The sequence below is a fragment of the Paenibacillus radicis (ex Xue et al. 2023) genome (genome assembly GCF_024722015.1).
GTDB lineage: Bacteria > Bacillota > Bacilli > Paenibacillales > NBRC-103111 > Paenibacillus_S.
Genome location: NZ_JANQBD010000027.1, coordinates 1 through 57,671 on the forward strand (window position 1 = coordinate 1; position 57,671 = coordinate 57,671).

Annotated in this window: 54 protein-coding genes; 46 read left to right on the forward strand and 8 right to left on the reverse strand. The window is 41.9% G+C overall.

All coding sequences use genetic code 11. From position 1 onward, the window contains the following. Positions 1 to 208 precede the first annotated feature (208 nt). The 3 genes from NV381_RS29420 to NV381_RS29430 all read left to right on the forward strand — a co-directional run bounded on the left by NV381_RS29420 (position 209) and on the right by NV381_RS29430 (position 1,809). The gene (locus NV381_RS29420) at positions 209 to 703 is read left to right on the forward strand and encodes a DUF2716 domain-containing protein (RefSeq protein WP_258216881.1); all 495 of its coding nucleotides are present in this window, start codon (positions 209 to 211) and stop codon (positions 701 to 703) included. Between the two features lie 261 nt (positions 704 to 964). After that, a complete protein-coding gene (locus NV381_RS29425) occupies positions 965 to 1,231 on the forward strand; it encodes a hypothetical protein (RefSeq protein WP_258216882.1) in 267 nt (88 codons plus the stop codon). A 167-nt stretch (positions 1,232 to 1,398) separates the two neighbouring features. After that, positions 1,399 to 1,809, forward strand: coding sequence for a DUF2569 domain-containing protein (locus NV381_RS29430; protein WP_258216883.1), 411 nt, complete (start codon positions 1,399 to 1,401; stop codon positions 1,807 to 1,809). 222 nt (positions 1,810 to 2,031) lie between these two features. On the opposite strand, the gene NV381_RS29435 is transcribed toward NV381_RS29430, so the two are convergent. Next, positions 2,032 to 2,871, reverse strand: a complete 840-nt coding sequence (locus NV381_RS29435) for an SDR family NAD(P)-dependent oxidoreductase (protein WP_258216884.1) — start codon at positions 2,869 to 2,871, stop codon at positions 2,032 to 2,034. Positions 2,872 to 3,030: 159 nt separating this feature from the next. Between NV381_RS29435 and NV381_RS29440 the strand changes: the two genes are divergently transcribed. The 3 genes from NV381_RS29440 (at position 3,031) to NV381_RS29450 (ending at position 5,122) form a co-directional block, all read left to right on the forward strand. Next, positions 3,031 to 3,777, forward strand: coding sequence for a LysR family transcriptional regulator (locus NV381_RS29440; RefSeq protein WP_258216885.1), 747 nt, complete (start codon positions 3,031 to 3,033; stop codon positions 3,775 to 3,777). A gap of 309 nt (positions 3,778 to 4,086) precedes the next feature. Next, a complete protein-coding gene (locus NV381_RS29445; protein WP_258216886.1) occupies positions 4,087 to 4,551 on the forward strand; it encodes a GNAT family N-acetyltransferase in 465 nt (154 codons plus the stop codon). Positions 4,552 to 4,798: 247 nt separating this feature from the next. Continuing rightward, on the forward strand, positions 4,799 to 5,122 hold the full coding sequence (locus tag NV381_RS29450) for a hypothetical protein (RefSeq protein WP_258216887.1): 324 nt from the start codon (positions 4,799 to 4,801) through the stop codon (positions 5,120 to 5,122). Positions 5,123 to 5,889: 767 nt separating this feature from the next. Here NV381_RS29450 and NV381_RS29455 read toward each other — a convergent pair. Continuing rightward, a complete protein-coding gene (locus NV381_RS29455) occupies positions 5,890 to 6,759 on the reverse strand; it encodes a hypothetical protein (RefSeq protein WP_258216888.1) in 870 nt (289 codons plus the stop codon). Positions 6,760 to 7,414: 655 nt separating this feature from the next. Beyond that, the gene (locus NV381_RS29460; protein WP_258216889.1) at positions 7,415 to 8,245 is read right to left on the reverse strand and encodes an imm11 family protein; all 831 of its coding nucleotides are present in this window, start codon (positions 8,243 to 8,245) and stop codon (positions 7,415 to 7,417) included. A gap of 604 nt (positions 8,246 to 8,849) precedes the next feature. Between NV381_RS29460 and NV381_RS29465 the strand changes: the two genes are divergently transcribed. Together NV381_RS29465 and NV381_RS29470 are read left to right on the forward strand one after the other, a co-directional pair. Further along, positions 8,850 to 9,203 carry a hypothetical protein gene (locus NV381_RS29465; protein ID WP_258216890.1) on the forward strand — a complete coding sequence of 118 codons (354 nt, stop codon included), beginning with the start codon at positions 8,850 to 8,852 and terminating at the stop codon, positions 9,201 to 9,203. A gap of 256 nt (positions 9,204 to 9,459) precedes the next feature. Beyond that, positions 9,460 to 9,945, forward strand: a complete 486-nt coding sequence (locus NV381_RS29470) for an 8-oxo-dGTP diphosphatase (RefSeq protein WP_258216891.1) — start codon at positions 9,460 to 9,462, stop codon at positions 9,943 to 9,945. 132 nt (positions 9,946 to 10,077) lie between these two features. Here NV381_RS29470 and NV381_RS29475 read toward each other — a convergent pair whose 3' ends face one another. Together NV381_RS29475 and NV381_RS29480 are read right to left on the reverse strand one after the other, a co-directional pair. Next, positions 10,078 to 11,109: a phosphodiester glycosidase family protein gene (locus NV381_RS29475; protein WP_258216892.1), complete on the reverse strand. Its 1,032-nt coding sequence runs from the start codon at positions 11,107 to 11,109 to the stop codon at positions 10,078 to 10,080. Beyond that, entirely contained in the window at positions 11,096 to 11,638 is a 543-nt protein-coding gene (locus NV381_RS29480) for a sigma-70 family RNA polymerase sigma factor (protein WP_308862364.1), read from the reverse strand. Before NV381_RS29480 ends, NV381_RS29475 begins: the two co-directional genes overlap by 14 nt. Positions 11,639 to 11,928: 290 nt before the next feature. Between NV381_RS29480 and NV381_RS29485 the strand changes: the two genes are divergently transcribed. The 15 genes from NV381_RS29485 (at position 11,929) to NV381_RS29555 (ending at position 33,785) form a co-directional block, all read left to right on the forward strand. Beyond that, positions 11,929 to 12,498 carry a sugar-binding domain-containing protein gene (locus tag NV381_RS29485; protein WP_258216893.1) on the forward strand — a complete coding sequence of 190 codons (570 nt, stop codon included), beginning with the start codon at positions 11,929 to 11,931 and terminating at the stop codon, positions 12,496 to 12,498. Positions 12,499 to 12,544: 46 nt separating this feature from the next. Further along, positions 12,545 to 12,820, forward strand: coding sequence for a hypothetical protein (locus NV381_RS29490; protein ID WP_258216894.1), 276 nt, complete (start codon positions 12,545 to 12,547; stop codon positions 12,818 to 12,820). A 211-nt stretch (positions 12,821 to 13,031) separates the two neighbouring features. Further along, positions 13,032 to 13,487 carry an NUDIX hydrolase gene (locus NV381_RS29495; protein ID WP_258216895.1) on the forward strand — a complete coding sequence of 152 codons (456 nt, stop codon included), beginning with the start codon at positions 13,032 to 13,034 and terminating at the stop codon, positions 13,485 to 13,487. Between the two features lie 558 nt (positions 13,488 to 14,045). Beyond that, on the forward strand, positions 14,046 to 14,888 hold the full coding sequence (locus NV381_RS29500; RefSeq protein ID WP_258216896.1) for a tyrosine-type recombinase/integrase: 843 nt from the start codon (positions 14,046 to 14,048) through the stop codon (positions 14,886 to 14,888). A 695-nt stretch (positions 14,889 to 15,583) separates the two neighbouring features. Next, positions 15,584 to 16,057: a TniB family NTP-binding protein gene (locus tag NV381_RS29505; protein WP_258216897.1), complete on the forward strand. Its 474-nt coding sequence runs from the start codon at positions 15,584 to 15,586 to the stop codon at positions 16,055 to 16,057. Position 16,058: 1 nt separating this feature from the next. Continuing rightward, on the forward strand, positions 16,059 to 16,490 hold the full coding sequence (locus NV381_RS29510) for a hypothetical protein (protein WP_258216898.1): 432 nt from the start codon (positions 16,059 to 16,061) through the stop codon (positions 16,488 to 16,490). An 802-nt stretch (positions 16,491 to 17,292) separates the two neighbouring features. Beyond that, positions 17,293 to 19,581 carry a helix-turn-helix domain-containing protein gene (locus tag NV381_RS29515; protein ID WP_258216899.1) on the forward strand — a complete coding sequence of 763 codons (2,289 nt, stop codon included), beginning with the start codon at positions 17,293 to 17,295 and terminating at the stop codon, positions 19,579 to 19,581. A gap of 367 nt (positions 19,582 to 19,948) precedes the next feature. Then, positions 19,949 to 20,806 (forward strand): ABC transporter permease, encoded by an 858-nt coding sequence (locus NV381_RS29520; RefSeq protein ID WP_308862367.1) that lies wholly within the window; start codon positions 19,949 to 19,951, stop codon positions 20,804 to 20,806. Between the two features lie 12 nt (positions 20,807 to 20,818). Continuing rightward, the gene (locus tag NV381_RS29525) at positions 20,819 to 21,697 is read left to right on the forward strand and encodes a carbohydrate ABC transporter permease (protein ID WP_258216900.1); all 879 of its coding nucleotides are present in this window, start codon (positions 20,819 to 20,821) and stop codon (positions 21,695 to 21,697) included. A gap of 56 nt (positions 21,698 to 21,753) precedes the next feature. Then, positions 21,754 to 23,274, forward strand: coding sequence for an extracellular solute-binding protein (locus NV381_RS29530; RefSeq protein ID WP_258216901.1), 1,521 nt, complete (start codon positions 21,754 to 21,756; stop codon positions 23,272 to 23,274). A 97-nt stretch (positions 23,275 to 23,371) separates the two neighbouring features. Continuing rightward, positions 23,372 to 26,611 (forward strand): glycosyl hydrolase, encoded by a 3,240-nt coding sequence (locus NV381_RS29535; protein ID WP_258216902.1) that lies wholly within the window; start codon positions 23,372 to 23,374, stop codon positions 26,609 to 26,611. A 1,117-nt stretch (positions 26,612 to 27,728) separates the two neighbouring features. Next, positions 27,729 to 31,292: an S-layer homology domain-containing protein gene (locus NV381_RS29540; RefSeq protein ID WP_258216903.1), complete on the forward strand. Its 3,564-nt coding sequence runs from the start codon at positions 27,729 to 27,731 to the stop codon at positions 31,290 to 31,292. 635 nt (positions 31,293 to 31,927) lie between these two features. After that, a complete protein-coding gene (locus NV381_RS29545) occupies positions 31,928 to 32,446 on the forward strand; it encodes a hypothetical protein (protein ID WP_258216904.1) in 519 nt (172 codons plus the stop codon). Between the two features lie 366 nt (positions 32,447 to 32,812). Continuing rightward, a complete protein-coding gene (locus NV381_RS29550; protein ID WP_258216905.1) occupies positions 32,813 to 33,319 on the forward strand; it encodes a hypothetical protein in 507 nt (168 codons plus the stop codon). Between the two features lie 331 nt (positions 33,320 to 33,650). Next, a complete protein-coding gene (locus NV381_RS29555; protein ID WP_258216906.1) occupies positions 33,651 to 33,785 on the forward strand; it encodes a hypothetical protein in 135 nt (44 codons plus the stop codon). Positions 33,786 to 33,808: 23 nt separating this feature from the next. Here the strand turns inward: NV381_RS29555 and NV381_RS29560 are convergent, their stop codons facing one another. Continuing rightward, complete coding sequence (locus NV381_RS29560; RefSeq protein WP_258216907.1) at positions 33,809 to 35,527, reverse strand: alpha-keto acid decarboxylase family protein; 1,719 nt, start codon at positions 35,525 to 35,527, stop codon at positions 33,809 to 33,811. A 768-nt stretch (positions 35,528 to 36,295) separates the two neighbouring features. Next, positions 36,296 to 37,495, reverse strand: a complete 1,200-nt coding sequence (locus tag NV381_RS29565) for an MFS transporter (protein WP_258216908.1) — start codon at positions 37,493 to 37,495, stop codon at positions 36,296 to 36,298. Positions 37,496 to 37,817: 322 nt separating this feature from the next. Here NV381_RS29565 and NV381_RS29570 point away from each other — a divergent pair, with 322 nt between their 5' ends. After that, a complete protein-coding gene (locus NV381_RS29570) occupies positions 37,818 to 38,291 on the forward strand; it encodes a DinB family protein (RefSeq protein ID WP_258216909.1) in 474 nt (157 codons plus the stop codon). 171 nt (positions 38,292 to 38,462) lie between these two features. Here NV381_RS29570 and NV381_RS29575 read toward each other — a convergent pair whose 3' ends face one another. Then, positions 38,463 to 38,663, reverse strand: coding sequence for a hypothetical protein (locus tag NV381_RS29575; RefSeq protein WP_258216910.1), 201 nt, complete (start codon positions 38,661 to 38,663; stop codon positions 38,463 to 38,465). A 94-nt stretch (positions 38,664 to 38,757) separates the two neighbouring features. Between NV381_RS29575 and NV381_RS29580 the strand changes: the two genes are divergently transcribed. From NV381_RS29580 to NV381_RS29685, 22 genes are all read left to right on the forward strand, one after another. After that, a complete protein-coding gene (locus NV381_RS29580) occupies positions 38,758 to 39,006 on the forward strand; it encodes a spore germination protein (protein ID WP_258216911.1) in 249 nt (82 codons plus the stop codon). Next, on the forward strand, positions 39,003 to 39,206 hold the full coding sequence (locus NV381_RS29585; RefSeq protein WP_258216912.1) for a spore germination protein GerPB: 204 nt from the start codon (positions 39,003 to 39,005) through the stop codon (positions 39,204 to 39,206). The genes NV381_RS29580 and NV381_RS29585 overlap by 4 nt, the downstream gene beginning before the upstream one ends. Positions 39,207 to 39,274: 68 nt before the next feature. After that, on the forward strand, positions 39,275 to 39,853 hold the full coding sequence (gerPC, locus tag NV381_RS29590) for a spore germination protein GerPC (RefSeq protein WP_258216913.1): 579 nt from the start codon (positions 39,275 to 39,277) through the stop codon (positions 39,851 to 39,853). Beyond that, complete coding sequence (locus NV381_RS29595; protein ID WP_258216914.1) at positions 39,854 to 40,027, forward strand: spore gernimation protein GerPD; 174 nt, start codon at positions 39,854 to 39,856, stop codon at positions 40,025 to 40,027. A 43-nt stretch (positions 40,028 to 40,070) separates the two neighbouring features. Further along, positions 40,071 to 40,445 (forward strand): spore germination protein GerPE, encoded by a 375-nt coding sequence (locus NV381_RS29600; protein ID WP_258216915.1) that lies wholly within the window; start codon positions 40,071 to 40,073, stop codon positions 40,443 to 40,445. Between the two features lie 31 nt (positions 40,446 to 40,476). After that, positions 40,477 to 40,689 (forward strand): spore germination protein, encoded by a 213-nt coding sequence (locus tag NV381_RS29605; protein WP_258216916.1) that lies wholly within the window; start codon positions 40,477 to 40,479, stop codon positions 40,687 to 40,689. A 52-nt stretch (positions 40,690 to 40,741) separates the two neighbouring features. Next, positions 40,742 to 41,194 carry an Hsp20/alpha crystallin family protein gene (locus tag NV381_RS29610; RefSeq protein ID WP_258216917.1) on the forward strand — a complete coding sequence of 151 codons (453 nt, stop codon included), beginning with the start codon at positions 40,742 to 40,744 and terminating at the stop codon, positions 41,192 to 41,194. 312 nt (positions 41,195 to 41,506) lie between these two features. Then, on the forward strand, positions 41,507 to 42,280 hold the full coding sequence (locus NV381_RS29615; RefSeq protein ID WP_258216918.1) for a S16 family serine protease: 774 nt from the start codon (positions 41,507 to 41,509) through the stop codon (positions 42,278 to 42,280). A gap of 18 nt (positions 42,281 to 42,298) precedes the next feature. Next, positions 42,299 to 42,574: a hypothetical protein gene (locus tag NV381_RS29620; protein WP_258216919.1), complete on the forward strand. Its 276-nt coding sequence runs from the start codon at positions 42,299 to 42,301 to the stop codon at positions 42,572 to 42,574. Then, positions 42,558 to 43,220 (forward strand): hypothetical protein, encoded by a 663-nt coding sequence (locus NV381_RS29625; RefSeq protein WP_258216920.1) that lies wholly within the window; start codon positions 42,558 to 42,560, stop codon positions 43,218 to 43,220. Before NV381_RS29620 ends, NV381_RS29625 begins: the two co-directional genes overlap by 17 nt. Positions 43,221 to 43,336: 116 nt before the next feature. Continuing rightward, positions 43,337 to 45,451, forward strand: a complete 2,115-nt coding sequence (locus tag NV381_RS29630) for a right-handed parallel beta-helix repeat-containing protein (RefSeq protein WP_258216921.1) — start codon at positions 43,337 to 43,339, stop codon at positions 45,449 to 45,451. 402 nt (positions 45,452 to 45,853) lie between these two features. Beyond that, complete coding sequence (locus tag NV381_RS29635; protein ID WP_258216922.1) at positions 45,854 to 46,615, forward strand: YveK family protein; 762 nt, start codon at positions 45,854 to 45,856, stop codon at positions 46,613 to 46,615. Beyond that, complete coding sequence (locus NV381_RS29640) at positions 46,596 to 47,261, forward strand: CpsD/CapB family tyrosine-protein kinase (protein ID WP_258216923.1); 666 nt, start codon at positions 46,596 to 46,598, stop codon at positions 47,259 to 47,261. Before NV381_RS29635 ends, NV381_RS29640 begins: the two co-directional genes overlap by 20 nt. 46 nt (positions 47,262 to 47,307) lie before the next feature. Continuing rightward, complete coding sequence (locus tag NV381_RS29645) at positions 47,308 to 48,627, forward strand: efflux RND transporter periplasmic adaptor subunit (RefSeq protein ID WP_258216924.1); 1,320 nt, start codon at positions 47,308 to 47,310, stop codon at positions 48,625 to 48,627. Positions 48,628 to 48,644: 17 nt separating this feature from the next. After that, a complete protein-coding gene (locus tag NV381_RS29650) occupies positions 48,645 to 50,369 on the forward strand; it encodes a hypothetical protein (RefSeq protein WP_258216925.1) in 1,725 nt (574 codons plus the stop codon). A gap of 245 nt (positions 50,370 to 50,614) precedes the next feature. Further along, the gene (locus NV381_RS29655; protein WP_258216926.1) at positions 50,615 to 52,555 is read left to right on the forward strand and encodes a lasso peptide isopeptide bond-forming cyclase; all 1,941 of its coding nucleotides are present in this window, start codon (positions 50,615 to 50,617) and stop codon (positions 52,553 to 52,555) included. 14 nt (positions 52,556 to 52,569) lie between these two features. Then, the gene (locus NV381_RS29660) at positions 52,570 to 52,725 is read left to right on the forward strand and encodes a paeninodin family lasso peptide (protein ID WP_258216927.1); all 156 of its coding nucleotides are present in this window, start codon (positions 52,570 to 52,572) and stop codon (positions 52,723 to 52,725) included. Between the two features lie 98 nt (positions 52,726 to 52,823). Beyond that, entirely contained in the window at positions 52,824 to 53,783 is a 960-nt protein-coding gene (locus tag NV381_RS29665) for an HPr kinase/phosphorylase (RefSeq protein ID WP_419182315.1), read from the forward strand. Then, entirely contained in the window at positions 53,755 to 54,060 is a 306-nt protein-coding gene (locus NV381_RS29670) for a lasso peptide biosynthesis PqqD family chaperone (RefSeq protein WP_258216928.1), read from the forward strand. The genes NV381_RS29665 and NV381_RS29670 overlap by 29 nt, the downstream gene beginning before the upstream one ends. A gap of 30 nt (positions 54,061 to 54,090) precedes the next feature. Beyond that, a complete protein-coding gene (locus NV381_RS29675; protein WP_258216929.1) occupies positions 54,091 to 54,546 on the forward strand; it encodes a lasso peptide biosynthesis B2 protein in 456 nt (151 codons plus the stop codon). A gap of 22 nt (positions 54,547 to 54,568) precedes the next feature. Beyond that, positions 54,569 to 55,756 carry a nucleotidyltransferase family protein gene (locus NV381_RS29680; protein ID WP_258216930.1) on the forward strand — a complete coding sequence of 396 codons (1,188 nt, stop codon included), beginning with the start codon at positions 54,569 to 54,571 and terminating at the stop codon, positions 55,754 to 55,756. Between the two features lie 96 nt (positions 55,757 to 55,852). Then, positions 55,853 to 57,670: an ABC transporter ATP-binding protein gene (locus tag NV381_RS29685; protein WP_258216931.1), complete on the forward strand. Its 1,818-nt coding sequence runs from the start codon at positions 55,853 to 55,855 to the stop codon at positions 57,668 to 57,670. The last annotated feature ends 1 nt before the right edge of the window (position 57,671 follow it).

Below are 57,671 nucleotides of genomic sequence, written 5' to 3' on the forward strand. Positions count from 1 at the left end.
CTTCATGGCCGTTCGGTGGTCCCACGACCACAACTTTACCGTTGTATCCTTTTTACCAAGAGGGTGTAATCCTGCGAATGAGCGAGTAAACGTGAGAAAATCCCTTAATACCGAGGGAAGTAACGGGCAGTTTAGTTCCAAGAAAAGGTAATATTATTATTGTGCCGAATATTATATTTGAAATTGAACTTTAGAGAGGGAGATATTAATGGATTACGGTTGGATGTCGTTAACTGATGAAGAAGAAAAAGAATTGTGGTCAAGATTTATTAAGTTATTTCATCCTAGACCAAGCAAAACAATTTTCCCTTCATATATCCCAACTCCGTTTATCCAGTATGATATATCCAATTGTTATACAGAAGAATTTATTCGAGATTTCGAAAACAAAGCTGCTTCAGCATTTCAAAGTTGCACAACACCTGGGGAACATCTTTACGCTCTAGATTGGCAACATGAATGCTATTTGGTGGATGCACGAAAAGAGTTTCCTAGACATGTACCTTGGAGAATCGACAACGGAGATTGGATAATCTCCATTTTTCCTGATGGCGATTATCATTTCTTTCTTGCAAGTGACTTCTCTTGGGGAATTTTAGGTCATCCATGGGAAGAGTCCATAACTATCTATGGTGAAAAAATTCTAAGCTATTTCTTGAAGGAACATCCGCTGATGCTTAAGAGATTGATTAGACAAGGATAAGATATTGGGGTTAAATTATTCAACTACCATGCAAGAACGGATTAACTTTCATGCTCTGTGGTGCAACGCAGGAGGATGCATGGATGGCTAACGGGAAACGATAGCTGAATAAACAACCAGGACATGCTGCCAGCAAATGATCGACAGCTTCATTACGTTAACGGGAGTTATCTTCAACTACTTATTTTAAAATATGGTCATAAGTGGTCAAGTCATCGAACAATTAACTCATTTTGTTATACGTAGATTGAGGTGGGATAAATGGCTCAGTTCCAGGTTACTCAAACATTGAAGACGGGAGATGCTTTTATCATCAAAGGTATCTTGTTGGAGGGACAAATTCGTAACGGAATGGAAATTCATGTAGCCTTTAACAACTCCCTTCAGGTGACTGGAAGTATTATGGATATTAAGAAAATCAATGATCTTTATAATATTTCGATTGGATGCTCAGATAAAGATGAGATAGAACTATGGGAAATGTTGAATTTGAATGGCGATGTATTAAAAATTGCTAGTCATGATTAAGCTATCTGGGAACGATAGTGGAGGAGCTTGCTGCGTGGCAGCTCCTCGTTTTGTTTATTAAAGTAACTGGCAGGATAATTTAATAAAAACGGAGAAATAGTCCGTACAAACTTATGAAAGATATTAGACTGTTGCCTACCACCAAATCTACTAAATGGGAGTAAGTTATGGATAATAATGAAATTGATCATCTGAAACAAGAATCTGAAATGGATGGGATAAAAGGTTGGTTATTAATATATTTAGTTGTTAATTTAGGAGTAGAGTTACTTGGTAAGGTATATATTTTGTACGAATGGATTCAATATTATATATTTGGTTTTGATTTTTTTGTTGGAATATTCCACTTTGCTTTCCTAATTATGACGATGCTATTGCTAATATTCACAAGAAAAAAGGTTGTGCCGAAAGTGGTTATTGCCTATGAGTCCTTAGTGATATTATCACAAATCCAAGACTATTTAGATGGAACGACAGTAAAGCTAAGTTCAATTATGATTACCGTAACTATTTCAGTTCTTTGGATATTGTATTTTATAAAGTCTAAAAGAGTAAGTAATACGTATAACCGAGCGTAATAGGGGAAGTTACAGCCCGACATCATGGTAGTTTAAGCTAACGGGAAACGATAGTGGAGGAGCTTGCCGCCTGGCAGCTCCTCGTTTTGTTTATTAAAGTAACGGGCAGAAGAGTTGAATTGAAGTCTACGTATCGGCTCAGTTGGAAGCATTGCAAAAAACAGGGGACAGACTGCCTTTGGCATCTGCCCCCTGTTTCTTTACCTTTTGCTAATTCCAAATCTAACGGTGGCTTATCGGCGTTCCTTGCGCTCCGTTCGAAACAGCTTCCCATGTCTCCCAAGTGGCTAAACGATCAGCATAGACTCCGCGCACCAAAGGCAAGACCCCTGCGCCGACCGCAAACCGCAGAGGTGGGTCCTCGGCGTCTATGATTTGAAGAATCGCTTCGGCCGTCGCATTCGGATCGCCTCGTTCTTCTGTCGATAAACGAACGGACACCCGATTTCGAAGTTCAGCGTAGACTTCCAATCCCGTTGATGTCTTCATGGACATGGGGCTTCCAAAGTCGGTTGCAAAGGCGCCCGGCTCGAGCAACGTGACCTTAATGCCGAAGCTTTTAACCTCTTGAGCGAGGCTATCGTGCAGTGCTTCGACTGCCCATTTGGAAGCGCAATAGAAGCCGATGAGCGGTGCCGCAACAATCCCCATGGCACTTGAGACGCCGAGAATGTGCCCGCTGCCCTGTAGTCGAAGCAGAGGCAGGGCAGCTTGGATGACACGAAGCGTACCAAAGTAATTGGCGTCAAATAGTTCGCGGACGTCGGATTCGTCAGCCTCCTCAGTCGTGCCAACCAGTGTGTAACCGGCATTGTTTAGGACGACGTCCAGCCTGCCGAAATGCTCATGAGCCTGCTGAACGACATGCTCGACCTGCTGGGAATCTGTTACATCGAGCGCTAGGGGGAGAACAGCATCTCCAAAACGTTCCTTAAGTTCGGCGATGCTTTCCGGTGTGCGAGCGGTCGCAGCAACCTTATCCCCGCGAGAGAGTGCGGCCTCCGCCCAAATGCGACCTAATCCGCGAGAGGCTCCTGTAATGAACCAGACTTTGTTTTCCATAGTATTTTCCTCCAATACAGTTCCTGTGTGTAGTATTTTTAAAGCTTCTGTTTTCTCTTTCGTTCTTCTCTAATGTTACGGCTTAGCAGCTTGATACGGAATTTCAAATAAGTTAGCATGGTATTAACATGGTTTATGCAAAAGGAGGGGCCTGCCTGAATGATTGAGCAACTGAAGACGTTTGTTCAAGTGGCGGAGTCCGGAAGCTTTTCTAAGGCAGCCGAAAAGCTTTTTATTTCTTCAACCGCTGTGATGAAGCAAATGAATTTGTTGGAAAAGCAAGCCGGAGTCCCACTTTTTATCCGTACCAACCACGGTGTCAGCCTCACAAAGGCAGGAACAGCTTTTATCAAAGATGCGGAATATATGCTGCAGTATTTTCAAGAATCTCTTATCCGCATGCATCACTCCGCACAGGCCAATCGGCATATTGTTCGGGTGGGTACTTCTATGCTTAACCCCTGTAAGGTTTTGATTGATTTGTGGAATGGAATTAGCGACCTATACCCTCAATTCGGAATAAACATCGTTCATTTCGAAGATGACGCACATACACTCCCTACCACTTACCGCATGATTGGCCAATCGCTCGATATCATTGCGGGGCCATTTCTTACAGATAACTTGAAGGATTACTACCGTGTGCTTGAACTGGGGAGTTACCGCGTTTGCTTTGCCGTATCTCGGCAACATAGGCTGGCTTCAAGAAAAACACTATTTGTCAAAGATTTGTATGGGGAAAGATTGGCTGTAGTGAATGGTGGGAATAGTGCCATCATTCATGACATACGTGATTTCCTGAAAATGAAACATCCTCAAATACAAATTAAGGATGTTCCGCGTCTCTATGATCTTGATGTGTTTAATCGCTGCGAGGAAAGTAATACGGTTATGTTAACATTGTAGGCGTGGGCAGACATTCATCCATCCTTGGTGACGATCCCTAGTGATTTAGATTTCGCAGTTCCATATGGTTTAATATATCCATTACATCCATCCAAGGAAGTTGGTCAATTCTTAGAAATCATAAAAGAAATGCAAGGTAATGTTTTACCTAAGGTTGAGTGATGTCGAGGTGCACTGTGTAAAAGACTGTTTTCGTCAAAGGTTTACCAAGATAAATATGAACGTTGGTGAGCAGGGAGACACAAAGTAAGTTCAACTAACGGAAAAAAAGAGTAAAGAAGTTCTATCCACGAGAGAGGGGAATGCTTATTGCTGCAGACATACATTAGATCAGACCAGGATCAATTGGAAGAGTTTATGAAAACTATGTATGTTTCCAGAGGATATGTCTTTGATCCTGAAGGATCGCATTCAGATATTAGAAGTATTGAACTGCTATATTTTGAGACGGGAGGCGGATTCTGGTTATTGAAGGAAGAACAGAGCGTTATTGGGACTATTGGTTTAAAGGGTATTGATTCTGAAAACAGAATTGGTGAAATAAAGAGGTTCTTCGTCTTACCTGAATATCAAGATAAGGGTTACGGCAAAAGCATGATGAGCCAAATAATAGAAATTGCAAGACAAGCTGGATTAATGAAGCTGAGGTTGGACACTGAGAAACAATCTTATAAAGCGATGTCAGTGTTTCGAAGTTTTGGCTTTTATGAGATACCAAAATACAATGATAATGATATTGTTGAAATATTTATGGAATTATCCATTGTGTCATAACGAATTCAATCAATATACGTTCAGCTAACGAGAAATGTTTGTTCAATAAGAAACCAGGACGAGGCTGCCGGCATGAATCGGCAGCCTCGTTGAACGGGCAGGATAATGAGGTAATAAAATGGAATATAACGGTGATAAAAAAATCTCTTGCTTGCTTTTAGATACAGTCAGTTCAAATATATTATGTTATCAAAAAACCAGTGGTTTAGAATAGATTGCTATATATGGTGGTGAACATCACTCTGTCATGACTATTAATAAGAAAAGTTCAAGATCTATATTAATTGATATTGAATCGTACAACTGGACGATTTCTCCTGATAGCGGTTATATTGTTTTTGTTGCTGAACATGCACAAATTAAAGGACGTAGAATAGAAGTTTATATTACATCTGAAGTGAATTCATACTGGACAAATTTTCCTAAAGTTAATGAAATGAATATAAAAGTTATTAAACCACATGATGTTAAAAATATTATTAATCAGGCATTAATAAAAGGATGGGATCCAAAGGTAAAAGGTAAACCTATGGTATTTGATTTGGAGGGTGAATTTATTATTAAGAGATAAGTCATACTATGGGCATCGGATAAATCACGCTTTGGGGCGTTCGATCATTAAGCTAACGGAACACGATAGTTCAATATAAAGTTCCGCATATTATACATGACTAATATGCGGAACCCTTTATTATGACTGAAATTTATAAATTTAGGTCTTGATAAATTCGGAAAATAAAGTTATAGACTGTCACGTCGGCGGCCAGCTGCACGAAGAAGTTGTGGTTCGGGAAGCACCGGTTAACGTGATCGGTTAGCCGGCAGCGGCCAGTTGCCGCGGCGAAGCCGTGTCTCGTGCTCCTGGCTGTACTTCCGGAAGCGCTGGTTCAGTGCGATCGGTTAGCCAGCCGACCAGCGAAGGTGCAGTTGGCTTGCCAATCTAATACTTTATTTTCTTTGGACAGTTACGTACAATGCGCATGCGTTATTAGTCAAAAGCTTATTTATGATAGGCTGACGAATCTAGTTCCCCTCAAATTATTTTTGAGGGGAACTTTGTATCGAGAAATTTTTCTTTAATAATAAATTGTTTAATTCATAATAAACTCATTCAAAACACGCCAGCACTCGTCCGGAGCCAGGATCAAAGAAAGGTTTGCATCAGTAGTTAAGCAAAGTGCGGACGATGCTTTGCTATGTCTTCTTAATGCTTTTTAAACAACTTTATATTCAATAACAGGCGTATAGCTCATTATAGAATAAGGGTTTGTACAACCAGTTTTAAATAGCTTATGTTCAGGCAACAAAATTATAATGGGGGAGGGCGGCTTGTTGGTTTCATTCGTGAATACCGTGCTTTTCGTATAGACGCATTGCATTTTCTTTGAGTTCATCCCATACTTCAATTGCTTTTTTTACAGCTTCTACGCCTTCATTAAAACCTTTATGATACGGTATATCTCGATAATTATGAACTTCCATTTCAGTGCCCCACATTAACACATGACCAACACTACGCTGCGTATCGGGATCCGAAATTGCAGAAAAATGATATGACGCGATATTAACTTGAGCAACAAAGTCCCAAAACAAACGCTCAAGAAGTAAGTCGTAAAATGGGCCGCCGTGTATCTCGAATCCTCCTAGAGTATCGTAGAACAATGACCAACCGTCGTGGCCTCTACCAACAGGGAATGAGGTGTTATCCCTTTTTTTGAGTTCCAAAATAATATCATTAATTGAAATCATCATCTTATATTCTTGGGTTGCCATCTCTTTGACCACTTGATACTGGTACTTTGGATTAGCTTTTTCCATTTTTTCACGAGTAAGCTTTTCCAAGCTTTGCATCAAGTTTAGAAGGAATTGGGAATGTTTTATGCCTATTGTAATTAATACAATACCCAAACCCAGAATTGTAGCAACATCCCCGATCTTCGCCAGAACATCTTTGTATTCATCGCTGACCTGTGGGTTGAGTAAAGGCGGCAGTAGAATAAAGAAAGCAACCAAGGCGCTGATTATTGCGCTAAAAATGTTTAGATGTTTGTAGCGCATTTGTTCCAGTAGGTCTTTTACTGAAATAAAAACTGCGGAAACTGAAAAGGCGACGACAGCAATTGTATTCAAGGTATAGCCGCACGCCCGGACTATTGCTGCAAACGAATAAACAATACCTATCCAAAAAGTAAGATTGAATCCTCCCAAATCGAAATCCTCCTGAAATAAAATCTGCGAGTGATCGGCAAAATATAACACAAACAACAAATTATATTAAAAAAAAGTGCGGTGACCCCAATCGGCGAGGAAGTACACAGGGATAATTGTTCGCCGTTTGCAACGTTGTGACATCTAGCAAGCTATCTAAGTTGTGAATGCTGGACGCGTATATTCACCTCAGAACGATTTGTCTGCTATTTTCGGGATTGATGGCGTCGCTGTTGAAGCAAAATACATGCCAAAAGCTGCCGGCATAACCGGAGCTTTTTTATCGTTAAAGAAGAGAGAAAACCAAACAACTTCTTGTCTTTTATCGATAGTTATTCTTGTCCTCCGATGTCCAGTGTCACTAGGTGGATTGTGGCCGATGTAATGAATATCGAAGTAGAGAAATAATATGTTTTTGAAATCAGTGATTTCGAATATTATTGCAATAGAAGGCTAAGCTAACGCAAAACGTTTGTTGAAGAGGCAGATGAAGGCTGCCATTTGGAGAGGTGGCAGCTGATTATATCTGGAAAATTTCAATGATTGACTTGAATTTAGTGACCCTTGATTTTGAAATTTGACATTACATTAAAAGCTAAGGTGCCAGCAAACAATCAACGGATTTATCAATGCGGGATATAGGGGCATACATTTCCTATCTTTTTACTCCCCAGGTGAGATCCAATATGATCGGGGGGTAGTAAATCGGATTCATCCAATCATACTCCCCGTCGATCTTCAAGGTGCCAAGTACAATTTCGCCTCGTTCGTCTGTTTGTAACGCCCACTTTCCGGAGTACACCGTTTCCCCAAAATATTTAGTAACATAGTCTTGAGCAGTGTTAAAATCAAATGTGCGCGATAGTGATAAATCAACTTGCTGACACATCCAATCGTATTTCTCCTCTGCTTGTTTCCAAGAAAACTCCGAGTTCCAGATTTCAAGCAACTGGCACCCTTGAATAGAGCGACTTAATATCTCCATTAGTTGGTCAGAGACGTAAACATAGGGCAGAAATGTTTCTCTATTCGGTAATTTCACTTTAAACATATGTTGATTCATGAGCCTTTCTTCAACCAATGATAAGGAATACTCATCATACACGGCTATGTCATCTCTGATGTATCTTTTGACTTTGGAGTTGATTGGGTCAATGCAATCCAAGATATTCAGCACATGAAGAATATAATATTCTTCTCCTGAGAACTCCGTTTTTAAAGGCAGGAATTCAATATTATCAGTAATATGTTGAACTAAAATTTGTTTGGTTGCCTTGCTAATAGCCAAAGCACCATTGAACCTACCTAATATGTCGGATGGTTTGCCTTTATCAACAATATTCACGTTCACGGCTGACCATTCTTTAGAGAGTGGCTGCTTTTTTGATAACATGGCATTTACTTTGCTATAGTCTTCATCATCAGCAAATTCCAAATTATTGAATGAAGGATGATAGTCTAGTAACCAAATTTTCAGTTGAGTCACTCCTCTGCGTGTGTTTCATTTTGATATGCCTAGCCAATTCGCAGCCTCCATAAGAACGGTCAAACCAGCAACCACCAAAGGCTTACGACTGACAAAAAATTCATGTATGCTCATGCCCAGCTATGCTAAGCTCCTGTATGTGCCTTCTTCCAATGATATATTAATTGTTAATAGTTTACAATTAGTTATTTAGCTAAATAACGACGATCAGCTGCCGTCTTCTCAATTTAAGGGCAGTATTGCTGAATATCAAAATATAGGTAAATTTAGTTTAAATAGTATCAAATATAGACATTCACGAAAGCAAATTTTTTGATGTTTCTGATAAAAAAATATGAGGTGATGCAGTATCGAATGGATCGGTATTTGGATCGGTAATACACGATTTGCCTGGGTGGGCGGCTCTTTTTTTTGCTCAGTGATAATATGCATCCAGAAAAAGTAATGGATATTTCGGAAAAGCATGGATTCGCCAGAGACATGAAACTCTTTAAGAAAAACCCTGAAGATTATCAAGGACACGTCGGAGATGTTGCAACAATACTAAGGATAACTCTTACATGTTTCTGATTTTTTCGAAAAGTTAGGAAATGATGTCCAACATTTGCCTGAGGACGCAAAAAAAGCCGTACAGGATATAGATGAAGAATTAAAACGACTAAATCTTAATTTTAATGAAATATTGGCTGACGCATTAGGTAAAAGTGCAAAAAAACTAGAAGAAGCACCAACACCAGAAGAGTATGCAAATGAAACGGCGATAGAGCTTGCCCAAAGATATAGGCAAAAAGACGAGAGTTCGTCTGAGAAATGTCCTACAGTTGTAAGTGGACTTTTAGTTGCACTGGGTTCAATAATGAAGTCTGAGTCAGGCGAGCATGAAAATCTATATGCTGACAGTCTAATTAACAATAGAGTTAACGCGGCGAATTGGGGATGCTCAGAAGCATTTAAATAGGAGTTGTGAAAAAAGCGTTTTATTAGTTTTCATCCGAGAGAAATTTGTCGGTTGACAAGAACATTGTCCGATTGCCGACAAACATTAGACTGAGTAATAATATGATAACGGGACACGATAGCTCAATAACGTGAGGAAACCGGCAGCGGGTATAAGAACTGCCGGTTTCTCAACTAACGGGCAGTTTACTACGGTTTGAAGGAAAGTAGATAACAACATAGAAATACCAATTACTACAAGATTATGGAGGGAGAAAATGTCGATTAAGAATGAGTGCGGATTATATACAATGTGCTTAGTACAAGATGAAGACAAGATATTATTAATAAATCGACCTGACAAACTGGGGTTCCCAGGGTATCTCGGTCCTGGGGGAAAAGTTGATTTCCCTGAAAGTTTAACCGAAGGAGCTGTACGTGAGCTTAGAGAAGAAACAGGACTAATCGCTAAGCCAGAGGACTTAATTTTCAAAGGAATAGACGAATATGTCGTGCCTAAAACGAATTACAGATATATGGTCTTCAATTATCTGGTTAAGAATTTTGAAGGGGAATTACTATCTAATCCACCTGAAGGTGAGTTGCACTGGGTAGATATAGACGACGCAATAAACTTACCGATGCAGTCATGGTTTAAACGTAGATTGCCACTATTTTTCGCAAAGGGAACTTTTGAAATATCTGTAGTATGGGATGAGGATAGTAAAAGCTCAATTGAAGACAAGCTTAGGATGCTAGGTTAGTCATTACGCTAAACGGCGAACGATAGTGGAGCAGCATGCCACGGCAGCTGCTTTTTCAAAAGGGCAGTTTTGGACTTATTGTAGGGTGACATCACACACGCAAGTTTCTCATATATGCTTTTCAAAAGTGGCCTAACGGTTTTCCGAAACATAATCCGGATGTGCGTATTTACCGTTCCAAGGATTTTCAACAACGATACGATCAGGCTGATCGAATACAAGAAAACCGGTCGGAATCCTTTGTTCACCGCCTTGACCTGAAGGTGTGGTCACAAGCTCGCCGTTAAGGACCAGCTCGGAAGAGGCTCCTCCATCCAGAAGACCTGCAGTAACAACATCCTGCTTCAAAAACAGAGCCTGAATATCTTTTAATGTCGCTCCGATGCTTGCCTGCTGCCTGCCGTCGATCACGATGAAAATCACGGTTCCGTCCGCCTTTTGTCCGACCGCCGTTCGTGGAGCGAGTCCCCAGTCCATTGCGCTCCCCGATATCAAAGGACGTCCACCGGAGATAATCTGTGGAAAAGACGTTACGGCTTCTTTGATGCGCATTTTTGTAAGCTCCTCCATTGAGTAGGAGCCGATCAGCAAATTGCCTGTATCGGTAAACCCGATAATATGCTGCTTAGCCTCCTTATCGACAAAAAACGGTTTTGCTTCCGACACCACCAGCCCTATAGGTAAAAATCCGCTGCCCATTCCTTCGGGATTTTCGTATAGACCACCATTCACACCGGCAATCGCTCCTGTACGTTTCACCATCCCTGTTACTCGTTCGCCCTTTTCTGGTTCGGATGTGACTACGACCCGAATGGATTTCGGATCGGATACGAACATCATCTTGCCCCTCCAATTATCCCCTGAAATATTTTCGACTCTCACCAATTCCTTTTTGTTTTTTGGATCAGATGGGGGCTGTTCCGTGTGAGCGGCGATATTTGTACCGATAGAGCCAATAAAGACAGATTTCCAATGGGGAAAGCTCATGGTCATGACAACCGCAATTGCGGCCACGATGCCGCTGACCCAAATTCGGCGGGTATGGCGGGAAGCGCGGTTTTTCACTCTTTTTTCCACGGCAAGCATGGAACGGCTCGTGAACGTTTTTTGTTGAAATGGTCCCTTCTCAAGTCGACGGTACCAATCCGGTTTACACGGTTCCATATTCCACTTCCTCCTTTAACGTATTGCTTATTTTGGCGCGCGCTCTGTACAGCCGGGACTTAACCGCCCCTTCGCTAATGCCGAGAAGATGGGCGATTTCCTTAAGAGTCATGTCGTAACGAGCTTCCAGCACCAATACTTCCCGATACTTTTGCGGAAGTCGCATGATGATGTTCCAAAGATTATCCGTTACGATGTGATCCAGTGCTTGCTGTTCGGCAGATAATACCGTCCCACGGAGGCGAACAAAGCCGACCGGCATCACTTTGCGGAAAAATGCCGAACGCCGGTAGTTAAACGCCGCATTGCGCGTGATGGAAAGAAGCCAGGTTTTTACACTGGAATCCCCGCGAAATCGGTCGATATGCATATACGCCCTGACAAAAACATCCTGGGCAATATCGTCTGCTGCTTCATGCCGCCTGGTGATCAAATACGCATAATTCCAAATATCTTGTCCATAGGTCTGCATCAGCTCCCGTAATGTAAAGTCGTCCATCCTTGTCATAAACTTCAAAACTTCTTCCACAATCGCATTCACCTCTAACCAATTAGAAACGTCTACTCGGTAAAAAGTTTCATTTGTAACCCAAAAAACTAGCGGTACTTGATACATGACCGGACTTACACTAGACCGAGCGCTGGCTGACTACGTCAGACGGGATTTCCCAAGCAGCACTATTGTCAGCTCCATCTTTTTTAATGGAAATAGTTGGGTGACGGTGAACAATAATACCTAAAAATATGTAGAAAAACAGTTTCGGCCCATTGCTATAATCAGGATTACAGAAGACAAAGTAGAGTGGTGAAAGGGTGAACATGCAGCAATTGAAATTACAATATCCAATTCAGAAGACAATCAACAGCAAATGGCGCTTTGCCTATTTTCCTTCCCCTGATATAGATGAGGCAGCAGCCGCAAGGGAGTATGATGATAATGACTGGATTCCTATCGCCATACCCCATACCTGGAGCACGTATGAGACGACCGGTGAGCTTCATCCATTTATCCGCAACCCATCCGAGAAAGATAATACGTATTGGAGGTATGGATGGGGGTGGTATCGCAAAAAGCTCAGTATCTCACCAGAGCATCGCAACAAAAAGATTTTCATAGAATTCGACGGGGTCATGAAATATTGTCGGATATATATGAACGGTCATACGGCAGGAGAGCATAAAGGAGGCTATATGATGCGCCTACCGTTACTGCCAACAGACGGCAGTGCCCCAAGTGGTTTTCGTACAAGCACGGCGCCCAGCTGCGCGGGGAACGCCGGCGAGAACTCTACCGTCGTTACTTTTAGGTTTGTAGCAGCGGGTATCTTATTAAGCCACCGTTCAACTAAAGGGCAGATTAGTGTAATAAACATGTATGTTTTATGGTAGTATTTAACATATATCTTATTCTTTAAAAGTAAAGGGTGATTGTGTAATGGATGTCTGGAAACCGTATGAGGAGGTAAGAAAGCATCACCCAGACTTTAGAATTAGATACAGGCTTTATAGTGAAGAAGAAGGCGGCAGAAAGAAATCGGTTTATCAGGGGTTACGTTGTGACTTTTCATATGATAGTGATAATATTTATGAAAGAGGAATATTTGCAATTCATCCTGAATTTGAAGACGAGTTCGGAAATGTTATTTCAGAAAAAAATTTCCTGTTCCGGAACAAGGTACCGCGAGGATGTGGATTCTTTTCGCTCAGATGAGAAGAGAATACATATTAATAGAATTAAACCGGGAGTCATTGGTTATTTTATGACTGGGTCAAGAAGACTTGGACAAGTTGAAGTGATTGAAATTCTTGGTTTGAACGATAATGCCAAGAAGTTGAGCTAACGGGCGGATAACGTATTCGTTTTCGTGAATACCTTAATCATGGCAGATTAATGAAGGGTAAAAAGACAAAGGAGACAATTCATGGGATACATAATGGACTTAAGGAAAGTTGTTGGCTCTAGCCCATTAATAATGGCTGGATCATGTATACTAATTTTTAATCAAGCAGGGCAATTATTACTACAAAGGAGAACTGATAGTAATGATTGGGGAACCATTGGAGGCTCGTTGGAACTAGGCGAATCATTAGAAGAAGCGGCAGCTCGAGAACTTTATGAAGAAGCAGGACTGATTGCGGGATCATTCAAATTCATAACGATTTTATCGGGCAAGGATATGTATTATAAATACCCTCATGGTGATGAAATCTATAATGTAATGGCAATTTATGAAGCACAGAATATACATGGTGATCCTAAAGTAAATGACAATGAAAGCCATGAACTTAGATATTTTTCTTTGGAAGAACCGATAGAGAATTTAAACCCTTTTACAAAGCATTATCTTAGAAGAGCTGGATACATAACGAAGTGGTAGCATCTCATTGAATTAACGAGGAACTATAGTTCAGTTTGCTTCAGCAGACGGACCTCTTAGTTTATTATTCTTAGTGATAACTCTATTCTATGATTATGAGTAAGATATTGGTTGGAATTATCTTTTACTAAGAAATTGACAATTTTCCTTTACAAACCTTTCTCCAATGGTGCTTAATACAACTTCTTCATCATGAGATTGAAATTATTACATTCACACCTATAAGTTCACCTTGTAAAAAGATCGAGATTGGCTGTTGAAATACACGCATTCGTTCAAAGTCTGAAGGTTCTTTTAGTTGACGTTGTTTTGGCATTGTAATCTCCCTTTATGAAATAATTATCTATTACATTATTTACAATAGCACTCAAGAAGTTATGAGTTTTTTTTAAAAAGTCTGTTTCGACTAGTTTGCTATGATTTTGTTATTAAGCTCATGGGCACTTAGATTCAATCAGCGTGTTATCTTAATTATTTTGAAAAAGATAATTTAGACAGATTAAATCCTCCCGATTCTAGTAAAGCTAGAATTATTAGATGAATTGGGAGGGTTTTGCTATGAAATTAGACGAGTTATGGATGCTGTATGAAGCCGATAAACGAATATTGGGGTTCAGTCCTCACACATTAAAAGCTTACTTTCTTCAGTTAAATATGTTGATCCGCGAAATGGGTAATCTCGAACTCGAGGAGGTATCTTTAAATCTGCTAAAAGACTATTTGGCCAAACAAACAGAGCGATTAAAGCCAAGCAGTTTAGGACATCGGATCCGATTTGTGCGTTCTCTTTTTCGTTTTGCTTTTGAAGAAGGCCATCTTCCCAAAAATCCATCCCTTAAGTTGAGAGAACCAAAGATGGATAAACGAATTCCCAAATTTCTGATTGAAGAAGATGTTATCCATCTAAAGATTTCATGTCATTCACCACGTGAGCACGCTCTTCTAGAATTTCTGTATTGTACCGGTTGCCGCGTCGGCGAAGTACAGAAATTAAATATTGAAGACATCAACTGGGAAAACTGCTCGGCGATTGTAAATGGAAAGGGTTCCAAACAAAGGGAAGTATATTTTACGACAGAGTGCAAGGTATGGTTAAAAAGATACCTTGTGAGTCGTGAGGATTCCAGTAAAGCGTTGTTCGTCACCGAAAGTCATCCTACCCGCCGTTTGAGTATCCCAACGATCCGTCACTCATTAAAACTGCTGGCAGCGCGAAGTGAAGTAGCTGCAAATGTATACCCACATCGTTTTCGACATACCTATGCTTGTCAACTGTTAGATAATGGTGCACCATTGGAGTTTATTCAAGGGATGCTTGGGCATGAAAAAGCATCAACCACTCAGATTTATGCCCAGTTGCGGGGTGAACGACGGAGAGAATTGTATCGACGTTATTTTTAGGATTCATGTGAGGCTAATGGAAAAGTAGTTATGATGCGAATAAATTGTCTTGATTGCATCGAAGAATGCGAGTGGCTATCATCATTAATTTCAATTCATTCCTATGCTTTGAATAGGTCTTGTACTATTGCTACTGATACGGAGCTCATTTTAATTGTCCCAAAGATATAGAAAATAAGGTCCGAACACAATTGAATTTTGCTTAATCAAAGGTCCTTGATTTTCAAGGGCTTTTTGTATCAGGAAGCATAAGTTTGCCATTGTAAATTGGAAGCATAAGCTTTCCAAAGCGGCAAGCTTATGGGTTAAGTTACAATAATGCATGTAAAATAATGATGTTATCAAGGTTGCCCATCACGGCAATAAAACTTTTAGGTTGCTTGTAGTCCATAAACTCAACAAAATACTTAACCCACTCAAAACAGTTTTATGGAGTTGGGGTTACTAGGAGTGAATTTCTGGTGAATGGCGGAATTTATGCATTATTTATAGTAAAACGAATATGAGAAGGACTAATAAGTAACATAATTCAGGAGTGTTAAATCCTCGAAGTTAGAATGGGCCATTATTTCTTTTATCTAAAGTTATCATGATCGTTGCGTAAAAGTTTCTTAGATGAAGCCAGTTTAAAAGATTAATTTATGGGAATACTTGGATGTAAACTAATTAAGTACGATATCAAGGTGGGAAAAGTGTTGCTAGCTAAATCAAGTGATTTCAGTAGTAATGATTATGTAAATACAATTACAAGGATTAAGAGCTCTGTAATTAAACATATCGAATTTAGGAAAGTGATTGACGCCATTTCTGAGTGCCATAATTACTCAAAAATTGGATGTCCTAGTAATCTTTTATTGACTGGATCCTCTGGTACTGGAAAGTCAGTTCTTTTGTCTTTTTACAAAAATATGTATTTGGAGAAATATAATGGTGATTCAGTTTTTCCAATACTTTATTTGAAGGCACCACTTCAAGCAAAACCAAGGGAGTTAGCAATCAGTCTATTAGAACAAATGGATGTTAATTATCGTAATAATCTCTCTTTATCATCAATGACAAAAAAAATTGTTGAGTCGATTACACAACTTGGTATTGAATTGATTATGCTCGATGATATTGAGCATCTTTTCGATGCTACTTCGCTAAGGATATTCCTTCGAATGGCTTAGAATGCTATTTGACAATTTACAGGTTTCAGTTATTTTATCTGGTCTAGAAATTTCTAATAGATTACTACTCCATAATACAGCATTCGCTAGTAGGATTCTATCTAGAGTAACGTTGTCTCCATTAGATGAAGATGAGTATGCCTTATTTCTTCAAACAATTGATTCTTGCTTGCCATTATCAGAAAAATCATGGCTTACAGAACAAGCGATCGAAAAATTGTATCTTATGTCAGGCGGACTCCCAGGCTATACTAAAGAGATAATTATTAAAGCAACTAAATTGGCTTTTGATGAGGACCGACTTACAGATTGGCACATAATAAAAACTTGTAATATGCTTAGTAGAAGTTCACAGAATTCTAAGAATATAGATTTTGTTATTCTAGACGATCAAGAGCTGCATACTGTGAAATATAGAAGAAAGTCAAAATAGAAAAATGTATTTAAGAAAATATAAAAAGTACTTAACATTGACTTTATAAGTCATGGCTAAGTACTTTTTTTTTGTTTCTAAGGAGTCATGCGCGGTACTAGGGGAGCGAAAATCTTATGCATTTTATGCATAAATAATGTATAAGTCCAAGCGCGGTTTTTCGCAATAATTATGAAAAATGCAGCTTTTTAAACAATGATTACGTACTTTTTTCTCAGTAAATATTAAATTAGCCCTTGATAAATCAACAGTTTTTGATCCATTTTTCTCAGTAATCATGACACCACACAGAGAGAGAGCGGGCACGAGCAGTTATTGTGATAGCAGTCAAACTGATTGAGACAAAAACTAAAATAATCAGCGTTGCTAAGGGCCTGTTTCATTAATAGCCTCATGAATACTAGATTACTATTATCTGGTGTCCATCTGTCTTGAGGCTTTAAATTGAAGTGCTTAATTTTGACTGATTGGAGTCAATGCTAGCACTTTTTTTGTTGTCTAAGTCGATCTGTGCTCGAAATTTTCTTATACAATCTAGCTTGGAGTAATTTTCATGATTTTTGAAAACAGCCCTTGATAAATCAGCATTTTTCGTAGTTTTTTCTCAATAATTATGAAGCCACATAGCAAAATTTGTAGAAAAATAATAGCATCTAAGTTAGAATTAGGGGTATCGGCTAAAAGACAGATTTTTCAAAAAATACCACAACTGCAACCAATTCGCAAATATCCGGAATCTAACGGTTATGAAAGCAGCCCGCTTCAGCAAGGGTTAAATTCATGGGAAGGAGGTCTGAATGGATTGAATATCGGATTATCGAGATATTTCATTCGCATGGTGTTGTTTATCCTGCTATTGGGAACCGTTCCCCTCTTTTTCCTGGGCTTTTTTTCTTATTCAAAATCCACGGCGATTTCAAGGGAGCAGGCCATCAAAGGAAATATGAGTATGCTATACCAGACTGAAATGCGGGTTGAGCAGCTGCTCAAAACGGTAGAGAATGCAGTGACGCAGCTGCAATCCTCCTCTTTGATTCAGACCATGAAAAATCGAACTCTTACCCAGTACGAGTTTCAATATTTCGATGAGCTGCTATCTCAAATACATCATTTACAATCGTACGAAAATGGAATTCAGGATGTGACCCTGGTAAACTACCAACAGGATTGGATCGGAAATAATCGAATCCTGACATCCTTGTCGGGATTACCCAAAAAAGAAAACATAGATGTCTATGTTCAAGATCCCCGAAACGCTTATTGGACTAAAGAATTGCCTATAGATCAAATTCCGCCGGGCATGAGCACCAGTTATGGAATCAATTTCATTAAAAAGGTGCCGCTCCATGCGCAAAACCAAAAGCCTGTCGGTTTATTTATTACCAAAATTACAAGCTTGGAGCTGAATAAAATATTGTCTAACAGCTCGACCTCTGGCAAAACCATGATTTTGGATGAGCATTACCAAGTCATTGGAAGCACACAAGCCGGTGATTTGGGCAAAAGTTACTCAAGCTTCTCGGACGTAAGGCTTCTTTCCGATGGCAGGAAGGAAGGGTATTTTGAGAATGAATTCGAAGAACAGGCGTCGGGGGTCATGTTCCTTAAATCCGCCTATAACGGATGGTCTTATATATACATCATACCCATTAGTGAAATCACTAAAGAATCGCGCGTCATCGGATGGATTACGATTTCCATCTTGCTCGGTATCGCTGTGGTCATTCTTGCGACATCTTATATAATAGCTCGGAGAATGTATCTTCCCATTAAGCAATTGGTAGAAACGATAAAGGGCCTTACGAATACGAATGCCGGCGATGATATCCGGTCCGATGAGTTTCAATTTATTAGCGGCAGGGTTGCCAAAATGAAGGATACCCATGTGAAGCTTGAAAACCAGATACAATCCCAGTATCAATATCTTCGCGAGTTATTTATTTTTAAGCTGTTTCAAGGGAAAGTCAGTCAGAGTGAGATTAACGAGAATTTAACCTTTTATGGCTATTTTGAAAATTGGAAGCGCTTAAATGTTATTTCGATTCAAATAGATACACTAAAGGACACAAGATATGAAGCAAGGAATCTCGATCTCCTGCTTTTTGCGATCAGCAACATAGTGTCCGAATTGATACCGATGCATCGCCGTTTAAGCCCGATCCAATTTGATAAATTTCAAGTCACTATATTGGGAAGCGAATCCGAAAACGTGAATGATGTGAAATCCGATCTTTATGAAAGAGCCGACCGCATCCAATCTACGGTTAAAAATGTGCTTGGGCTTGAGGTAAGCATCGGGATAAGCAACTGCTACGAGCACATCACGAATACTCCGAATGCTTATCATGAGAGCATAGAGGCGCTTCGGTACCGGATTAGACTAAGCGAAGCGTCCATATTGCTGCATGAAGACGTACAAACCGGGGACAGTCAGACCCTCCGGTTCCCGGACCAGATTGAAATCGAATTGATCGATGCCATTAAGCTGGCGGATACTGCAAGGGTGGAAGAGCTGTTAAACGCATTCTTGGAATCGGTGTTCAGTACGCAATTGGATTTCCGCTTATATCAGATGGCTTTTGTCCGGCTGCTTGTCGATTTGGATAAGATTGTCCAACCGTACGGAATTTCATTAAGTACCCTATATGAGGGGGATCATTCGGTATTCGTGGAATTGTTTGAGTTGAAAACTGTTGATGAAATGAAGGCTTGGCTGCAGGATTCGATTATAGGCAGAATTGTAGGTATCCTGGAAGAACAACGGAAATCACAATACCAGAGATTATCAGAACAAATGCTGGAGCTGATTCATGAGCGGTTCCATACAGATTTAACTCTTGAAGCATGTTCCAAGGCACTGAACTACCACCCAAACTACCTTAAGCGGGTGTTTCGCGGCGAACTTGGGGTCAACTTCAGCGATTATTTGATTCTTTACCGGATGAACATAGCAAAAAAATGGTTGGTCGACACCGACATGAGAATTTCTGAAATCGCTCTGAAGATCGGCTACAGTACCTCGCAAAATTTCATCCGTAATTTCCGGAAAACAGAGGGGATCACACCGGGACAATTCAGGGAAAAGTTATAATAGTGAGCATGCAGAGGCTTACCTGAAGGTCGGAATGAAAAGACCTAAAGGACGGCTTCTTTTTGTTTTCCGTAACGAAAAGTATCAGCGGCCCATAGCAACGCGTGGTACAATGCCTGCTCCGGCAGGTTCCATACTGCTTATATCAAGGTTCCGAAATGATTGTTAAGGTATTACTTCACCGCGGATAAAGGGAAACGGGCTTATACCTCATTTCTGGTTCCCTCGGGAACATAGACATGAATTTTCCATGACGGATATAATCAAGGGCATATCAATCTCTTTTTAAGGAATAGGAGGTCTTCCATTGCTGCATTCATCATCACCTCTGCTGCGAAGCTTATACAAAAACCGTCTCATTTATCTTATGATCGCACCCGGCATTCTCTATTTTCTCGCATTCAAGTATTTACCGATGTTTGGGCTAATGATCGCATTTAAAGATTACCAACCGTTTCTAGGTGTTTGGGGGAGCAGGTGGGTCGGATTTAAACATTTTGAATATTTCATAAGTTTGCCTGATTTCTGGATGTTGTTCCGCAATACCTTTGTGCTCGCTTTTTACAATTTGGTGTTTTTCTTCCCGCTGCCGATCCTTGTGGCGCTCATGCTCAACGAGCTGCGCAGCAACCTATATAAGAGATTTGTCCAATCTATGATCTATGTGCCCCACTTCGTATCGTGGGTTGTAGTAGTGGGAATGGCCTTTATTTTTTTCACAACGGAAGGCGGATTAGTGAACGAGCTACTGGTATCCTTCGGATTTGAGAAAATCAATTTCCTTTTGAATAAAGAATGGTTCCGACCTCTTGTTGTATCGGAAATCATTTGGAAGGAAATCGGTTGGGGGACGATCATTTTCCTGGCAGCGCTTGCAGGGGTCGACCAGCAGCTTTACGAAGCGGCTCACATGGATGGGGCTGGCAGATTCCGTCAGATTTGGCACATCACATTGCCTGCCATCCGGAGCACCATCGTCATTTTGTTAATTTTGCGGCTGGGTCAATTCCTCGATACCGGGTTTGAGCAAATCTATTTGATGTTAAACCCGATGAACCGGGAAATTGGAGAGGTATTCGACACCTATGTTTATACCAACGGAATTCAGCAGGGAAAATTCAGCTACACAACGGCAGTCGGTTTGTTCAAATCGGTGATCGGTATGGTATTGGTCATTGGAACCAACTATCTGGCCAAAAAATTCGGCGAAGAAGGCGTTTATTAAGGAGGGAATCTGATGGTCTACCGGTCTTTAAGCAACCGTATATTTGACACATTCAACGTTGCAGCCCTCTTCATAGTGGCAATGATTATGATCGTTCCGTTTATTTTGATCATCAGCGGTTCGTTTGCGCCTGCGGAGGAGCTTCTGAAAAAGGGAGTTGTTTTCTTCCCATCAAGCTACACGCTGGATGCGTATAGGTATATTTTCTCTACGGATTCGTTGGTCCGAAGTATGCTTGTAACCATTTATATCACTGTAGCAGGGACACTGCTCAACCTGTTCTTTACTTCCATTACCGCATACGGGCTTGCGCGCAGAGATTTGTATGGGCGGCGTGCGATTATGCTAATGATTATTTTTACCATGCTGTTCAACGGCGGGATCATTCCGACTTTTCTGGTTGTCAAAGCCTTTGGCTTATTAGACAGCTACAATTCCTTGATCATTCCAACAGCAATAAGCGCTTTTAATCTGATAATCATGAAAAACTTTTTCCAGCAGCTTCCCGATGGTCTGGAGGAGGCAGCAAAAATTGATGGCTGCAACGATTTCGGCATTTTGTTCCGGATCGTGCTGCCGCTGTCTCTGCCGGCCTTGGCCACTTTTGCGCTTTTTTATGCGGTAGGCCACTGGAATACGTTTTTTAGCGCGATTTTATACATCAATGATTCAAACAAATGGCCGATTCAAGTTTTATTGCGGCAGATTGTCATCATGGCTCAAGGCGGGATCGGTGATTCCGGGCAATTCAATGAACATTTTGTCGTTCCGCCTTCGCAGACGGTTAGTATGGCGGTCATAGTCGTCTCGACCATTCCGATCCTGCTGGTTTATCCGTTTTTGCAAAAGCATTTTACCAAAGGTCTTTTACTAGGTTCAGTCAAAGGATGATGATAACTTGCGCAAGGCAGTTTATCATAAATATCAAATTAAGGGAGGAAACAGAGATGTCAAGAGCCAGGGGGAAGACCAGCAAGAAGTACCGCGCAGGAATGACCTTACTTTTAGTTGCGTTATTGGCCGGTTGCAGCAGCGGACCAACGACGCCGAGTCAGCCTAAGGATGGGGGTACCAGCCAAGTCGCGAATAATACCCCGCTGAAGGAACTGTCGGTTATGACGCAGTACAGCACATCTGAGCCGCCTAAGCCGGATAATATCGCGCTGGTGGAAATGGAGAAGTATACGGGAACGAAGCTGAACATCACTTGGGTGCCGAGTACTGCGTATACGGATAAGGTAAACGTAACGCTTTCCTCTAACGCTTTGCCACAAGTTTTGATGGTAACCGATCACAAGTCCCCGACACTGGTCTCTGCGGTCCGCGCGGGGATGTTTTGGGAAGTCGGTCCTTATTTAAAGAGCTATCCTGAATTAAGCAAAAAGCTTGAAATGGTCACCAAAAACGCATCGGTTGACGGTAAATTGTATGGTATCTACCGCGGACGCGTCTTAGGACGAAACGGATTTATATACCGGCAGGATTGGCTCACAAGTTTAGGGCTGAAAGAGCCAAAGACAATTGATGAGTTTTACCAAATGATCAAAGCTTTCTCTACACAGGATCCGGACAAAAACGGGAAAAATGATACGGTCGGACTTATCATGGATAAAACCACACTTGATTCGAAAGACTTTTTCACTTGGTTCGGCGCCCCGAACGGCTGGGAATTTAAGGACGGCAAAGTCACTCCCGATTTTATGACCAAGGAGTATTTGGACGCGTTAAATTTTATGAAAAAATTGTATGATGAAAAGCTGATTAACGCCGATTTCCCTGTTACCCAATCCTTTAGAGACGTTATGAACAAAGGAATTGCCGGAGCGGCCCTTAGCTGCATGTGTCTGTCCATGGATGGATCGTTTAATACATTGGCTAAAGCGGACCCGAATGCAAAAATTGATATCGTTAACACGTTGGCGGGACCCAAGGGAGAGCGTGCGGCGGCCAGCGCAGGATTTTTCGGCATGTTTATGTTTCCGAAGTCGAGCGTAAAAACAGAAGCGGACCTTAAGAAAATATTGGCGTATTTAGATAAAATTTCTGATGAAAAAATGAACTTCCTGCTGGATTGGGGAATTGAGGGCAGACACCATAAAATGGAAAACGGGAATCCTGTATTCACTGATGCCAAGCTCTTTGGGGACGAAATCAATCCGATCAAGCAGTTGAAAACTTGGGACGGCTCGTCCTACGGCACATCAACCCCGCTGGGCAAAAAGCTGCTGGATATGTACGCGAAAAACGATAAGATCGTCCTGCATGACCCTACGCTGCCGCTTATTTCGAATACGTTCTCAGAAAGAGGAGCGGATCTTAAGAAGATTATTGGAGATGCACAGGTGAAATATATATTCGGGGAGTACAACCTGGAAGCTTGGAACAATGCGATCAACCAATGGAAAAAACAAGGCGGAGATAAGGTTATCGAGGAGTTTACGGCTGAGTATGCAAAGCTGAATAAATAAGAGGGAATTTATAAGAACAACGCCGGTGAATGCGTGCCAGCATACCGTATGTTGACCCATTCACGGCATTATAATTGGAGAGGGATGAGATAATCAGATGGAATTTGATATCAGGAAGTTTCAGAACCCGACAGAAGAATACCGGCTCCATCCTTTTTGGTTTTGGAACGGAGAAATGACCGAGGAAGAAATTAGCCGTCAATACGATGAGATGCAAGACAAAGGTGTGGGAGGAGTCTTCATTTGCGCGAGACAAGGGATTACCGTTCCCTATTTGTCCCAAGGCTGGTTCGAGATCGTACGGTTTGGTGTAGAAGAGGCTAAAAAAAGGAATATGCATGTGTGGCTTTACGATGAGTATCCGTATCCGAGCGGCATCGCCGGCGGAGAAGTAACTCTGCAGCATCCTGACGCCAAGCAGTATACGCTCGAGCATACAACCGAACGGGTAGAAGGTGGAGCGCTCATTAGTATGGAACTTCCATGGGCCCGTATCCTGTATGCTAAAGCAGTTCCTGTCGGTGGGGACGGGAATAAGCGTTGGGAAGAAGCGGTAGATATTAGTCGGTGGATCGGTAATTACCAAGCAGAGCAAGTTTTCCAGAAGGCTGGGCTTACTGCCTACACCGATAAGCGGTATTTCTCGTACGGTCCCGTGCAAAAGCTCGAATGGTCCGCTCCGCAAGGAGAATGGGAGCTTATTATTTTGCAGGAAAAAGAAATAGGTGATTTCAAATACTACGGAACCTATGTGGATCCTGCCCACCGGGAAGCGATGGAAACGTTCATTCGTGTGACCCATGACCGGTTCGCCGAGGAGCTTGGCGAGTATTTCGGTACAACGATCAAAGGTATGTTTACTGATGAGACCTTTTTTGTAAGCCGAATTCCATGGTCACCCATTATGCCTGAATATTTTCAAGAGAAATATGGCTACGACCTTCGTGAGCATTTGCCTGCCTTGCTGTACGAGGAAGCGGAAGGAGCGGCGCAGGTCCGGTACGATTTTTTCCAGGCAGCCCATGAATTGCTGTTGGAAAACTATCATAAATTGATAAGCGACTGGTGCGAGAAGCACGGGCTCAGCTATGTAACAGAAGTTCCATCGATGCGTATGACCACCCAACTGTACAGCCATGTTCCGGGTGGCGACACCGCGCACGAGAAAGTGGGGCGTTCACTGGAATGGGTTCTGAACCGTTACCAAGATAATATTCGGGGCAACGCGAAAATGGTAAGCTCCATCGCCCGTCAGCTGGAAAGAGAGCGGAACTTGATCGAATGCTTCCATAGCGTTGGTTGGTCCATGACGCTGCAGGATGCCAAGTGGATGATTGATCGGATGGCGGCTCAAGGCGTTAACTTTTTCAATCCTCATGCCTTCTTTTATACGCTTAACGGTTTGACCAAGCATGATGCGCCGCCTTCCCAGTTCCTTCAAAATCCTTACTGGAGGCACTTTAAGCAATTAGGCGATTATACCGGCAGAATCAGCTATGTGATGAGCTGTGGTACTGCTGAAGCCCCTATTGCTGTTTTGTTCCCCATCACCACCTACTGGACCCATATGGTCAACCCGAACAGGATGACTTATTGCGGTACGGAAGCGGGCGAAAAAAAGCGGGTTGAACAGCTGAAAAAAGAATGGGTGGATATTTGTAACCATTTAACCTTTATCCAGAGGGATTACGATCACTTGGATCCGGAGCTGCTGGAGCGGGCAAAGGTAGAGAACGGCATGATCGAATTAGGGAATGCATCCTATTCTATGCTTATTATACCGCCGATTACCAATTTGGAGACGAGGGCATGGCATAAAATTCGTGAGTTTTTGGAGAGTGGCGGCAAAGTCATCAGCATCGGACATACGCCGGTTGAATCCATCGACAAAGACTCGTCCACGCTGTCTGAGATTCAAAGTGTGTTCGGTTTATCGGACGAAGCATCCCGTCACCCCGGCTTGCTCTCAGTTGGCAACGGTGAAGCAGAAACGGACTTGAACGGATTGACCCATCTGTTGAATGAGCTACTGCCTGCCTCCATTAAGCTGGAGAGCGATCGCTCCAACAAAAGCTTTATGCTGCAAATCCGCAAAATGTCAGAAAACAGCGCTGTTGTTTTCCTCAACAATCATGATGGGGACAGCCATAATTGTAATTTGATTGTGGATGCAGCCCAGTTATGGACAGCAACAGGCTTGAATCTGCAGGATGGTCAACTTGAATGCCGGGAATTATCGCTTGATACAGGCGAAGTTACTTCTCTCGGAGCTGAGCGAACAGGAAATTCGTTATTTAAGCTTCCTCTGCTGTTCGCACCTTACCAGTCCCGGCTTATCCAATTAACTTGGGAGAAAAATTCTAAAATCGCAGAAGCAGGCACAGTTGCAGAGCCTGCGGCTAAGCTCGAAATGTCTGTGGAAGGCCCATGGCAGCTCCGTCCGGAACGAAACAATATGGTTAGATTTGACATCTTTTCGATTGATATCCGGAGCCAACAGGGAGAGTCTCGTTTATTCACCAACGGAAAGGAAGCGAAGGTTCCGGTCAAGACGTTTATCGATCAATGTTCCGACCTGGCGGCTTTTGCCGGAATTCCCGTTGTCATGAGCCAACATTTCGGGACTCCCTTGAAGACACGTATTGCATATCCGCTGAAAAGCATTTATCGGGTATCCTTTCAAGTAGAGGAGCTTCCTTCGGAATGCCGGCTTGTCATGGACAAGGGAGCGATTTCGGGTGAATGGCGGATTCGCGTTAACGATGGCATAGTTACCTCCGAAAGCTGCGCGCCGTACTACCTGTACGACTACTTGAACATTGGGGCTGACATTCGGGAATACCTGAAGCCGGGCGCTAACGAAATTACCGTTGAGGTAGATATTCAATGTGATTGGGATGGTTTAGTCGAGGCCATTCATTTGGAAGGGGATTTTGGAGTCAGCCACGATAAGGACAAGCAAATCGTTTTAACAAGGAAGGTAGAGCAGACTTCCGGGTTGAAGGGCGGACTGGTGAATGGGTATCCCTATTATGCAGGAACCTTGTGCTACAAACGGATCGAAACGATTACGGAACTGCCGGATACGGAGACTTTCGTACTTACATTCCGAGATTGGGATACGCATTTCCATGATTGCGCTGAGGTATTGGTTAACGGTCAGTCGCTCGGGGTCCGCTCTTGGACACCTTATTCGTGGGAAGGAAGCAGCTCGGTCTTGCAGAATGGTGAGAACCTAATCGAGATTCGTGTGACGAACACCTTGGTTGGCCTGCTGGAAGGAAAGACGTTTAATTACGCAACGCATAAGATAGAGCGTATTGAAGATTTGCTCTAACTTCTGGATGAACGTTTAAGAAAGCATTTGTGAATAGCGCTTACGGCGGCTGAAGGTGCATCGAAGCTTAGCTCTTTGATGAACTTCAATTAGATCTGTCTGTTTCCTGTTAATCGGAGCCTCAGATCCTGCAGCCGTAAGCCTTTTTTGTGTTTAATCATTTCTAGATTTTCAATTAGCTCATGCTGAGATTGCATGGGCTAGTTTTGTTGGGCTTAACTCAGTAGGCAGCACATCTCTGGTTGGTTACACATCAAAAAAAGATTCGAAAAGTAAGACAAAATAACACGGGGGCATAGCTCAGCTACCAAGGCTGGTTTTTTTATTGAGCTTGGGGACGAACTCAAAAGGTTAGTCCTCTCAAAACAGCTCATTACAGAGTGGAGGATCAACAAAACTTTCAAAGATAATCGGCCCTTGAAGGGTTTTTGCTTTGTCGAAGGGGGATTTTGATGCACGCGGAGCTAGGCATTTTCTTCTACCTTCAAGAAGTCATTGCTATTAAGGGTTGGCAAGTAGTGCCATCTTGGAAGACGCGTTTAGGATATCTAAATCCAAGCGAGCGGCTGTGAAAGAAGCTGGCCAATACCCTGATCATTGATAATTCTGGACTATTGTTACTTCCTTGTTTTCATTCGTAATCTAGCGATATTTTTTCATTTTATAGCGATACTGAAACCATTAAATTTATGTTAATGTAATAAAACGCTTTTAAAAAGATTTAGGGGTGAGCATCACTAAGCAAGTGGGGTTCTGGGCTATTATGGAAACACAAGTGATTTTTAATAGGAGTGAGACTATAAAATAATACTTTTCGCAAGACGCTATCTATCTTTTTGATATTCACTTTAATTAGGGGGCTAGGCTTTGTGCAGCCACATGTTGCTGATGCAGCATCAAGTAAAACCGACATTGCACCGAGCACGTCAAACATTACAAGCTTTAAAGCAAGTTCAGAAAATAGTACTAGTATAAAAAAAGCACTATATCTGGGGGGAGATCGGCTGTAAGACTAGGCAGTTGTGGCTGTGGCTCGTACGGTAGCAAAAGTGATTTATTAGGGCTAGTACAACTGTTTTGAAAGCGATTACTAAAAACTTCTGTGAGGTGAATCTTTTTGTTAAAACGAAATTCAAAATCTATTCTTGGTCTTATTCTTGTCATTACACTTGTTTTTTCTATGTTTCCGACCCTACCGTCATCTGTAGCTTACGCAGCCGTAACCAACTTACTGCCCTCTACTTTGACATTAAACGGTAACATTAAGGCTAGCTCGCAAAATGGTACTAGATCAGCAGTAAATATCGGTAATTCAGTGACTTGGACACTTGGAGCTAATGGAGTCTACACGGCAATCACAGGCGGTAGTCCAAATAATTTATGGGTAGCCATCGACCTTGGTTCTTCAAGCAATATAGAAGGTTTGAACTTTCACACTACTGCTAACGATGTAAATACCATAGCCCGTAGTTCCCAGTATGAAGTAAGTTACTCAAATGATGAGACTCCGCTTACTTCCCCCTGGAATAAGCTTACTAGCAGTCCTTCCAATAACCCGATAACTTTTTCACCATCAGCTAACGGATGGACTAGCGCTGCAGTTGTACCTACCAATATTGCAACCGGTACAGTTACTAATGCTACCTACAGTTGGAGCAGGATCGATCCTACTGATCCTAGTAGTTATTACACATCAAACTTAACTTTTACGGCTCCAATAAAAGCGCGCTATATTTTGATTAATTATACTTTAAAGACTTCTGCTACCGGTCAACTGGGTATTGGGCTTTTGCAAATACTACCTCCGGTCACTCTTTCGTCTTCATCAGGAAGCTTTTATAAAACATTGCAAAATACAGTATCCACTCAAATTAACCTTGATACTTCGACAAGCTTTACAAACATTACCAATGGTTCGTACACTCTTGTGCAAGGAACGGATTATACCTTTGATACAAACAGCAATGTTGTTACATTTTCAAAGACCTACTTAAGCAGTCTTAATGGTAGCTATAATTTAAGTTTTAATTTTTCTTCAAGTCACGGGACGTCATCTCTTCCCTATATACTAACAGTAGCAGCAGCGGCCGATTCTTCTCTTTCGCCTCAAGGTGCTGCATATATTCCATTGTCGCCTTCTACAATATCAACAACAATGAATCTCAATGGCAACAATTTTACAAACATTAGTGAGGGTACAACTGTCTTACCTTTATCGGCATATGTCGTTTCAGACAATACCGTTACCTTCAATCAAAGTTACTTGAATACACTTAGTCTTGGGGTTCACGCTTTTACCTTTAACTTTAATCAGGGGAATCCTCAAACATATATGCTTACCCTATCGGGCAAGCCCCCTGCTGCCAACATTGATTATCGCTATTGGACTTTGCAGGAGCCACTCCCTGGAGGGGCAGGCCAAACATCGCAAACATTACAAGATGGCTATGCCGATCCCTATTTCTACATTGGGGCAGATGGAAGCCAAGTCTTTATGGACACCGCTGTCGGTGGTACCACATCCGGTTCAGCCCATCCTCGCAGTGAGCTAAGGGAATATGATCCTGTAGCAGGAAAAGATGCAGGTTGGTTGCCTGCAGGGGCTAACATTATGTCTAGCACCGTTGCCGTTACAGCTCTTGGAACTTTAAACGGTGCAGGTTGGACTACCATTGGGCAAGTTTTTGATCCAAGTGTAACAACCTTGTGCGAGCTTGAATATGGATATGACCCTGCTCGTCCCAATAGCAATATTCGCATACTTTATGAACCAAGTGGTATAAACTCAATAGGATATCAGTATATTCCAATTAAAATTCCATTAAATCAGTATTTCACATATAGAATGACCCTTAATGATAGTGTGCTGTCAATTTATATAAACGGCGACTTGATATTTAATGGGAAAACAGCCAGCCCTAGCCAAGTTATACCACCTAATCATCTTTACTACTTTAAAGCTGGTAACTACGATCAAACTGCCACAAACGGCAATGTAAATTATGTTCCATACACCGTTGTTCAGTTTAAATCTATAAACGTATATCACGCTCCAATAGTATCCAGCAACGCAGACTTGAACTCACTGGCGTTGTCGAGCGGCACCCTGAGTCCTGTATTTGCATCCGGTACAACGAGTTACACTTCCAATGTGTCTAATAGTGTTTCGAGTGTTACCGTAACGGCAAATGTATATGATAGTAACGCTGTGATGACTGTGAAAGGAATTGCGACCACATCAGGACAGGCCAGCGCAGCTATTAACTTGAATGTGGGCAGTAACGTTATCCCAATTGTAGTGACAGCACTGAACGGTACAACGAAGACGTATAATGTGACAGTGAATCGTGCTCCAGCAAGCAGCAACGCAGACTTGAGCTCTTTGACGCTGTCGAGCGGCGCCCTAAGTCCTGCATTTGCAACCGATACAACGGCCTATACTTCGAGTGTGGCTAATGGTGTCTCGAGCCTTACTGTAACGGGTAGTGTATACAGTAGTAATGCCATGATGACTGTGAACGGAAATCCAGTCATAAGCGGTCAAGCAAGCGGAGCGATTAATCTGAATATGGGAAGCAATACCATCAACATTGTAGTGACAGCACAGAACGGCACAACGAAGACCTACAGTGTAACAGTGAATCGTATATCCAGTGGTAGTAGATCAAGTAGCAGTGGAGGTGGTGGCAGTTCAACTCCACTCGACACCAAAGTGACCGCAACGGAAGGTAAGCTAACGCTTCCCGCAGGCAAGACGGGCGAAGTTAGTTTAGGTAAAGAAATTGTGGTTTCTATTCCACCCAACGCAACAGATAAGGAACTGAAATTAACGATAGACAAAGTGGTAGATACTCAAAAGCTTCTTACAAATAAAGAGGTTCTGGTCAGCCAGGTATTTGAAATTCTGAAAAACTTCTCAGAGAACTTCAGTAATCCGGTCACACTGAACTTCACTTTCGATCCAGCAAGCTTGAAAAATAACCAAACGGCGGCTGTCTTCTACTATGATGAAGCGAAGAAAGTATGGGTAGAAGTCACAGGCAGCAAGATCAACGGAAACCAGATTTCCGTAGAGGTAAATCACTTCACGAAATATGCGGTATTCGCCGTAGACAAAGTGACAGGCAAGTCAACACCGGCTGTTAATTTAAACGATATTGCTGGCCATTGGGCAGAGGCTAATATCAAGCAAGCAGTGAGCAGCGGAATTGTTAGTGGCTATCCAGATGGGACCTTTAAGCCGAATCATACGGTAACACGCGCGGAATTTGCTGTGATGCTGATGAACACGCTGAAGCCGCAAGGAGAAGGAGCGGCGCTGACTTTCACAGATACAGCGAAGATTGGAATCTGGGCGCAGAAAGCAGTCGCGCAAGCGTTCCAAGCAGGTATTATTAAGGGCTATGAGGATGGGAGCTTCCGTCCAGATGCAGAAATTACACGTGCAGAGATGGCCGTGATGCTCGCTAACGCATTGGGTCTGACTGTCGAAGCGAACACGGTAACCGGCTTCGCGGACGACAAGGATGTTCCGGCATGGTCGAAAGGCGCAGTAGCAGCCATGAAGAAACAAAAACTTGTAGAAGGCAAAGGTGCCAACGAATTCGGTCCTACGGCCTCAACAACGAGAGCCGAGGCAGTAACCGCTCTGCTGAACTTACTGGCCCAAAAGAGCAAGTAACGTATAGATCAATTGGAGAGCTAGAAGAGGGTTATCCTGAAAGTAGTCGAAAAGGCTGCTTGAGGGATAACCCTTTTTTTAATGGAAATATAGATGGAGATTTCAGTAACACTTGGGTAGTGAAACTATCCAGTTTAGGAGAGCGCATCGTTGGCAGCGATGCGGTCAGGGGTCATCGTGTTCAACTATTTTTTTGGCCCTTTGTTCAAAATATCTCGACAAAACCTTACATGAAGCGCATTCTTTTCAGTTGCTTAAGTAGTTTCATCCGTTAAAGTTAAATAAAATAGTAAGCTATGATTTTGCATGCTTTCGTTTAAGGAGACTGGCTAAGATGTTATGTCCAACGATTATACCAAAGCCAGATTGGGTGCTAAGTTGCTGTTTGATTACCTGCTTACATTTTTTGTTTAAGCATATGCAGCCGGAATCTCATCGATTTTATGGACAGTTCCTAGTTGGGAATCTCACGATAGAGTGGGAGCTTACGCTGAACGCGCTGGGCGGATCGTTTCCTGTTAATCGTACCGTACCGGATGCTCAAATCTCGTTAGCTCATCCTGACTAATGCCTATTATGTGCAGTTCTATCAGTTCAATGGATCGGTTGACGAGAATATGAAGGAGAGAGGATTAATGCTGCAATGGATAATCACTGAATCGGAGCAGTCGAAAGAGGACGGGGTCCGATTTTTGTGCAGATATGCCGAGGATCTTGGCATCCCCTATAAGTGGAGTACAGTCATGGCGTCGCTAGATACCGCTATTTACGATCAGGGCTTCATGATTGCCTTGGACGGTGGCGGTAAGGTTCGTGGCGTTCTTGTGTACACTTTTTGGACCAAGGAAGATGGTTCAGAGGATCAGACCAGAATCGAAGTTCAACTACTCTATCTTGAGGCCGTTTTTCGCAGAGGTGTAACACTCCTTGGAGCTATGGATGCTTTGGTGGAGCGTGAAAAAGAACTGCACGAACCGATCGTTGAGATAGGATTTTATTGCACTCCGACCAACGCTCATAGAAGATTATTTTGTAAAATCGCAACGGCGAGCAAGACGGAGATGCATCCGTGCGGCATGCTGAGCTTTTACGTCACGACGCCCGCCCGACTAAGCCAATATGTTGAACGGCACAGGCTGAAAGCAATGAAATAAATGGCTACGACGAGGTCATTTTATTAAAAAACCGGCTTTAGCAGCCGGTTTCGGTCCCATCTACTGTCTCGGAGGTGGGGCTGGACGAGTTAAAGTAATATTTCCGTTTTGGCACCCTGCATCTCCCATGTCTGTTCACCTCGCTTTCTGGCTAAGTCGGTTCATGATTAATGTTTCACATTCCCGCTTGAGCGGTCGTTATTTTGTACCGCTAAGGGTGGATTGCATGCAGGTGCGCCCATATGTATTCACCTCCTCTATTATTTCATTAGTAACTATATAATATAAAGTTTAAATTGCCAATATAATTTTTTGAAAATTAAAAATATTTTGAATATTTAAAATATTAAAATGCGAGGCGAAAGCATGATCCGATTCGAAATATGCACGAGTACACGGCAATGGAGCAGATTTACAGATTTTTATATTGAGCGTCGAGCTTCGATCGTCACAGATTATCCTGTGAGCCTTGTGCTTAGAGACGTTAAAAATTACATGCAGCAAGGCAGAGCCGCTATTATCGTTAATGAACGGGACAAGGTCGTTGGAATTGGAAGCTTTGTGCTTGGATTGGCGGAGGCTGGGTATGAGCATAAAGAAATCGCAGTGTTGGGCAACAGCTGTTTTTCGGAAGAGATTCAGAATAACCGGACATTCATAAGGGGCTTGCAAGTGTTGGCTGAGCAAATTCTAGAAGCGAATCCAGTGGTGCAAGAAGTAAGAATTCCGACTTCGGCGGATAACGTGTATACGAACCGTCTGTATCAAAAGCTGGCGACCAAGCATCATTCGTTCGAAACGGGATATGGAATATTTAACGTCTATTCGACGCCGTTTCGCGAGTATGCCGAATTGTGCAATCGATATTCATGATCACAAAAGCTTAGGCGAAACGGGGAAGCCGTATAAGTCGGGAAAAGCGCTGTGGCTGTAGATCGGGTTTCATGACTTCAACGATAGCGTCGATTTTCGAAGAAGCTGGAGTCGACTCAGCATTCTGGTGTACCTTTGCTTGCCACAAACTGCCTTACATTGATGACCCCAATCACATTTTGATTCATTTTAATCGATCGTCTTATGGGGTCGGGCGGGTGCTGTAAGAAAGCCTGCTTTTTGCCGAGATGATGAGAATAGCTTCGGATTATATGCTCAAACAACAGGAATTTTATATCCGGAGTTTCTAGGTGGATGGAAATGATGAGAAATGAGTAAGCGGCTAACTCTGTTTATTGAAGGACAGGTGGAGATTAAGATACTGGAGTGGGTTGGAATAAATAAGCCCGATAAGCTTGGTACAAGAGCTTATCGGGCTTATTTTGAGAATGCTTATCATGTTTAGTAAATAAGAACAGCCCGCCGATTCTAACTTTGGCTTCGCTGCTTCTCCTGCATCTCCAAATAGTTGCGCATCCGTCGCATATTTTCGGGTGCGTCCATAGGATCCGCGGCGATCATTTCAATGATACAGAGTCTTCCGGCACGTTCCTTATCAGCTTGAGTTATAGCTTGGTCAAGCTCTCCATAGGTCCGGACAGTCACGGCAAAAGCATCGCCTCCAAAAGCTTCGGCAAGCTTAGTGTATGACCAGCGCGGAATTTTGTTATATTGCTGATCCTCTGTTTTGACATTCAAATATTTCTCGATCGTATAACCATCGTTGTTCAAGATGAAAATAATGGGTTTGCATTCATAATAAAGCATGGAGCTGATCTCTTGGGCTGTCAACTGCAAGGAGCCGTCACCTGTAAATAACAACACCCGTCGGTCGGGCGCAGCGATACTGGCACCGTATGCCGAGGGTGTGGCATAACCGATGGACTCCCAGCCTCCCTGAGCAATATACGTTACATTGCGCGGCAATCTCACCTGCGACATCCCGTTGTAAAATGTACCGGTCTCGGCGATCACAATATCCCCCTCTTTCAGCATCTTTTGAAAGCGAGGATAATAAATGGCCGCAGTTAGCGGCTCATCGGTGCCGCCGGTTATTTGATCGTACGGGAATGTCGCTTTTTCCGCCAAGCCTTGGCCATTGTAACCAACCTTCTGCACCGCAAGCAGCATATCGGCTGCGAACACATTCGGATATTCCGCTTCTCCAACCTTGACCATGTCCGGTTGAATATCGACGGTCACCAGTGGGTTCAGCTTCGCGGTGAAGTTCGCGGTGTTATTGTCCGCCCATACCATGCCTACCGCAATGACACAGTCTGCATGTTCTACCGTAGTTTGGACTTCAGAGCTTCCGAAAGAGCCTCCGTACATCCCGATATAATTCGGATGGGTTTCGTCGAATGCCCCCTTTCCGAACATCATTGTCGCAACAGGTACGTTCATGGCGTCGGCCAAATGCCGCACCGCTGTATCTAGGCCGAAACGCATTGTTTTGACATCAACTAGAATGACTGGCCGGTGGGCACGCTCCAGCAGCTGGCGGGCATGTTCCGTTGCTGCCTGAAGGGTTTTCAGATTGGACGCTGGACGCGGCGGTACCGGTTCTCTCCGGGCAATGATCGGCTTGGTCACTAAATCATCAGCCACAACCAGATATACCGGCTTTTTCTTTTCCTTCGCAATGCGAATAGCGGCAGGAATTTCAACTTCGGCGTTTTCCGGTGTCAGCACCCCAGTATAAGCCGTAATCAGCTCATATACTTTGTGGAAAACGTCGAAATTTCCATTCATTAGAGTGTGGTGCATCAGCTTGTGTTCCTTTTGATCCTTCTCGGGAGGCGCACCCACTATGTGAATCAGTGGCACATTCTCGCTGTTAGCTCCCGCAATCGCATTGCAGACACTGAGCTCTCCGACCCCGAAAGTCGTAATGAGAGCGGACAGACCTTTGATTCTTGCGTAGCCATCCGCCGCATAACCTGAGTTCAATTCGTTCCGTCCACTAATAAACCGGATGCCGTTATATCGCTCCAGCGTATCCAATAGTGTAAAATTATAGTCTCCGGCAACGCCAAAAATTTCGGTAATGCCCTCCAGCTTCAGGCAATCGAACAAATACTGGCCAAGTGTTTTTTGAGCTGTTCCAGTTTGCGTGTTAGAGCTGCCCACTGCTGTCATGGTTACCATCTCTTGCTCACTCCCTTCCCATTTAAGTCTGTTCTTGTATAAGATTCCCTTTTCGTTGGATTGGTTATTCACTAAGGGATATTCTATATGCTAGAAACCATTTGATTATCATATTTTTTTCTTTTATGAAATGTAGCTGCCGAATCGAGGCTTATGTAACTTTATATAAAATTCCAATAGTAATTAGGCGCAACCTCAAAATCAGTGCTTGACCTTCCTTCGATCACCACCATTCCCACAAAATCCTGCAAACATACAGTTATTTTCTACCGAAATTGCTGTAGAGAGAACAAACCTGCAAAAGTACATCCATTTTCATGGAAAACGCTCCGGTACAGATAAGAATGAAAAAATAAATGCACATTTGCATGAATTCAATTAGGCTTCGGATTTACCGGCCCAAAGGCTGCATAGATGCAGGTTTTCGGGAGAAGGCAATGGCTTTGATTCGAATAAATTCGATTAAAGTCGTTTGCGCTGTCATTAAACTTACATTCGGATTGAAGTTTCATCTTTCGTGTTCCGTTTTTTACCTTGTCATCCGGATACTTTTCTTTGTACCTCAGGCAATCGAACAAATATTGGCCAAATGTTTTTAGGGCTGTTCCGGTTTACGGATAAGAACTACACTCGCGCCCTATACCCAGATCAACCTCAGCGGAAATGATATCTGCTATTCCACAGCATCGTTCGCCAGCAAAAAACGAACGCAAACAGCCCCGACTTCTCCACGAAGCCGGGGCTGTATTCATTGCAATAAGTAATGGATTATGCTGCAGCAGATTTGCGTTCTGTGATATAACAAGCGATTCCCAAAATCAGAGCCAAACCTACGAGCACGGCACCGACCCAAGGGAGGGAGGCTATAGACAGATGAGTGATGACCCATCCCCCAATGAAAGCACCGGCTGCATTTCCTAGATTACCGGCTGAATGACTGGAGGTAGAGGCAAGTGCTGGCGCTGCCTGTGCCAGGCTCATTACTCTTACTTGAAGTCCTGGAAACACAGCAAAGGAAGCAGCTCCCCACAGAAAAATAGTTATTACGGCAGCTGTTGGACTATAAATGGTAAAGGTGAAAAGGGTAAGGATGACACATATCATAAAGTAAAGCCCTAGTACAGAGGGCATCAGCTTCCAATCCGCAAGCTTCCCGCCGATGATGTTGCCGAAGGTCACTCCACAGCCGAATAATATTAGAATCCATGTTACGCTATGCTCGGCGAAACCAGTGATTTGCGTAAGCAGTGGCGTAATATAAGTGAATACGGCGAATAGGCCGGCGTTACCCAGTGCTCCGACCAGGAGGTATAGTAGAAGCTTGGGCTTGACTAGTGCACTAATCTGACGAGCGATACTCGCGGGCTTGTCTTGGCGAATTTGCGGGATGAAGATAAGGATCCCGATCAATGCAATGACTCCCATAATCGCAATTGCACCAAACGAGGATCGCCACCCCATATGTTGACCAATAAATGTCCCGAGAGGAACACCGATTATATTTGCAATGGTTAGACCGGCCATCATAATAGAGACGGCTCCGGCACGCTTATCCGGGCGTACAAGATTGGAGGCGATAACAGCCCCAACTCCAAAGAATGTCCCATGAGTCAAAGCGGTTATCACGCGGGCTCCCATCATAATAGCGTAGCTTGGAGCAACAACAGAGATTCCGTTACCGAGAATAAATAAAACCATAAGCAGACATAATAGCTTCTTTTGCGGAATTCGGTGGGTTAGGACCGTTAGTATGGGAGCACCGATTGCAACTCCAAGTGCATACATCGTAATGAGTTGTCCTGCGGATGAGATGCTGACATTCAGATCCTCTGCGACATTAGGCAGAAGACCCATAATGACAAATTCAGTCATGCCGATTGCAAAGGCGCCAACAGTAAGAGAAAGTATAGAGAGGGGAAATGGTTCTTTGGTTGTTTGTTCCTTAATAATACGTTGTGATAACTCCATGATGTCAATATCAACCTTTCTCGGGTGTATAATAATGCTGTATTCTTAATCTTACAGTAAAGGTCAATAAGACCTGTTTCATATTATTAAATTTTTTGAGCGTATAATCAAGTTTTTTCTTTTAAAGAATATGTAAAAGGTAAGCGAATAAAGCAGCATTCAAGTGATCGATTCTTCTTACATTCGTAGGAAATCGATCATTTTTTTTCGGATAATAGGCAAATCAGCAGTAAATGGCAGTGAAATGTATGGTTATGGCAGTACTTTTCGAGCTAGGATAGGCCTGTAAGCACCAGATCAATCCTATTAGGAGGAATGTTCAATGTCACAAGCAATCATTCAAACTGCATTAAGCGCTCGTCAATTGGTATTGGGATCCGTACAGCAAATCCCCGAGGATTGGTACGATATTCAACCTGATGCATTTCCGAATAACATAAGATGGAATATAGGGCATATGATTACGATGATGAATTGGTTTCTTACCGATATCGAAGGCTATCAATTTGAATTACCTGATACTTATTCCTCAATATTTATGACTGGAACGAAACCAGAAGACTGGGCAGCTGCGCCTCCTTCAAAAGATGAACTGCTGGAGCAGTTGACTCGTCAATTTAATGCTATCGAAAAAGTTCCGGCAGATGTGCTTAATCAAGAGCTTCGAAGTCCATTTCTAATGGGGCCGTTGGAGTTCAAGTCTGCGGGTGAAGTGTTCAATTTCGCTATTGTTCATGAGGGAGTTCACTTGGGGATGATATCAGGCTTGGCTAAAGTGATTATTCATGACCTTTAGAAAGTTTAGGAAACACAGCTTAGTGTAAAGACGTGAAGCAGCGGCAACCCGGGACTTATGTTGATGTCCCGAGACGCCGCTGCTTTTTTTTGCTAGCGCATCAAACCTTGGCCGTTCGGACTAAGTAACTCGCCGCGATACACAATGTTTATGGACTATATGTAGGGCAGATCAGCTTTTGTCTCTTACCAAGGGATTCACCGGGCTCAAAGGAATACTAGGATTATAAACTAAAGAATCGGGTGGTGTATCAAAATAGGATAAGCTGCTGATGACTTCAGCATCTCCGATTAAAACTACGGAAGAACTACCCACCCCGCCAATATCGATAATTTCGACATGAATACACTTGTTGTTTACCGTCATTTTCATTCTAAACAGCACTCCCTTTCATAAATCGATGAATACACAGAAACTTCAGTCATAAAATACAATAAGGACATTTTATTAATAAAGGATGTCGTGTATGCCAGCAATTGTAGGTGCCATCAATGTGATCAGTGTCAGCGGTGTTTTTAATGTGGGTGATGTTGGCATTATTTCCCCAACCACCTACACTAAAACATATGCAGGAGGAGGATCATTCAATTCTGGTGAAACGCTGAATGTTAACAATTCTCCTAGTATTATCAATGTGTACGATTCCGAAGCCTTTGAACAAGATTTTGTTGTGCCGCAAGATCAAGGAATCCGAGAGGGGGATAAAAAAGAATGAACTTTTTCATCCACCAAAACATTAACATTCATACCATTAAAGTGGAAGGGATCTCGAACTCTTCAGTACTTCAAATTGGCAGCGCGGGTATTATTAGACCTATTTCACAGCTGTTTAATACGGGAGGCTTTAAAGAAGCCGCACCGGCTGCGGGAGCAACCAACATTCCTTTTATCCCATTGTCGGAGCCGAGATTTTAATAAATGGTTGATTTTGCGGGGAAAGGTTGAATGGTATGCACTATATGGGCCCGGATATGTTGCGATATATGAAGCAAGTGAATGATTGTCTGCAGTATCTTAACCAACAAATACAACAAATGAATAATAAAATTCAAGAAATGGATGCAACAATAGGCGAGTTAAAGAAAAACAGCACACAGCCGCCTGTAATCCGAAATGAATATCGGTTTGATCTGTTGAAGGTAGAAAAGCTGGAGGGAACTTTGAACATAGGTCTCAATCCAACTCCAAACGCGTCGGATTCGTCTATTGAGGAATTTTCTATTGGCCAGTCACTGAATACTCCCAAGGTTACAGAGCAGCACAACCCCCAAATGTTCCATGGCATTCAGGAGCAGGTCCAAGATTATTTGAGCAGCGGTGCATATAGTGCCCTTGAAGCTTTTGAACATCAATATGAGTATCCTTTGGATGAGCCTTATCGCAAATTTATTGTGGAAGACGTGAAAAAACAAATCGATCAACGGATCCGCTATTATTTACAGAAGCATCCGGAACCAACGGACAATACACAGGAGTCGATCATTGAAGAGGTCAAACGGGACATTGAAAAAACATTCGAAGCTTTTATAAGAAATTTGCCGCGGAAGGGGAATGAAAAATAAATGGAGTTCACCGTAATTAACGGAGGGGTCGTAGTGGATTATATAGAAATTTCATATATAAGCATTTCGTCGACATTTATGGTAGGTGACATTTGTTCGATCTCCTTGATAAGCGCCTTCGATACACCTCCTGAGAAGGTCATTATTGGTGTTACGGTTCCTTTTGTAGTGTGAAGAATTCATCGATCGAAGTCTAGAGGCGAAGGAGGTATAGGCTTTGAACAACCGGATATCGACTGTGGGTACTATTAGTGTAAACACTTTAGGTGATGCTACTGTATTTGAAGTTGGCGACTCGGAGACGATAGCCCCGTTTAATTATGTCATTGCTGTACAGCGTGAGAGAGCTATTTTTCTTGAAAGTGAATTTGATTTTAGTGATTACGCCATTTTCTCCATACCTCTTGAGCCACCTGAAATAAATGAAAACTTGACTATGACAAGAATTAATGAATCGCCCAATATTGTGGTGCATAAAATATCTGTTTTTCTGGTGTCCTCCTCATCCGTTGTCCATATCGGTTCTAGCCAAACATTGAATGCCGAGTCACGGATTAAGCATATCCGGCATTTACTGAGAGAAAGGCCTTAGAATATGAGTTTTCAGTTGGGAGGGGGCTGATTTGCCTTCAATCGTTCAGTCTGTAAATATAAACAGCAATAGCGGTACGGTGAATTTCGGGGATACGTTAAGCATTTCCCCAACGAGCAGCAACAAAACAGTTTCTGGGCAAGGCGGAGGGAATACAGGGAATTTGGTAAATACGTTAAACGGAGTTAGCGTAAACAATGTTTTTGAGCGTTCATTAGTGGATCAGCCAACGGCTAGCGTTTAAACAAGGTATGAGCCTTAAGGTTACATTAATGGTTAAAGGGAGATCATTCGGTATGGATAAAAACAACAATCCTTTTTCTATTTTTGATTGGAAAAAATTCGAAGATTCCTTTGGGGGATTACCCCAACCATCCAAAGAAAAGAACGATGGTTCAACATGGGTTGAACAATACGTGCATGATATATTGAAGCAATCCATTCCACCCTTAAGCCAATCCGCGGGGACAGTTCAGTATAATACGGAAATTACAGAGACCGAACATGCTCTCCTGATGAAAATTAATATTCCGAGCCTGACAGACGCTAGAAATATCAAAACCTATGTAGCTGTCAATCAAGTAAAGCTGGAAGCGAATGCCCATGATAAGCTTCAATTGATCCGGCTTCCTCACCCCGTTATTCCTGCCAGCTGCAAAGCGATTTATAAGGATGGAACCTTGCAATTACATATTCGAAAGCAAAGTAAGGATGAGCAGTTTTATGAAGTTGATGTGAAATACTCCTAAGGGATTCCAATACATTTTAGCACCGCGTGGTACGCGGTTTTTTTGCATTCATAGAATTTATATGTTAGGGGCTCCCCGCAAAGTATCTGAATCAACTTCGAAGCAAGGCCCCACTTTGTGGGGTTATTATATGTTCGGGGCTCCCCGCAAAGTATTTGAATCAGCTTCGAAGCAAGACCCCACTTTGTGGGGTTGTTTTCTGCTCAGCGCGCCTGTTATTTCACCAGACAAAGCTGGCAGGTGATTTAATACATACCTAGAATATATTAACAGTGTGAAGTTTAAACAAACCTTAATTGGATATATATACCTATGAAAGCTGTCGTAACAGTAAAAAAAGAATGGGTGCTTGGTATTTTTCTATTAATAATCCCGTTCTTGTCCTCCTTCATTTTAACGCTTCCTGTATACAATAACTTTATTACATCTGGTGATCTTGTACACGTGAATAAGCTTGGCATAAAAGGGAATGTGTACTTTGCATTTGTCAGGAGCGGATATACCAAAAACTTATATGAAAAGTATTCGCTTATGTGGACATACAGTAACAATATTGAATTTCATCCTGTTGATGGATCGGAGATCGAGGAGCAGGAGGAAGAGCTGGATTATGAAGCAGACCTTAGGGATAATACGATACGGAGTGCGGTTAATGTTGCATCCAAAAATGCAGCAGGCGTAAACGGTCAAGAGATTGCGACAATGGATAAAATGAAAGAAATCATTAAAAAATCTCAGAAGTATTATGGCGATTCCTTCGGCTTGATGGTAGCTATTGGATTAACGGAGGAATGGAATAAAGAGGATTTTTCCCGAAATGGACGGTTCAAGCTTGCGGGTACAGGTACGATAAACCAAAAGATGCAAGTGGGACCTGTCGGGGGAATTCGTTATAAAGTGATCTCCGCGGAACGTAAAAAGATGCAATATTTCTTTGTGCCAAGCAGTGATTGGAAATCAGATGAAAACGGATTAAGCAATGTGGAGGAAGCTTTGCAGGTGGTAAAGGAAAGAAACATGAAGATTCAAATCGTGCCTGTAGCTACATTGGATGAAGCTGTTCAATTTCTAAGATCTTTACGATAAAGCAGGAGGTATTTCGGTTTGCCTACAACAAAATCCAATTCGACCGCAATCATTTTTTCTATGTTTTTGTGGGTGAGCTTCGGATTATCCGTTATTTCGGGTCTTTTTACATCCTTCTATATGGTGAATTTTGATTGGTATGAGAAGCACCTGGCTTCACTGGATCAATATTTTTCTATTACGACCAGGCTGCTTTATTATATGGAAATTGTCATTTTCTTAATTAAGGAGCTGCTTCCGTTTCTATCCAATCACTCCATGGGGGGCCGTCATACGGATGATGCCCTTGATTAATATATGGGGACTCGGGAGTACATTTGGCAATATCAGTAAGCTAATTAAACGTTATGACGAACGGATAAGCAGAAACATTAAATACTTGATTCCATTCCTGTATCTTACCTTTTTTGGCCTCAATAATGTTAACAAATGGATTCAAAGACAGGATGCAGGCTCCAATGAACCGTTGCTGATTGTAGGCACTTTATTTGAAATAGCTTTTGCACTTGTACTTATTCTAATGGCCGTTAATATTAATCGGGGAATGCTGCTGGTTAGTTCTTTTAATAAAGACAAAATGAACATGAAAGTTGAACCCAGACTTATTAAAACCATCCAGAGCTATATGCGGGCCTTTAACAGTATTTCAACAATTAAGAGCTTACTGACTGAGCAATTCATAAAGGATATGTACGTTTCGAGTCACTATGGCATAGATAATGAGCTTACAACTGATGAGATGTTTAAGATTATTGAAATGAAAAATAAAGGAAAAGCAGAGCTAACCCTTTATACAATTGATGATTATGATGTTATTGACGATGAGACCTTCGAAGTCTGCATCTCAAGGGAATTTGCGGGGGGCTATAAAGATAAAATACGTTATATATTGAAAAAGTATGGAGCAAGCTGGAAGTTTGATCGTATCATTCGCTTCTAATGCTAGAGATAATTCTACTAAAGTCTGTTCTACATTGTGACAAAATTTTTTGAGACTGTGTTGTACAATGAGAGAGGCGATGGTAGAAAATAATCGATTAGGAAAGGTGAATGGTGATGAAACGAATATTTTTGCTTCTATTAGTATACATGCTGGCGGCTCCGTTGTTTGTACCTTATGAAAGAGTACATTCTCTGTCTGTGCTTGAAAATGTTAGTAATGACCAGACTAGCTCAGTCTACAATTTGATACCGGCGGATTGGGGCATTTACAACGATGGCACCCATCCTGTGGAAACGACACAAGGCTTGAATGATGCTCTGAAGTGGGCCCATGAAAATGGGAAAACAACGTTCAAGGTACCGGCAGGCACGTATCTTATCAAGAAGCAAGATCCTAAACTGTATGTGGATTCAAGCGCTCGTATTAATATGGTTCCTAATATGACGTTTGAATTGGACAACAATGCTATTATTCAAAAAGAATCTAACGGATTCACGGGCTATCATACGTTACATGTTGGCTATGGAGCCGACAATGTGACTTTAAAAGGAGGCATATACAGGGGAGACAAGGATTCTCATGACTACTCCAGTGGGGGAACTCATGAAGGGGGAGTGGGGATCTCAACGGAAGGAGCCAAAAATCTTACTATTGATGGAGTGAAGGCTGAACAATTTATAGGCGATGGCTTATACGTTGGGGGGCATGGAACGATGGTTCAGGATCTGTATGAAAATAGCTTTATGTCAGGCTCAATAGATGACAAGGGAGAGTTTATAGCGGATTCTACCAAAATTCGATTGAAAAGTGCGCTGGATTTTAAACATCCGATATTTAAAACAGAACGTGAATTTGAATTCTCAAATAATCAAAAGCTTTCCAATACGTTTGATATTTATTTTTACAAAGAAGATGGTACCTTTATGACCCGTTTAAAAGATCAAAAGGTTCGCCAAATCATGCAGATTCCTGATGGCGCCAGCTATTTTTATACCGTCTTTAACCAATCAGCAAGTCCTGGAGCGTACATCGAATTTTGGCAGAGGGCTGTTACGAGAAATGCTGTTGTAATGAACTCCGAATTTGCTTTCAATCGCAGACAAGGAATTACGATCTCTGGTGGAGATAATATTACAATTTCCAATAATGAGCTGCATGACATCAAAGGCACGGCACCTCAAGCAGGAATAGATGTTGAAGCGGGATATGGTGAAAATGGATTTTTAAACAGCCATATTTTTATTAAAAACAATCATTTTTATAATAATGCCGTCTACGATGTTATTTTATATGATGGACAGGATGCAACCGTGGAAGGGAACTATTTAGGTTCTAAAAATAAGATTGGTTTGGCAGTATCTCCTCCGTTTAAGGGAGCGTTGATCAAGGATAATCATTTTGATGGATCGAGTATTTATGCTTATCATGACGTAAAGTTTGAAGGCAATCAAATGAACAATTCGTTTACCCATTTGGAGGGGCCGAATTTAAGCTTTGATGGAATGACCTTTACCGATTCCAGGTTTATTATAAGCAGCACAGTACCATTCGGGATAACGGCATCGAATATTACTATGTATAACAATAACAGCGAGTCGGATATGTCCTTATGGGTCAACCCTGTACATTTAAGCAATATCACCATGTATGGAGGTGGTATCTCAGGGAATGTGCCGGAAGGCAGCATCATCGATAATTTGAAGGTGTATGGAACAGACAGCTTGAACTTGCCTCCAGGAACCTATAATCATTGTGAAATCGAAGCTTCATCAGGTGGAACTGGCGTTACAACTTTAGATGATGCAGGCTCCTATATATTTAACGATTGTTCCTTCAAAGTAAAAGAAGGGCTGCTCGTCTCTAATGAAAATGCAGATGTGCTCGTGAGTAATTCTACCTTCGATATGGTGGAGAAACGGTTTGCATTAAAAGCTGTAAACGCCAAGAGGATCCAGTTTGAAAATAATACAGTAACGTCTAATAAGCTGGAGAATGCTTCTGATTATTTAATAATGATAGGGGACTATTGGACAAGAGCAGACAAATCAGCCGTACAAGAAGCCATTATTAAAAGCAATACCATTACAACCAATGTCCCATCAGAAGGCATCTCAACTATTTATTCAGGGATCGGAGCTCCAGCGTATACCATCGAAGATAATGTTTTAGTCAATGCCAAGCTCAAAATACGGGAATCAGATATTAGCAATAACAATGTTGAAAAATAGTAATCATGATCCGAAATGTATCGAAATGACAAATTTAAAATAAGAGAAGATTTATCTGCTGCTGCGGGTAAGTCTTTTTTTATTTAGTTCAAGTAACTCAGGAACCTATCCGGATGTTTAAAAGGACTTTAATAACGCATAAAGTTGACTATAAATACATTATCGTTCACTATAAAGAACATGTCAACCATATTTTGAATAATAAATGTTAAATTCATCACATATTTGACGGAGTAATGGTTATATCGACAATTTAAAATAAAAATATTGACACGATACAAAAAGTATCATAAATTTAGGGTGTGTCCATGTTACAGAACGTATCTAACACCCGAATTTACTAATTCCGGCCAGTGGCGCACAAACCTTTTACAACCTATAACTTTTTGATGGAGGAAAATAATGGATATTGATCTTAGAGAGTACTTGAAGGTTATTATGAAACGACTGTGGCTTATTATATTGTTCGTACTTATCACAACTATCACAGTAGCCATATACAGCACTAATAGCTATCAACCGATTTATCAAGCGTCAACGAAATTGATTGTGAATCAGACCTTGGAGATGGATCAAGTAGGTAAGGAGCAAATTGATTTTGGAGCGATCGGGATTAACATTGCCTTGATTGACACTTACAAGGAGATTATTAAAACACCTGCAATTATGGATAAAGTGGTGCAGCGGTATCCGGAGTTGAATATGTCGGCGGAGCAGCTCATTTCCATTGTGGATGTTAACGCAATAAATGGTACGCAGCTGATGACTATTGTTGCTCGATATTCCTCTTATGAAAAAGCGGCAAAGGTTGTCAATGCCGTTTCTGAGGTTTTTAAGACAGAGATTCCCAAGATTATGAAAGTAAACAACATTGCTATCCTAAATGAGGCCAAAATGCAAAATAACCCCAGGCCTGTGAACAAGCAATCCAATCAATACATAATGATTAGCTTCGTGGTAGCTTTAGTAATTGGAATTGGTGTTGCTCTGTTGTTGGATGCCATGGATGATACGCTTAAGAATAAAGAGGATATCCGTCAAATTTTCGAATTGCCTACGCTAGCGGTAGTGTCCAAAGTCAAGCCAAAAGAGTTTAAGTCAGCCAAAAGAAAAAGAACTCCAAAACAGGTAGGTGATACACCTTATGTTACGACCAACAACTAAAAGCGATATTATGCAAATCAATCCTGAATCCCCAATTTTTGAAGCTTATAGAACGTTAAGGATTAATATCGAATTTTCGGCATTTGACCGTGTAGTAAAAACGATTACCATCACTTCGGCCAATCCGGGGGAAGGAAAGACGTCGACAGCTATTAATTTAGCGGTAGCTTATGCGCAGGCTGGGAAAAAGGTAATGCTGGTAGATGCCGATTTGCGAAAGCCGGCTCTCCATCATGCGTTTAACAGCGATAATAGCAGAGGACTTACGAACTTCCTGGCTAATCAGATCGATATCCATGAAATTATAAGGGAGACTCCGATTGAGAATTTATCACTCATCTTATCCGGACACATTCCCCCTAATCCTTCCGAATTGCTTGCATCACCGCGAATGCACACGCTTCTCGCTGAACTAAAGGAGAACTACGATATTGTTTTATTCGATACTTCCCCTGCTCTAACTCTGACTGATGCTAAAGTTATGGCCGCAATTAGTGACGGTGTGCTGCTGGTTGTTGAATACGGGAAGGTCAAGCGTGATGTTGCCAAAAAATTGAAAGATGATCTTATACATGTGAAAGCAAATTTGCTCGGAGTTGTGTTGAACAAATTAAACAGCAAAGATGCGGCAGCCTATCTATATTAGTCTAAAAGTTGATAAAATGCTTACCTGATGAAAGAGGGTATTCCTTATGAAGAAAAAAAGATTGAAGCCGCGTATCGTTCAACGCAATGTGATGAAGGTTGGCGTAATGGCGCTCAGCTTTGTAATGATTGCTGGTTGTACGGCTATGGAGGTGTTGACGCCTGGACGCACTTTGGCCCCGCAAGATCAGACAAGTGCCCAAGGACCATTAATAAAATCGGTTAAGACAGCCGTAGTTTCCAAGCAAAGAATCGGGGACCCCGTAGAGTTAAGTGCGGAGGTGTTATCCTCCGTTCAAGTTGTGGTTAATGCCAAGACAGGTGGGGACGTGGAAGAAATTGTGAGGAAGCGCGGTGAGTTAGTGCAAGCAGGGGACGTCATCCTTCGTTTAAAGTCTTCCGATGCCAATTTGCGTAAAGAAAAAGCAACTATGCTGGTCAAAAATTTGCAGGATTCGATCGTTAGAGCAAAGAAAGAGCAGGAGCAGTCAAGAAAATCCCAAGAGAATAATAAGCTTGAACTTTACAACTCCATTTTAAAAATGGAGCAAGGACTTGAAGACCAAAAGAGAAACCTTAATAAAATGAAAAATGATTACGATAAAGGTCTGGCTACTAAAGCGCAAGTCAATCAAGCGCAAACACTGCTGAAAAACAACCAGATGGATTTGGATCTGCTCAAACAAAAGCAAAAAACGGCAGTGACGATCGACCCAGCGCCAATTTCCGAAGTAGAGCTTAAAGAAGCTCAATTAGAGCTTCAGCAGGCGGAACAGGCGTTGGAATACTTGGAAGTAAAGGCTCCGGTAAGCGGCGCATTGACTGAGATGCCGTTAGATGTTGGCATGACGGTGCCAACCGGCTCAAGCATAGGGTTAATTCAGAAGCTCGATCCGATAAAGATTAAAGCTCAGCTTAATGAGGATGCAACCAAATATGTGCGTGGCAAAAAAGAATTAACTTATTATTTACCGGGAATATCCAAAAAAAATAAAGGTGAAATAAGCTATCTGGCACCTGTTATTGACCCGCAAACCAAAGCATATGAATTAAATTTGGAGGTACCGAATAAGGATGCCGGCTTAAAACCAGGTATGAAATTACGCGTTCAGCTTACCGAGGAACAAGAACAAATGGTTGTTGTAATCCCAACCCAGAGTGTTGTTAAAGAGGGGGAGGACAACTTTGTATTTGTACTCGCCAGAGATACTGTTGAGAAGCGCAATGTACAGCTTGGCCGGATAAACGAACCGCTGCAGGAAGTGCTATCCGGCATCAAAGAAGGAGAGCAACTCATAATATCGGGTCAAAATCAATTGAAAGATAAAGATAAAGTACAATCGGCTCCTTCAGAAGGGCAAAAATAACAATGGAGGAACGCCACGTGAAAAATAACTTTAAAAAGTATATGGCTTTACTTATTATTTCAATCTTATTGCTGGCAGCGGCTGCTCCTTTTACTGCTATAGCGCAAGGTGAGTCTTCGAAATCAACAACACCCTTAATGTACCAATTGACGGATGATATCAGGGTGGATGTCAAAAGCATTCTTAATGAACGTGTTTCAGCTGGAACAAGAGTTGGGGCAGTCGTACGTCTGTATAATTATGGGTCAAAAGTGGTTAGAGTCCCTGAATATGAAGTAAGAGTGAAAACGGATAATGGCGTGGAGTACATTTTACGTCCAAGCGCAGCGAACGCAGTAGCTATTCAACCTAAGGAAAAAGTGGAGTTAAGCTACATGATCACAGTGGAACGCAGTGATGTCTTTTCGCTCTCTGAGCTTTCTTGGGTCGATCTGGATGAATTCGAGTACCCTCAGATTGAGAAATTAATGTTATCCATTCCTGTATCCGTTAATGAATGGCGTGGCGCGAGCTCGGTATTTACTGATCCTGAAGTTATTAAAAAGTGGGAAGAGCCCTTTACAGTGGATATGCTATCATCCTCTTTGGTATTTACCCCAGTTAATCTAATTAAACAAAATACGACTCAGGGACCTGTATCCCTTGTAGTTCTGCTTGCTGAAAACAAGGGTAAAATGAAGGAAACCGTACCTGATTTTAGCCTGGACGGAAAGACGGATTCGAAGGTATACAAGGGGAAGAGAATAGATGTGGAGCCGCTTGCCCTTGAGCCAGGGGAAAAGAAAAATATTCATTTTGCCATTCCGACAGAAAACAAAATTGATTTGAAAAGCCTAAACGTTCTTACTCCAGAGGAGTTTGTGGGGAGCAATCAAACCAAGATCAATTACACAATTGGCCGTTTGAATATCCAACTGCCCAATAACGGCATTGCATTAGGCTGGATTGATCAATTGGAAGCCTATGATACGAATATGCCTATCCGCTTTGACCCATTAAATAGTCTAATTCAACCTGAGGTAAGCGTTTCTCTTGTTGAGCTGCACATGCATCAAAGCGAAGGGGATGGCTATAAAACAGTCATTGCCAAATTTAAACTGAACAACAGCGGTGAAAGTCCGCTTCCTGTCCCTAATTTCCAGGCGGAGCTGATGAGCGCTGACGGGTTCAGCTATGTCGGCAGCCGACAAAATGCGGCTGCACAAACTTTGATACCGAATTTAAGCTATATAATCAGCTACTCCTTTAACGTACCGAATTCTGAAAAAGGCGAAAGACTGGGAATGAGAATTATGGATGGGCAAAAGGCTGCTCCTTTCAACATTCCTATTGCTTCTTTTCGTACAAAAATTCAAAATAATGATTCGGATTCGAAGCTTGTTTTCTATCCCTTCAATGTGAATCTTAAAGATTGGACCATCGGATCACAAATTATACCGGGGAACTTAACTTATTCCTACAAGCTGAGGCTCGAGCTAGAAGTTGAACGTCAAGATAATATCGTTGTGGATCAAAATTTTTCTAAAATGAAAATAGAGCTTGTCGATTCTCTTGATAGAATATTGAGCTCGGAGTCTCTTCCTTTCACGAGTACCGGCCGTCTTGTTAGTGGATGGCAAACCGTTAACTTTAATAGTCTGCGCACGGAGCAGTTTGAATTTCCGCTTACCGCTCGCATTTATGAAACGATCGAGACTCCGTTTGGCGAAGCCAAAAGGCTGGTAAAAACCTTGAAGCAATAGGGAAAAAGGTCGGAACGGGCTGTTTCGACCTTAGCTTTTAAAAATAGTTGAACGAATGGTTGACAGTATAAAAGTTAAATGGTATTCTGAAAATGTTCTCAATAAAGAACAAGTTGTTAACTTTAAAATCACGGTTTCATAAGCAAAATCTCCTTCCGAAAACATAAAATTACGTTGAAGTGCTTTTTATTTTTAATGAATCGTTCTCTGATAAGAACGGTTGAGTGTAAACTTGGGAGGATCCGATGAGTGCAATAACCGGGATACATCATTTCAATCATGCCCCCATACCGATAGACCAAGGTATCGATTTAATGAAGGCCTTTCACAAATACCCAGCTGATTATGTGCATACCTGGTATAAGGATAATATCTTTCTTGGCTGCCACGCACAGTGCATTACGCCGGAATCGCTTGATGAACGATTGCCTTATTATGATTCTGATAGGCGTCTTGCGATCACTGCTGATGCGATAATCGATAACCGAGATGAGCTATTTGGATTACTGCAAGTAGAGTATGCAAAGAGAAGAAAGATGTCTGACAGTGAATTGATTTTGCTTGCTTATCGTAAGTGGGGAGAAGATGCTCCTAAATATTTAGTAGGCGAGTTTGCATTTATGATTTGGGATGAAGGCAAGAGTCAACTGTTTGGAGCAAGAGACTTTTCAGGAAGCCGAACACTTTATTATTACTGGAATAATGAGCGATTTGCTTTCTCTACCTTAATACAACCCTTGTTTACTTTACCGGGCATCGAAAAAAAGCTTAATGAACATTGGCTCGCGGAATTTCTGGCAGTGCCTGGCATGAATGAAGCAGTGGATACTTCTATAACGGTATTTACCCATATACAACAAGTACCTCCTTCTCATAGCATCACAGTAAGTGGGGGAAGAGTGAAGCTTTCGAGATATGTGATATTGAAAGTGGGGGAGCCTTTACAGCTGAAATCGAATCATGAGTATGAAGAAGCATTTCGTGATGTATTTCAAAGTGCAGTAGCAGCAAGGCTGCGAACTCACCGGAACGTTGGGGCACACCTAAGCGGCGGATTAGATTCAGGCGCTGTTGTGAGCTTCGCAGCAAGAGCTCTGCAAAATGAGAATAAACGATTGCATTCGTTCAGTTACGTACCGGCCAAAGATTTCATAGATTGGACGCCTAAGTACTTAGTAGCTAACGAAAGGCCTTATATAGAATCAACAGTGCAATATGTCGGGAATATAACCGACCATTATGAGGACTTTGCAGGAACAAGTCCTCTGTCAGAAATCACGGATTGGCTTGAAACGATGGAAATGCCTTATAAGTTTTTTGCAAACTCTAATTGGATCAAGGGTATTTTCGAAAAGGCTAAGGAACAGGATGTTGGTGTGTTACTAAACGGTGGTAGAGGGAACTTAAGTATTTCTTGGGGGTCCGCGTTGAATTATTACGCTGTTCTGTTAAAGAAGCTGAAGTGGATTCGCCTTTACCAGGAATTGAATCAATATAGTAAGCATAGGGGAGGGAACAGGCTGAGAATGCTGCCAGTCATTGGCAAACTTGCATTCCCAAACATTAGTACAACGTTCTCATCTGAGGAGCAGTATCATCTTCCTATGTTAATAAATTCTGAGTTGGCCAAAAGAACAGGTGTCTTAAATAGGCTTAAAGAGCACGGAATTCATGCAACAGGTGCACCTTTTGATAACAATATTTATAGAGCAAGACAAAGACATTTTGAAGAAATATACCCGTGGAATGCTACAGGCACATTGGGTACCAAATTATCGTTGCGTTATTCTTTATGGAAACGTGATCCAACCAATGATATACGAGTGATCCGCTTTTGCTTGTCAGTACCGGAAGATCAATATGTACAGAATGGTTTGGATCGGGCGTTAGTCAGAAGATCGACTAAAGATTGGCTGCCGGATAAAGTTCGGTTAAATCAAGGTGTACGAGGGGTACAAGGAGCAGATTGCGTTCACCGGATGACACCCGAATGGAATGCTTTTGTAGAAGAGCTTGAACAAATTAGCACAGATCCAATCGTTGCAGAACTAGTTAACATGCCGGTTCTCAGGGAAGCCATTAACAAGCTTAAGTCAGGCCCACAGCATGAATATTCGTTCGATTCGGGTTATCAAATATCGATGTATTGTTTAATTCTGTACAGGTTTCTTAAAAAAGTTACTTGAGGGGAGGTGATAATATGTTAATGAATGAAAAGAAAAAATGGCAAGCTCCAGTGTTGGATGTACTTAATGTTGATCAGACCATGGCAAGTGCACACATCGGTAAATACGATGAGGGCTATAATGAGGCTCTGGGTGAAGAAGGTCAAACAAACACTCATCATGGCTCTTAGTTTTAAATGAGATTCGTATGGCCCGTCGCCCTTATACAAAATGATTTTGTATAAGGGCTTTATTTTAAAAAACTTGTTAATTATTTGGAGTGAGATCATTGCAGGATACTATGAATAATGTGGTGTACAAAGCCTTTGGACTAACTTTGCGCAGTGAGATATCTTTGCCGGAATTACCTCTTCAGCCAGGGAGTAATGAAGCTGCAACAGATCTTAATATAGAAGTTAATGATGTATCTAGGCTTTGGCAGGAGTTATGCTCACCATCTAGCAGGTTTGTAATTAGAGAAAACCTGGTCATGTTTGAAGTGCCTGACATTGCTCTGTTTTCCATTCATGGCGGTAATAAAATTATCGTGACACCTAAGGCCGGTTATGATGAAGAAATCGTTCGTCTCTATCTTCTGGGGACATGTATGGGTGCTTTATTGATGCAAAGAAGGATATTGCCTTTACATGGAAGTGCTGTCGCGATTGATGGGAAGGCATATGCCATAACCGGTGAATCAGGTGCTGGCAAATCAACACTTGCAGCCACATTCTTAAATCAAGGCTTTCAGCTTTTAACTGATGATGTAATAGCTATCTCCTTCTCACCAGACCAGATTCCTTATGTTACTCCAGCCTATCCTCAGCAAAAGCTATGGCAGGAAAGCTTAAGTAATTTCGGTATGGAAACAAGTCAATATCGATCTATATATGGCAGGGAAAGCAAATATTGTGTTCCGGTAACCTCTAAGTACTGTATGGAGCCTTTACCGCTTGCAGGTATTTATGAGCTGGTAAAGACGGAGAATTCCAAGATCGGTATCCGTCAGATCGACAAGCTCGAACGTTTTCAGACTCTCTTCTATCATACGTATCGTAATTTCCTTGTTCCAGGGTTGGGTTTAATGGAATGGCATTTTAATATCTCCGCGACTATTATTAATCACATCGAAATATACCAATTAAGTCGACCGGCATCTGGCTTTTCGGCTCCTCAATTAGCAGCTATCATTCAAGATACCTTAGATGGAGGCATATATCATGATCAAAAACCAAGGCATTTCGCTTGATGATCTCATTGTACAAGGCAGTGGGAATATTGTAAGTAATATGGGTGGAGAAAAAGTGATGCTCAGTGTTCAAAACGGAAAATATTACAACTTAGGTGAAATGGGCGGAGTTATATGGGATCTCATGAAGGAGCCTATTTCAGTCACTCAACTCGTCTCAACTTTGGTAGCCGAGTATGATGTAGACCAAGCTACATGTGAGGGGCAAGTTATTTCTTTCTTAGAGACTGTACGAAGAGAGAATTTAATCCAATTGGGAGATGAGGTCAACCGGTAGTCTCCTGAAGGTTGAAGAGTGGTGAAAGAAATGAGATTAGCGATAAAACTAAGAAAATTTTTCTCGCTGGATTGGCGAACAATGCTTCTATTTATTGAGGCATTTATTTATTTGGGCTGGGCGCGATATCTTGTGTATCAGCCATTCAAGAAGATTGCACCTTCATTAGGCTCACATTTGGAGGAAACACCCCAAGCAACGAATGATAAGAACAAGGATGCTCTCAAAAATGTCCATTATGCGATTCATACAATAAGCAATCATACTTTTTGGGACAGCAAATGTTTAGTTAGAGCTTTTGCAGGCATGAGAATGCTGCAGCGGCGTGGGATAGAAAGCACGCTTTACCTAGGGACGGCCAAAGAGGAGTCAGGGAAAATGATTGCTCATGCATGGCTCCGCAGTGGCTCCTTTATAGTTACAGGGGTAGAAGGAATGGAGAGGTTTACAGTTGTGGGTACATTTGCCAGAAGGATAGGCAATTAATAAGTAGATCAAGGAGAATACGATGGTTAACAATTATAATCTCAACTTGACGGTTCTCACCAAAGAGTTAAAGCTGTTGCTGTTTCTTATGAAAATGGAAAATGACGAAGAAGTGCTTCTTAACAATAAAAGGCTGTTTGAAGATATAGATTGGGGCCAATTTCTACAATTAGCCAGGCATCATCGAGTGCATCCTATCGTTTATACGGCGTTAAAAGGGGCAGATAAGAGCTGGATCCCCTCTAGTGTTGTCGAAGCCTTACGTATGGACTATCAAAAAAGTACGTTTCAGATGCTCCATCTAAGCGGGGAAATGGAACAGCTATCCAAGCTATTTACTGAACATAAGATTCAATCAATGGTTCTGAAGGGCCCCATTCTTTCTCAAGATCTTTATGGGGATGTATCTCTTCGAACATCGAGAGATCTGGACATTCTGATTCCAATAGATGATTTGGATAACGCCGAAGCACTACTCTTAAAGCTAGGATATGACAAGCTTGTGGAATTCTCTACAATCTTGAATGACTGGAGATGGAGGCATCATCATATCACCTTTATTCATCCAGTCAAAGGTGTAACCGTTGAAATACATTGGAGATTAAATCCAGGGCCTGCGAAGGAGCCGAGCTTTCATGAATTGTGGGAGAGGAGAAGGCTGAGCCCGCTAACGAGCTTCCCCGTCTATTTCTTGGGTAAAGAGGATTTATTTTTTTACCTTGCTTCTCATGGAGCGCGGCACGGATGGTCACGTCTTCGTTGGTTAGCCGATATGGATCGCATTGCGAAACAGAAGCTTGATTGGGGAAAGATCAATTGCCTAATGCAGCAATATAAATGCCTGCATGTAGGAGGTCAAACGATTATACTAGCATCTCAGCTTCTGAATACTCCAATTATCACAGAAATGAAGCCACTGCTAGCAGCGAGTAATTCCATGAGGCTGGCTCAGGATGCTATATTTTATTTGAAGGAAATGATCAATCTACATACGATTCCTGTACCGCAGCATGTATCCGATTATCACAAGCGCCATCTATTTTCCCTGATGTCTTTTCAAAACAAAATATTATTTGTTATGAGTTTTTTTTATCCTTATCCTGAGGATGCCCAAACGTTGCCGCTGCCCAAAGCATTTCATTTCTTGTATTTTCCGCTGCGTCCCATTCTATGGGCTTGGAGGAAGACGAGGAAGTACGCATTACCATAGAGAAGGCTTACGAAGTCAACTTTCTTAAGGAAAGTTCAGTTAATGCTTGCGATGCAAAGTTCCGCTAAAGCGTAACTTTTAGGAGGATTCAAGGAAATGAAGCATATCTTATATCTTACAAAGAAATTACACCGTTATGCAGGAACCATTCTTTATATAAATCTCTTAGGTATGGTTATCATCAGCTTACTTGAGGGTATAGGAATCTTTTTATTATTTCCTCTGCTTAGTATGAGCGGCTTTCTAAATGTAACTGCTGGAGCCAATCCAATTTGGGGGCTTTTCGACTTCCTGCAAACCATCCCTAAGGCATGGGGGCTACCTCTTGTTTTAGGATTATATACCTTATTGGCTGTAAGCCAGACACTGCTGCAGCGAAATCTTACTATTCGAGAGGTTAAGATCCATACCGGTTTTCTTAACCACTTAAGATTAGAAACATATCGCTCATTGCTGCAGGCCAATTGGGATTTTTTTATCAAAAAGAGAAAATCCGATCTTATTAATTCTTTAACAACAGAGCTAGGGCGTGTTGGTGGCGGGCTGCGTATGCTGCTGCAATTCATTGCTTCGCTGATTTTTACATTCATCCAGATAGGTATTGCTTTCTGGCTTTCTTCAAGTTTAACCCTTTTTGTATTAGGCTGTGGTTTATTGCTTGCCCTCTTTTCCAGAAAATACATTAAAAAATCCAATATTTTGGGGAATCAAACATCCGAGCTATCGCAAAGCTACCTTGCGGGAATTACGGAACACTTTAACGGAATTAAAGATATAAAAAGTAATATGCTGGAAGAATCCCGCTATCAGTGGTTGCTTTCATGGTGCCGCCAGATTGAACAAGAAAGAATAGAAAATTTTAAATTGAAATCCAATAGTCAGCTTTTTTATAAGATTTCCATGGCTATCATCGTTGCCGGCTTTATTTTCTTTTCTGTGACTATGTTTCACTCCCAATTAGAACAACTGATACTGATTATTCTCATCTTTTCCCGGCTATGGCCGAGATTTACGAGCATACAGTCTAATTTGGAGGAGATCGCTTCTTGCAGCGCTGCCTTTAATGCTTTGATCAGTTTACAGAAGGAGTGTAATGGTGCAAGGGAGTTGGAGAATATAAACCACAGCAACAATAAGGTTAAGCCGATTCAAATTAAGCATGGGCTAGAATGCAGTAAAGTGCATTTTCGGTATAATCCCAGTGTAGCCACTTACTCTCTCCAAGATATTAGTTTACAGATCCCGGCCAATTGCATGACAGCTATCGTAGGCCGTTCGGGTGCAGGTAAAAGCACTTTAATTGATATCATAATGGGGTTATTGAAGCCAGAAAGCGGAATGGTTTTAATAGATGGAGCACCTCTGAACCGGGATAATTTATTATCGTTAAGAAGATCCATTAGCTATATTCCACAGGATCCCTTCTTATTTAATGGAAGTATCAAAGAAAACATGCAAATCATTGAGCCTGATGCAACTGAAGCACAAATGTGGGAAGCGTTGGAATTTGCAGCAGCGGCTGAGTTTGTAGGCAGACTTCCATTCGGCATGGATACTCTAATTGGCGATAGAGGAATAAGACTTTCTGGAGGAGAACGGCAGAGGCTTGTTCTAGCTCGGGCCATATTAAGAAAACCAGCCATTCTGGTGTTAGATGAAGCAACAAGTGCGCTTGATACGGAGAATGAAACAAAAATTCAGGGTGCACTGGATAAGCTTAGAGGAACGATGACCATTATCGTGATAGCCCACCGGTTATCTACTGTTCGCAATGCGGATCAGGTAATTGTATTGGATCAAGGGAAAATTATTCAAAAGGGTGCGTTTAACCAACTGGCGAAGGAAAAGGAAGGATTATTTTCAAGCTTACTGGGAAATCAAATGAGGGATTCAAAAGTCATTTCTTTAAGATAAT

What these genes read in the sequence shown, in the direction of transcription:
- NV381_RS29420 (WP_258216881.1), top strand. Translation starts at nt 209, where the DNA reads ATGGATTACGGTTGGATGTCGTTAACTGATGAAGAAGAAAAAGAATTG.
- NV381_RS29425 (WP_258216882.1), top strand. Translation starts at nt 965, where the DNA reads ATGGCTCAGTTCCAGGTTACTCAAACATTGAAGACGGGAGATGCTTTT.
- NV381_RS29430 (WP_258216883.1), top strand. Translation starts at nt 1,399, where the DNA reads ATGGATAATAATGAAATTGATCATCTGAAACAAGAATCTGAAATGGAT.
- NV381_RS29435 (WP_258216884.1), bottom strand. Translation starts at nt 2,871, where the DNA reads ATGGAAAACAAAGTCTGGTTCATTACAGGAGCCTCTCGCGGATTAGGT.
- NV381_RS29440 (WP_258216885.1), top strand. Translation starts at nt 3,031, where the DNA reads ATGATTGAGCAACTGAAGACGTTTGTTCAAGTGGCGGAGTCCGGAAGC.
- NV381_RS29450 (WP_258216887.1), top strand. Translation starts at nt 4,799, where the DNA reads ATGACTATTAATAAGAAAAGTTCAAGATCTATATTAATTGATATTGAA.
- NV381_RS29470 (WP_258216891.1), top strand. Translation starts at nt 9,460, where the DNA reads ATGTCGATTAAGAATGAGTGCGGATTATATACAATGTGCTTAGTACAA.
- NV381_RS29475 (WP_258216892.1), bottom strand. Translation starts at nt 11,109, where the DNA reads ATGGAACCGTGTAAACCGGATTGGTACCGTCGACTTGAGAAGGGACCA.
- NV381_RS29485 (WP_258216893.1), top strand. Translation starts at nt 11,929, where the DNA reads ATGCAGCAATTGAAATTACAATATCCAATTCAGAAGACAATCAACAGC.
- NV381_RS29490 (WP_258216894.1), top strand. Translation starts at nt 12,545, where the DNA reads ATGGATGTCTGGAAACCGTATGAGGAGGTAAGAAAGCATCACCCAGAC.
- NV381_RS29495 (WP_258216895.1), top strand. Translation starts at nt 13,032, where the DNA reads ATGGGATACATAATGGACTTAAGGAAAGTTGTTGGCTCTAGCCCATTA.
- NV381_RS29500 (WP_258216896.1), top strand. Translation starts at nt 14,046, where the DNA reads ATGAAATTAGACGAGTTATGGATGCTGTATGAAGCCGATAAACGAATA.
- NV381_RS29510 (WP_258216898.1), top strand. Translation starts at nt 16,059, where the DNA reads ATGCTATTTGACAATTTACAGGTTTCAGTTATTTTATCTGGTCTAGAA.
- NV381_RS29520 (WP_308862367.1), top strand. Translation starts at nt 19,949, where the DNA reads ATGATCGCACCCGGCATTCTCTATTTTCTCGCATTCAAGTATTTACCG.
- NV381_RS29525 (WP_258216900.1), top strand. Translation starts at nt 20,819, where the DNA reads ATGGTCTACCGGTCTTTAAGCAACCGTATATTTGACACATTCAACGTT.
- NV381_RS29530 (WP_258216901.1), top strand. Translation starts at nt 21,754, where the DNA reads ATGTCAAGAGCCAGGGGGAAGACCAGCAAGAAGTACCGCGCAGGAATG.
- NV381_RS29535 (WP_258216902.1), top strand. Translation starts at nt 23,372, where the DNA reads ATGGAATTTGATATCAGGAAGTTTCAGAACCCGACAGAAGAATACCGG.
- NV381_RS29545 (WP_258216904.1), top strand. Translation starts at nt 31,928, where the DNA reads ATGCTGCAATGGATAATCACTGAATCGGAGCAGTCGAAAGAGGACGGG.
- NV381_RS29550 (WP_258216905.1), top strand. Translation starts at nt 32,813, where the DNA reads ATGATCCGATTCGAAATATGCACGAGTACACGGCAATGGAGCAGATTT.
- NV381_RS29555 (WP_258216906.1), top strand. Translation starts at nt 33,651, where the DNA reads ATGAGTAAGCGGCTAACTCTGTTTATTGAAGGACAGGTGGAGATTAAG.
- NV381_RS29560 (WP_258216907.1), bottom strand. Translation starts at nt 35,527, where the DNA reads ATGGTAACCATGACAGCAGTGGGCAGCTCTAACACGCAAACTGGAACA.
- NV381_RS29565 (WP_258216908.1), bottom strand. Translation starts at nt 37,495, where the DNA reads ATGGAGTTATCACAACGTATTATTAAGGAACAAACAACCAAAGAACCA.
- NV381_RS29570 (WP_258216909.1), top strand. Translation starts at nt 37,818, where the DNA reads ATGTCACAAGCAATCATTCAAACTGCATTAAGCGCTCGTCAATTGGTA.
- NV381_RS29575 (WP_258216910.1), bottom strand. Translation starts at nt 38,663, where the DNA reads ATGAAAATGACGGTAAACAACAAGTGTATTCATGTCGAAATTATCGAT.
- NV381_RS29580 (WP_258216911.1), top strand. Translation starts at nt 38,758, where the DNA reads ATGCCAGCAATTGTAGGTGCCATCAATGTGATCAGTGTCAGCGGTGTT.
- NV381_RS29585 (WP_258216912.1), top strand. Translation starts at nt 39,003, where the DNA reads ATGAACTTTTTCATCCACCAAAACATTAACATTCATACCATTAAAGTG.
- gerPC (WP_258216913.1), top strand. Translation starts at nt 39,275, where the DNA reads ATGAAGCAAGTGAATGATTGTCTGCAGTATCTTAACCAACAAATACAA.
- NV381_RS29595 (WP_258216914.1), top strand. Translation starts at nt 39,854, where the DNA reads ATGGAGTTCACCGTAATTAACGGAGGGGTCGTAGTGGATTATATAGAA.
- NV381_RS29610 (WP_258216917.1), top strand. Translation starts at nt 40,742, where the DNA reads ATGGATAAAAACAACAATCCTTTTTCTATTTTTGATTGGAAAAAATTC.
- NV381_RS29615 (WP_258216918.1), top strand. Translation starts at nt 41,507, where the DNA reads ATGAAAGCTGTCGTAACAGTAAAAAAAGAATGGGTGCTTGGTATTTTT.
- NV381_RS29625 (WP_258216920.1), top strand. Translation starts at nt 42,558, where the DNA reads ATGATGCCCTTGATTAATATATGGGGACTCGGGAGTACATTTGGCAAT.
- NV381_RS29630 (WP_258216921.1), top strand. Translation starts at nt 43,337, where the DNA reads ATGAAACGAATATTTTTGCTTCTATTAGTATACATGCTGGCGGCTCCG.
- NV381_RS29635 (WP_258216922.1), top strand. Translation starts at nt 45,854, where the DNA reads ATGGATATTGATCTTAGAGAGTACTTGAAGGTTATTATGAAACGACTG.
- NV381_RS29640 (WP_258216923.1), top strand. Translation starts at nt 46,596, where the DNA reads ATGTTACGACCAACAACTAAAAGCGATATTATGCAAATCAATCCTGAA.
- NV381_RS29645 (WP_258216924.1), top strand. Translation starts at nt 47,308, where the DNA reads ATGAAGAAAAAAAGATTGAAGCCGCGTATCGTTCAACGCAATGTGATG.
- NV381_RS29655 (WP_258216926.1), top strand. Translation starts at nt 50,615, where the DNA reads ATGAGTGCAATAACCGGGATACATCATTTCAATCATGCCCCCATACCG.
- NV381_RS29660 (WP_258216927.1), top strand. Translation starts at nt 52,570, where the DNA reads ATGTTAATGAATGAAAAGAAAAAATGGCAAGCTCCAGTGTTGGATGTA.
- NV381_RS29670 (WP_258216928.1), top strand. Translation starts at nt 53,755, where the DNA reads ATGATCAAAAACCAAGGCATTTCGCTTGATGATCTCATTGTACAAGGC.
- NV381_RS29675 (WP_258216929.1), top strand. Translation starts at nt 54,091, where the DNA reads ATGAGATTAGCGATAAAACTAAGAAAATTTTTCTCGCTGGATTGGCGA.
- NV381_RS29680 (WP_258216930.1), top strand. Translation starts at nt 54,569, where the DNA reads ATGGTTAACAATTATAATCTCAACTTGACGGTTCTCACCAAAGAGTTA.
- NV381_RS29685 (WP_258216931.1), top strand. Translation starts at nt 55,853, where the DNA reads ATGAAGCATATCTTATATCTTACAAAGAAATTACACCGTTATGCAGGA.